Raw genomic sequence first — 56,211 nt, 5'->3', positions numbered from 1 at the left:
TTGCCGGAGATGTTCGGCCGGAACCCGTGGGTGAGGTGGCCGCCGGCGTCCAGCGACATGCCGAGCATCCGCTGGTTGCCCAGCTCCCGGCGCAATGCGAACCAGTCCGCCTCGGTGAGGTCGTTGACCTGCCGCACCTGCGCCTTCTTCAGCGCGGGCGACTCCACCCGGTCGGCCAGGATCGCCCAGAAGGCGACGAGGTTGGCGTCGATGCCGGAGTGCGGCTGCACGTACGCGTGGGCGGCGCCGAACAGCTCCCGGGCGTGCTCGGCGGCGAGCGCCTCGACGGTGTCGACGTTCTGGCAGCCCGCGTAGAAGCGGCGGCCGACGGTGCCCTCGGCGTACTTGTCGCTGAACCAGTTGCCCATGGCCAGCAGGGTGGCGGGGGAGGCGTAGTTCTCGCTGGCGATGAGCTTGAGCGACTCGCGCTGGTCGGCGAGCTCCGCGCCGATGGCGTCGGCGACCCGCGGCTCGACGGCGCGGATCACCTCGAGGGCGCTGCGGAAGGCGGTGGATTCGGCGTTCAGCGGCGACATGCGACCTCCAGTGACGTGCGGAAGGCCCAGGCGCTCGGCATGCGTCCTCATGACGGGACCGCTTCCCGATGGTGCCCCATCCCTACGCGCCAGTCACGGCCCGTGCCGATCCTACCGGGTCGACCCCGGCGGTTCCCGGCCCGCCTCGCCCCGGCGACGGGCGCCCGGCGGGGTGGGCGGGTGTCGATGTGGGGATTAACCGGCCCGGACCGGGGCACAGCACACCTGGGACGGCCTCGGATGCGCGGGCCGCCCGCCGACGAGGGGAGTGACGAGAGATGACCACATCGGGCACGGACCGGCCGTTCGCCGTGGTGACCGGCGCGTCCAGCGGCATCGGGTACGAACTGGCGGTCCAGTTAGTGGAGCACGGGTACGACCTGCTGGTCGCCGCCGAGGACGACGGGATCGGCACGGCGGCGGAGCGGCTGCGGCGCGACGGTGGAACCCGGGTGGATCCCGTCCGAACCGATCTGACCCGCGCCGAGGGGGTCGAGGAGCTGGCGGCGGCGGTGGCCGCGACCGGCCGCCCGGTCGACGCGCTGGTGCTCAACGCCGGGCGGGGCGCTGGTGGGGAGTTCGTCGGGGGCACCACGCTCGCGGACGAGCTGGCCGTCGTCGACCTGAACGTGCGCTCGACGGTGCACCTGGCCAAGCTGCTGCTGCCCGACATGGTGCGGCGCGGCGCCGGCCGGGTCCTGTTCACCTCGTCGATCTCCGCCACCCTGCCGGGACCCTTCCAGGCCGTCTACGACGCCTCGAAGTCGTTCGTGCAGTCCTTCGCGGAGGCGCTGCGCGACGAGCTGAAGGACACCGGGGTGACAGTGACCTCGCTGATGCCGGGGCCGACCGACACGGAGTTCTTCGACCGTGCCGAGATGGCGGACACCCGGGTCGGCTCCGGGCGCAAGGACGACCCGCGGACCGTGGCCGAGCAGGGCTTCGCGGCGATGCTGCGCGGCGACCAGACGGTGACCGCGGGTTCGCTGCTCACCAAGGTGCAGACCGCCGTCAGCAAGATCGTCCCGGACAAGCTCAATGCGGCGCAGCACCGCAAGATGGCCGAGCCGGGCTCCGGCAGCTGACCCTTCCGGGGCCCGGCGGCTGGTCGCGGGGGCCCGCCTCCGGTGCGGGGAAACTCGCGGCCGGGCGCGCCGCTGCCTAGGATCAGCGGCATGGCGGGGGAGGACGGCGAGGGCGGCAGCCTGCTCGCCATCAGCGACCTGCACGTCGGTCACCGGGGCAACCGGGAGGTGGTCGAGGGGCTGCGCCCCGGGTCGCCGCGGGACTGGCTGCTGGTCGCCGGGGACGTGGGTGACACCGTGGCCGACGTGGAGTGGGCCCTCGGCCTGCTCAGCCGCCGCTTCGCGAAGGTCGTCTGGGCGCCGGGCAACCACGAGCTGTGGACGCCGCCCGCCGACCCGGTGGCGCTGCGCGGGGCCGCGCGCTACGCGTACCTGGTGGACGCCTGCCGGCGGCTGGGCGTGCTGACCCCGGAGGACCCGTACCCGGTGTGGCGGGGGGAGGGCGGCCCGGTGCTGGTGGCGCCGCTGTTCCTGCTCTACGACCACAGCTGGCGCCCGGACGGGTTCGACACCCCCGAGGCGGCGTTGGAGGAGGCGTACCGGACGGGGATCGTGTGCACGGACGAGTTCCTGCTGCACCCCGACCCGTACCCGAGCCGGTCGGCGTGGTGCGCGGCCCGCGTCGCCGAGGCCGCGCGTCGGCTCGCCGAACGGGAGCCGGGGCTGCCGACGGTGCTGGTCAACCACTGGCCGCTGCTGCGCGAGCCGACCCGGGTGCTGCGCTACCCGATCTTCGCCCAGTGGTGCGGCACCGAGTCCACCGCCGACTGGCACCTGCGCTTCGACGCCGCCGCGGTGGTCTACGGCCACCTGCACATCCCCCGTACCACCTGGCACGACGGGGTGCGCTTCGAGGAGGTCTCGGTGGGCTACCCGCGGGAGTGGCGGCCCCGGGCCGCGCCCCCGGCCCTGCGGCGTATCCTGCCCGCGCCCCCGGCGTGACGACGGGCCCCGGCGCACCGGGGCCCGTGGAAGTTCGTCCGCTCAGGCCGTCACGGCGTCCAGCGACTTCTTGATGGCCTTCGGGTCGGTCGGCTTGCGCGGCGCGTCCGCGCGCAGCGCGATCATCCGCTCGCCGATCTCCTGGAGCTGCTTACGGCCGAGGGCCTCGCGCACCTTCGGGAACCACTCCTGCTCCTCCTCCTCGACGTGGTGCAGGACGTTCTCGATCAGCACCGTGGTCTTGGCGTTGAAGCGCTCGTCGCCGGCGTCCATGGTGAACAGCTCGGCGCAGAGCACGTCGGCGACGTGGTGCTCCTCGTACGACTCGAGGATGTCGTCCTCCAGGTCGGGCAGGAGCTTGCGGACCTCCGGGTACATCACCTCGTTCTCGAGGTAGGTGTGGACCGTGAGGGCTTCCAGGATCTCGTTCACCAGCTTCTGCCGCCGCGCCGCCGGACCCTCCTCGGCATCCTGGAACGCCTTGAACAGGCGGCGCATCTCCTTGTGGTCCTCTTTCAACAGGACGATGGCATCGGTGGACACCGTTGACCTCCTCGCTTCGGCTGACTTCTCCTCCCGTACCCCCGGGGTGAGCAGCCAAAACGGGCAGGGCCCGGCGGTGAACCGCCGGGCCCTGCCACTGTCGTGCCGTGGTGTCAGCGCACCACGTTGTACGCGTTGACCATGCCGGAGCCGTAGAAGCCGTTGCGCTTGCCGCCGGAGCAGGTCGCGTCGTAGGCGTTCGGGCCGGCCGCGATCAGCGGCACCGGGTTGTAGACGCCACCGGGGCAGGAGATCGCCTCGGCGGTGTTGCCCAGGAAGGCCGACAGCTGACCGGGCGCCATGCCCGGGTGCGCCGAGACGGCCAGGGCGGCCACGCCGGCGGCGTGCGGCGAGGACATCGAGGTGCCCTGCTTGAAGCCCCAGCCGTTGGTCTTCGTGGTGGTGTTGTAGGTGGTGGACAGGATGCCGTCGGAGGAGGTCGAGCTGACCCCCCGGGTACGGAAGCGGGTGTCGCCACCCGGCGCCGTCACCTCGACCACGCCCTGGCCGTAGGAGGAGTAGTAGCTCTTCTGCCCGGTCGGGCCGACCGCCGACACGGTCACCACGCCCGGCGCCTCACCCGGCAGGATGAGGCAGGAGTTGGTGAGGTTCTCGCGCTCCTCGGGCGTGCCGTTGTTCGGGCTGCCCGTGTCGGTGATCTTGTGGGCGAGGTCCCAGTTGCTGTTGCCCGCGGACGCCACGTGCAGCACGCCCTTGCCCTGCGAGTAACGAAGGGCCCGCTGGACGGCCTTCCACACCGGACGCTGGCGCGCGTCGTTGCGGCAGTTGAGCTGCCACGGGTCGATGTAGTAGCTGTTGTTGGTCACCTGCATGCCCTGCTCGGCGGCCCACATGAACCCGCAGACCGCGGCCTCCGGGTAGATGTAGCCGTCGTCGTTGACCACCTTGACGGCGGCCACCTTGACGCCCGGGGCGACCCCGGTCACGCCGACGCCGTTGACGGCGGCGGCGATGGTGCCGGCCACGTGGGTGCCGTGGTCGGAGGTGGTCGGGTTCCAGGCGGCCTCGGTGGTGTCGGTGACGCCACCGATGCAGGACGTGCTCTTGTTCTTCGCGATCTGGGTGGCCAGATCCGGGTGGCTGGAGGAGATGCCGCTGTCCAGCACACCCACCACCACGTCGGCGCGGCCGGCGTTGACGGCGTGGGCCTGCGGGACGTCGATCATCGGCATGTCCCACTGCTGACCGAAGAGGGGCTCCTTGGTCGGGTCGGCGGTCGTGTTGGCCGCCTCGGCCGCGGAGACCTCCAGGGTCTCGCCCTCGTCGAGGGCGGTGCCCAGGCCGGCCGTGGACGCCACCGAGTCGACGCCCGCGCCCGCCACGTCCGTGACGAAGTCGGGGTTGGTCGACCGGACGACGAGCACGCCGATCTGGTCGTAGCTGGCCACCACGGTGCCGTTGGCGGCGGCCACGCGGGCGGCCGCCTTGTCGGTCTTGGCGCCCTGCGGGGCGAGGACCAGGAACGTGGTGTCCGGGCCGGCGGCCGACGCCGCCGGGGCCACCCCGCCGGCGACGGCGAGGCCGACGCCGAGCGTCACGGCGGACGCGGCAGCCAGTGTCTTGCGACGGAGGTTCTTCACACAGACTCCCAGGGGCTGTTTCCAGCCGGGGTACGCCCCCTGGCGGGGAGCGGCCGGCGGGAGGCGGGCGGGATGCACGCCTCCGCAACCACCAGCGTCGCGTGGTGAGCTGGCGTTACACGCCTACGTGGGTCCGGACGAAAGGTGTCAGACGGTCGCCAGGGTGTGGGGAATCTCGTCGAGCAGCTCGCGGGCGAGGAACCCGATCCGGCCGTACCGGGGGACCAGCCGCTGACCGCTCACCGCGTGCGCGAACGCCGCCCAGCAGGCGGCCTGCGCCGGCTCCGCGCCCCGAGACAGCAGGCCCGCCAGCAGCCCGGCGCGGACGTCCCCGCTGCCGGAGGTGCCCAGGCCGGCGTCGCCGCTCTCCTCCCGCCAGCTCTGACCGTCGGGGGTGGCGATGTGGCCGTAGAGCGACACCACCGCGTCGTACCGGCGGGCCAGCTCCGTCGCCTCGGCGTCGAGGTCGTCGCCGGGCTCCCGGTCGAGCAGGTGCCGGGCCTCGGTGAGGTTGGGGGTGAGCACCGCCGGCCGCCCGGACCCGACCAGCAGGTCCGGGGCGTGGCTGAGGGCCCCCAGGGCGTACGCGTCGAGCACCAGCGAGGTCTGCGGACCGGCCGCGTCGAGCACCAGGCGCAGCAGGCGGCCGGTCTCGTCGATGTCCTTGAGGCCGGGGCCGACGGCCACCACGTCCGCCTCCGCCACCAGGTCGCCCAGCAGCTCGCCGGGCTGCCCCGCGACCGCCCCGTCGGTGGTCTCCGGCAGCCCCACCACCAGCGCCTCGGGCACCTGGATGCTCAGCGCGGCGGCGGTGGACTCGGCGGCGGCGAGCTGGAGCACCCCGGCCCCGGCCCGCAGCGCGGCCACCCCGGCTAGCAGCACCGCGCCGGGGGTGAAGCGCGAGCCGCCGACCACCAGTACCGTGCCCCGGGCCTCCTTGCCGCCGGTCGGCACGGGCAGCGCCCAGTCCCGCAGCAGGCCGGGGGTGATCACCCGGGTGTCAGACCGGTTCGGCATGGACCTCGTCCTCCCTGGTCGGCCGGGCACCCTGCTCGTGCAGGTGGCCGACGTCGTTGAACACGTCCGGGGTCAGCCGGCCGTCGGCGCCGGCGGACCACGCGGTGGTCGAGCAGTTGGCGATGACGTGTTCGCGGGTCAGCGCCATCAGCTCCGTCTCGGTGAGCCCCTCCACCAGGTAACGGGTCAGGAAGACCAGGGCGTCGTGGCCGAACAGCAGCACGCGCCGGCCCTCGTGGTCGCGGCGCAGGTCGCCGAGGAGGGCACGCAGGCGCAGCGCCACGTCGGTCCAGGACTCCCCGCCCGGCGGCCGGTAGTAGAACTTGCCGAGCCGGTCGCGGCGCGCGGCCTCCTCCGGGTGCCGCCGGCGCACCCCCTGCCCGGTCAGGCCGTCCAGGATGCCCAGCTCCCGGTCGCGCAGCCGTTCGTCGCGGGTGAGCGGGATCCCGGTGCCGGCCAGGGCCAGCTCGGCGGTCCGCACCGCCCGCAGGTACGGCGACACCACCGCCACGTCGGGCCGGCGGGACTCGGGCAGCCCGGCCAGCCACCGCGCGGTGGCCCGCGCCTGCTCCTCCCCGGTGGGGCTCAGCGGCACGTCCGCGTCCCGGTGGGTCAGGTCGATCAGCTCGGCGCCGGACGCCTCGGCCGCCGTGGCCGCCACATTCGCCGTGCTCTCGCCGTGCCGGACGATCCAGAGCGTCGCCAGTTCCGCCATGCGGCAACCCCTACCCGGGGCACGCGCCAGGTAACCGCACCGGCTGGCCGACAGTGTCCGCTCCCGCCGGGACCGGCCGATCCCGCCACCGGTCCCGTCAGCATCGGGCTCCGTGGGGCGGGGCCGGTGCGGTTCGAGACGCCGGATGACAGGGTGCGCCGGGCGGCCAGCCCCGAACCCGGCCGCCCGGCGCGGCCGGTCACCGCCGGCGGGTCGGCGTGGCGCGGGCGACGCCGACGAGCTCCCGCCGGATCTCCTCCAGCCGGTCGGCCAGCTCACGCGGCCGGCTGAGGGCCACCGGATGCCCGCCGTCCATCTCGTCGGGCGTGACGCCCAGCCGTTCGGACACCAGCCGGCGCAGGAAGTCGACCGGGAAGAAGCGGTCCCCCCGGCAGAGCAGCGCCCGGGTCGGCACGTCCGGCCAGGCACCGAGCGGCCAGGGCTTCTCGAACGGCGTGCCCGACTGGTCCCGGGCGTGCGCCGTGGCCTCCTCGACCAGCGGCGGCGGCAGCTCGTGGAAGAAGATGACGCCGGGGTCCCCGTCCTGCTCCGGCGTCCAGCCCTCGCGCTCGGCCTGGACCTGCCTGGCGTGCGCGTAGCCGGTGTTCTCCCACCACTCGCCCGGCGACTCGCCGGGCGAGGGCACCATCGGGGTCAGCAACACGAGCAGCTCGGCGTTGACGCGGTCGCACACCAGCGGGCCGGTGAACGCGCCGAACGACTGGGCCACGACGACCAGGTCCGTACGGTCTCCGATGGCCCGGACGGCGGCGTCGGCGTACTCCGTCAGTCCCGCCGAGTCGTCGGCGCACGGCAGGTCGACCGCCACCACGTCGTGCCCCCGGTCCCGCAACTGGCCTGCCAGCAGGTGCCAGTACCAGGGCCCGCTGCCCGCGGGGGGAATCAACACGTAGGTCGTCATGGTCAGTGCTGCTCCAGTTCCGTCGGGTGGCCGACGACCCGCGCGGGCATCCGGTCACGATGCCCGGTCCTGTGGTGTCGATCGTCGTACCGGTCGTGGTGCCGCCACCACTGCTGCGGGTATTCCAGCTCCTCCTCCTGCCGGCCCAGCGCCGTCAGGTCGAGGTAGTTGTACGTCCACCCCATCCGGCGCCGGAACGGCTCGATCCTGGTCAGCGGTGCCCGGGACACCAGCACCAGCCTGGTGTCCCGGGCACCGCAGGTGAGCCGGGTGGCCGAGGTTGTCGACCTGTAGGGAACAGCCGACGCAACCCTCGTCCCAGTCGCGGTGGAACATGAGGTGCCGGACGATGAGCTGACGACGGCCGCCGAACAGGCCCGGAAGGCCACCGCGCCGTCCGGCGACTCGAAGACGTACTCCTTGTCGATCCGGACCATCGGCAGCCGGCGCCGCCGGGCGCTCAACGCGTCGCGTGCCCGCGTCAGCTCCTTCTCCTTGACGAGCAGCTCCGCACGGGCCGTCTCCCACTCGTCCCGGCTGACGACTCTCCGCTGGGTCATGCTGGTTCACTCCCGCCTCTCTCGGTGCGTCAGCGGCGCGCCGCTGACGCCGGCCGCCCCGGTTGAGACTGTCGGGGCACGGAGAACTCATCGCCGCCGCCGTGGTCACCGGGTCGGCGGCAGCCCGAAGGCCGCAAAGACGCGGGGTGGGAAGGTGGTCACCTCCACGATCTCGCCACCCTCGATGCGGAGCACGTCGAGGCCCAGCGCCCGGTAGTGGGATCGGCCCGGCTCACGCACGTAGCCGGCGACGGCGGGCTGGTGGTTGGCCCGGGTGGGCACGTGACACCAGTCCTTCCCGCGGGCGGGTCCGACCAGCGCGGGGGCCCAGCACTCGACGATCGCGGCCCGTCCCTCGTACCACGTCGGTTCGGGTGGCATGGTGAAGCGGGCGTCCTTACTCAGCAGCGCCGCCAGCGCCGGCAGGTCCCCGCGTTCGGTGGCCTCCACGTACCGCTGGAGCACCGCCCGTTCCTCATGGCTCGGGTCGGTCGCCGTCGACCACTCCATCCGTCGTTGCGGCAGGTGCTGCCGGAGGGTGGCGCGCGCCCGCTGGAGGGCGCTGTTGACCGCGGCGACCGTGCCGTCGAGCAGCGCGGCGGTGTCGGCCGCCGGCCAGCCGAGCACGTCGCGCAGGATGAGCACCGCCCGCTGCCGGGACGGCAGGTGCTGGATCGCGGCGAGGAACGCCAGCTCGATGGTCTCCTTCGCCACCAGTGCGGTGTCCGGCTCGCCGTCGGGCGGCGCGGCCGGATCTAGCAACCGGTCCGGGTACGGCTGGAGCCAGGGGACCTCCGCCTGCGGCAACGAGGTCCGACCGGGCCGGGCGGCGCGGGACACCGTCGGCACGACGAGCGGACGTGGCTGCCGGTGGCGGCGGTCGAGGAAGTCGAGGCAGGCGTTGGTCGCGATCCGGTAGAGCCAGGCCCGCACCGTGGACCGGCCCTGGAAGGTCTCCCGCCTGCGCCAGGCCCGCAGGAACGTCTCCTGTACGAGGTCCTCGGCGTCGTCGAAGGAGCCGAGCATCCGGTAGCAGTGCACCTGCAACTCCCGCCGGTGCCGATCGGTCAGCTCCGCGAACGCCTGTGCGTCGCTCTCCCGGACGGCGTCACCCACCGTTCTCTCGCCGACCCCGCCCGACCCCGTGCCACCTTCAGCCACGAACCGTCCTCCGCCCTGTCCACCCGATCATCACGTGCCGCCGTCCCAGAGATATGACGACCGACGGACGACGGAGTCATCGCCCTGGCGCGTCCGATTTCGGACGACGCCGTCGACCAGGTCCGCCGGAAGGCGCCGGGACCCGCCGCCGGGCGTGATCGGTGCCGGGTCGGGTAAGCGCTGCCTCGACCGATCACCGAGACGGGGAGGTGCGCCGTGGCCACCATGGTCAGGGAGCCGGCGAGCCCGGTGAAGGACCAGAACTACGACCTGATCCACGCGCTGCAGATGTCGTTGCAGCACATCTGGCAACTGGAGAACTACGTCGCCGACGCCGACGCGCGCGGCGACACGGAACTGGCCACCTGGTTCCGAAAGATCCAGGAGAACAACCGCAAGGCGGGCGAACAGGGCAAGAAGATGCTCCTGGTGCGCCTCCAGGAGGAGATGAGCTGACCCCGCCTGGTATGTGTAAGGAAGGGCCCTTTGTTGACGCTATGCGTTGACAAGGGCCCTTCCTTACACCCGGCGAGCGGGCCCGTGCCGGGCGGGCGGGTTACGGTGTCAGGCGTGGCGACGCCGGCCGAGGAGATCCAGGTGGGGGAGCGGCTGGTGCGCGTCTCCAGCCCCGACAAGCCGTACTTCCCGGAACTCGGGTTGACCAAGCGGGACGTGGTGTCCTACTTCCTCGCCGTGGGCGACGGCGTCCTGCGCGCCCTGCGGGACCGGCCGACCATGCTGGAGCGGTGGCCGCGCGGCGTGTTCGAGGGGGCGAAGATCGGCACCCGGCAGGACAACCGGGGCGACGCCTTCTACCAGAAGCGGCTGCCGGCGGGCGCGCCCGACTGGGTGCGCACCGCCCACATCACCTTCCCGAGCGGGCGTACGGCCGACGAGGTCGCGCCGAGCGAGTTGGCGGTGGTGATCTGGGCGGCCAACCTGGGCACGCTGCGGTTCCATCCCTGGCCGGTCTCCGCCGCCGACGTGGAGCGGCCCGACCAGCTGCGCATCGACCTGGACCCGATGCCGGGGGTGGGCTTCGACCAGGTGGTGCCGGTGGCCCACGAGGTGCGCGCGTTCCTCGCCGAGCTGGGGTTGACCGGCTACCCGAAGACCACCGGCGGGCGGGGCCTGCACGTCTATCTCTCCATCGAGCCCCGGTGGAGCTTCGGCGACTGCCGACGCGCGGTGCTGGCGCTGGGCCGGGAGATGCAACGCCGGCTGCCGGAGCTGGTCACCACCACATGGTGGCGGGAACAGCGGGACCGGCCGGTCTTCGTCGACTACAACCAGATGTCGCGGGACCACACGATGGCCTCGGCGTACTCGATCCGTCCCACCCCGCAGGCGCTGGTCTCCGCGCCGCTGGACTGGTCGGAGCTGGACGACGCCCGGCCGGAGGACTTCGCCGTGACCACGATGCCCGCCCGGTTCGCCGAGCGCGGCGACCCGCACGCCGGCCTCGACGACCGGCGGTTCTCCCTGGAGCCACTGCTGGAACTGGCCGACCGGGAGGGGCTGGAGGCCCCACCGGAGCGCTGAGCGGGGAGACCGCCGCGCCGGTTCACTCCCACGGGCTGCGTTCGCCGTCGAACTCCTCGAAGACCAGCCAGGTGCGGGTGGAGAGCACGCCGGCGATGCTCTGCACCCGGCCCAGCACCACGTCGCGCAGGGTGGCGTTGTCCGGCGCCCGGACCAGGGCCAACACGTCGTGGTCGCCGCCGAGCAGGGCGGCGTGCTCGATGTAGCGGACCCGGGCCAGCTCCGCCGACACCTCCCGCCAGGTGTTCTGTTCGATCTTCAGCGCGATGTACGCCGAGGTGCCCAGCCCCGCCGCCTCGGGCGCGACCTGGGCCCGGAAGCCGGTGATCACCCCGTCGCGCAGCAGCCGCTCGACCCGGGCGTACGCGTTGGTGCGGGAGATGTGGATCCGCTCGGCGAGCGTGCGCACCGACGTGCGGCCGTCGCGGACCAGCTCGTCGAGGATCCGCCGGTCGACGTCGTCCAACGGTCGCGCCGAACGTCCCGTTCCGGCCACCGGCTCCGCTGCGCCCCCGGACTCCTGGCTCATCTCGCCGCCTGTCCCATGCCATCCGTCCCGCGTTTGTCCTGGATCTTGAGTCAATCATCCGACAGCAGGAGCATAGGCCCACCACACGTCCAGGAGGTCCCGCCGTGACGACCACACCCGAGGCGGTCCGCAGGGCATCCCCGCGCAGCCGTCGGAAGGCCACCCCACCCGATCCGGCCACGCCGCTGCTCCCGGCCACCGAGCCCGTCCGCCTGCTCGATCCGACCGGCACGCCACTGCGCGCCCCCGCCGACTACCCCGAGCCGCCCGTCGAGGCGCTCGTCGAGATGCACCGGCGGATGGTCGTCGGCCGCCGCTTCGACGTCCAGGCCACCGCCCTGACCAAGCAGGGCCGGCTGGCCGTCTACCCGTCCTCGCGCGGCCAGGAGGCCTGCCAGGTCGGCGCCGTCCTCGCCCTGCGCGACACGGACTGGGTCTTCCCGACCTACCGCGAGTCGATGGCCCTGGTCTCCCGGGGCATCGATCCGGTCGAGGTGCTGACCCTGCTGCGCGGAGACTGGCACTGCGGCTACGACCCCGCCGAGCGGCACACCGCCCCGCAGTGCACCCCGCTGGCGACCCAGTGCGTGCACGCCGCCGGGCTGGCCTACGGCGAGGCGTACCAGGGGCGCGACACCGTCGCGCTGGCGTTCATCGGTGACGGGGCGACCAGCGAGGGCGACTTCCACGAGGGCGTCAACTTCGCCGCCGTGTTCAAGGCCCCCGTCGTCTACTTCGTGCAGAACAACCGGTACGCCATCAGCGTCCCGCTGTCGCGGCAGACCGCCGCGCCGTCGCTGGCGTACAAGGGCGTGGGCTACGGCGTGCCCAGCGAGCAGGTCGACGGCAACGACCCGGTGGCCGTGCTCGCGGTGCTCACCCGCGCGGTGGAGCACGCCCGTTCCGGCAAGGGTCCGTTCCTGGTCGAGGCGCACACCTACCGGATGGAGGCGCACACCAACGCCGACGACGCGAGCCGCTACCGCGACGGCGCCGAGGTCGAGGCGTGGCGGGACCGGGACCCGGTGGCCCGGCTGGAGACGTACCTGCGGGCCCGGGGCGCGCTCGACGACGCCGTCGTCGCCGCGGTCGCCGCGGAGGCCGAGGCGTACGCCGCCGACCTGCGCGTCCGCATGAACGCGCAGCCGACGGTCGACCCGATGAGCCTCTTCGAGCACGTCTACGCCGAGCCCACCCCGCAGCTGGTCGAGCAGCGCGAGCAGGTCCGCGCCGAGCTGGCCGCCGCCGCAGACGAGGAGGGTGAGCGCTGATGGCCGCCCTGACCATGGCGAAGGCGCTCAACGCCGCGCTCGCCGACGCGATGCTCGACGACGACCGGGTGGTCGTCTTCGGCGAGGACGTCGGGGCGCTCGGCGGCGTCTTCCGGATCACCGACGGCCTCCAGGCCCGCTTCGGCGACAAGCGCTGCTTCGACACCCCGCTCGCCGAGGCCGGCATCGTCGGCTTCGCCGTCGGCATGGCCATGTCCGGGCTGCGCCCGGTGGTCGAGATGCAGTTCGACGCGTTCGCGTACCCGGCGTTCGAGCAGATCGCCTCGCACGTGGCGAAGCTGCGCAACCGCACCCGGGGCGCCCTCAGCGTGCCGATCGTCATCCGGGTGCCGTACGCCGGCGGCATCGGCGGCGTCGAGCACCACTGCGACTCCAGCGAGGCCTACTACGCGCACACCCCGGGCCTGAAGGTCGTCACCCCGGCCACGGTCGAGGACGCGTACTCGCTGCTGCGCCAGGCGATCGACGATCCCGACCCGGTCGTGTTCATGGAGCCGAAGAAGCTCTACTTCTCCAGCGCCGAGGCGGAACTGCCGGCCGCCACCGCGCCGATCGGCCGGGCGGTCGTGCGTCGCCCCGGCCGCGACGGCACCCTCGTCGCGTACGGGCCGGCGGTGCCGGTCGCGCTGGAGGCCGCCGAGGCCGCCCGCGAGGAGGGCTGGGACCTGGAGGTCGTGGACGTACGCAGCATCGTGCCGTTCGACGACGAGACCGTCACCGCCTCGGTCCGGCGTACCGGCCGGTGCGTGGTGATCCAGGAGGCCCAGGGCTTCGCCGGGGTGGGCGCCGAGATCGCCGCCCGGGTGCAGGAGCGCTGCTTCCACGCCCTGCACGCCCCGGTGCTGCGGGTGTCCGGGCTGGACATCCCGTACCCGGCGCCGATGCTGGAGCACACCCACCTGCCGTCGGTGGACCGGATCCTCGACACGGTGGCCCGGCTCCAGTGGGACGACCAGCCCGACGGGCGCTGGCTGAGCCGGGGGAGCGCGGCGTGACCACCGTGGACGGGACGCAGGTCTTCCTCCTGCCCGACCTGGGCGAAGGGCTGAGCGAGGCCGAGATCGTCGAGTGGCGGGTCGCCGTGGGCGACGTGGTCACGGTGGACCAGAGCGTCGTGGAGGTGGAGACCGCCAAGGCCGTCGTCGACGTGCCCTGCCCGTACGCCGGGCGGGTCGTGGCGCTGCACGGCGCGGCGGGTGAGACCCGCCCGGTCGGCCAGCCGCTGATCACCATCGCGCCCCTGGACGGCGACGGCGGGGCCGGCGACGAGCCCGCCGCGCACGCCACCTACCGCGAGGAGGAGCGGGCCGGCTCCGGCAACGTCCTCATCGGGTACGGCACCGGCCACGGCGGCGCGGGGCGGCGGCGTCGCCGGCCCCGTCTCGTGGCCGCACCCGAACCCACCCCGGCGGCTCCCGCCCACGCCGCACCGCCGGCGGCTCCCACCCCGGCGGCGACTGCGGCCGGCGCGGCCGACCACCCGCACGGCGCGGCGGCACCCCTGGTCATCTCGCCGATCGTGCGCCGGCTGGCCCGCGAGCACGGGCTCGACCTGGCCGCCCTGCGCGGCACCGGCCCCGGCGGCGTGGTGCGCCGGGCGGACGTGGAGGCCGCCGTCGCCGAGGCGGCGACGCCGGCCGCCCGGCTCGCCGCGGTGCCGGACGAGCCCGTCGGGTCGGCGGCCTCCGGCGCCGAGGACCTGGTCGTCCCGCTGACCGGCATCCGCAAGGCGATCGCCGACAAGCTCTCCCGCAGCCGGCGGGAGATCCCCGAGGTGACCATCTGGGTGGACGTGGACGCCACCGGGCTGCTGGAGACCCGCGCGGCGATCAACGCGGCGACCCCGGACGCGCCGGTGAGCATCCTGGCCCTGCTGGCCCGGATCTGCCTGTCCGGGCTGCGCCGGTACCCGCAGCTCAACGCCCGGGTCGACACCGAGGGCCAGCGGATCGTCCAGTCCGGCGGGGTGCACCTGGGCATCGCCGCCCAGACCGACCGGGGGCTGGTCGTGCCGGTGCTGCGGGACGCGCAGCGGCTGACCACCGCCGAGCTGGCCGCCGAGCTGGCCGCGACCACCACGGCCGCCCGGGCCGGCACGCTGCCCCCGGCCCGGCTGACCGGCGGCACGTTCACGCTCAACAACTACGGCGTCTTCGGCGTCGACGGCTCCACCCCGATCATCAACCACCCGGAGGCGGCGCTGCTCGGGGTGGGCCGGATAGTGGACAAGCCCTGGGTGGTCGGCGGGCAGCTCGCCGTACGCAAGGTGACGCAGCTCAGCCTGACCTTCGACCACCGGGTCTGCGACGGCGGGGTGGCCGGCGGCTTCCTGCGGCACGTCGCCGACTGCGTCGAGCGGCCGGCGGTGCTGATCGCCAACGTCTGACCCCGGACGCGACGGCCCCGGCTCCGCCTCCCGGCGGCGCGGGGGCCGTCGCCGTCGCGGCAGGCGTTTTCTCGCAGACGGGCCGGGAATGCGGGCCGGGCAGTCTCGCCGAGGGGAGCACGAGGTGGCCTGTCCGGACATGCCCTCCGCCGGCGGTGTGCGCCGGCACGCGGTGGCCGGCGCCCCGCTGCTCTGCGACGCCCGGGAGCACGGCCTCATCGGCGACGGGACGGCCAACGACCAGCCGGCGCTCGCCGCGCTGGTGGACCGGCTCGGCGACGCGTACGCCGCCGACGGCCGGGCCCGGATCATCTACTGCCCGCCCGGGGTCTACTCGATGCGGGACTCGGGCACCGTCTGGCGCAGCGGGGTGTCGCTCATGGGCGCGGGACCGGGCGCGACCCGTTTCGTGCTCAGCAACTCCGGCAACCGGGCCGATCCCGCGCCGCTGGCCTTCCACACCGCGATCGAGCACGGTGCCAGCCGCAACCAGCACCTGTCCGACTGCACCTTCGCCGACTTCGAGATCGACGGCTCGGAGGTGGCGTCCGCGGACTACAACCCGCTGGCCAAGGGCCTCGGCCTCCAGTACGTCGTCCGCGGCGTCTTCCGCAACCTGTACATCCACCACACCGCCGCCACCGGCCTGGGCTGCGACTTCCTCCAGGACTGTTTGATCGACGGGGTGCTGGTCACCGGGTGCGGGCGGCTGGACAACGGCACCGAGATGGGCGGCGCGGGCATCGGCGTCGGCATCGGCGGCTGGGGCAGCGTCGAGCGGTTCAACATCGTCAACTGCAGCGCGGTCGCCAACGCCACCAACGGCATCTTCCTGGAGTTGCAGGAGGCGGACCACCTGCGCCCACGGGGCGTACGGATCATCGGCTGCCACGCCCAGGGCAACCGCTTCGGCATCTCCGACTGGGGCGCGAACGGCCTGATCGTCTCCGCGTGCACCATGACCGGCAACCTGGAGGCGGGCTTCCACGTCTCGGCGAAGGGCACCACGCACACCGCCGGCCGGGGCGGCATCCTCACCGACTGCGTCATCGACGGCAACCTGCGCGACGGGGTGAGCATCGGCAACACCCCCGGTCCGTACACGATCCGCGGCAACCGGATCAGCGGCAACGGCCGGTACGGGTACCACCAGCGCAACCTCGGCGGGTCCGAGGAGCACGTCGCCGAGGAGATCGTCATCGAGAGCAACGACTTCTACGGCAACAGCGCCGACGCCATCCGCATCGACCGTCCGGTCCGCGACGTCTTCCTGGTCGCCAACCGGATCCGGAACAACGGGCGGCAGTGGGCGCCCGCGACGAGCGCACACGGCGACTCGGTGCGCTACACCGGGAAGTCGGTGGTGGACCGGCGGGCGACCTGGCCGAACGACGGGCACCGGGGCAAGGTGGTGCGGGTCGGCGAGCGCATCGCCGTGGTGGCGGCCAACGACGACACCGAGCTCACCCTCGCGCCGATCCGGCCGGACTCCCCGAGCGGGTGGAGCGGGGGGACTCCGCCACCGGGCACGCCGTACGAGCTGCCCGCCGGGCCGCCGGTGCGGGCCGGCATCGCGATCAACGCGGCCGTCGAGTCGGCCACCATCCGGGGGAACCGGATCTGGGACAACCGCGAGCCGAGCACCCAGAACCACGGACTGTGGGTCACCGAGCAGGGCAGCTGCGTGGACTGCCGGGTCGAGGACAACGACTTCGCCGGCAACGCGGACTCCGCCGTCCGGCTGGACACCCCACCGGTCGGCGGCCGGTGGGAACGCAACCACGGCTGACGACGACCGGACGGCCGGCCCGTCGGCGGCGGCGCGTCCGGTCGCGTCGTGCCGCACGGCGTCGCCTTCTTCCGCCGGATCGCGGGTGCGGGACGGCTGTGCGCCGACACCGACGCCGCCGTGGCCCGAACCGGGACGCGACGGGAGTCCGGGGGCCGCCGGCGGGCGCGCCGGACGATTCCGGACGGACCCGGAAACCGGCGCGTGTGGCCCTTTTCCGTGCAGTGCGGGGAAATGCTTCCCATAATTGCTTTCGCATTTCCGTGGAAATTGCGCGTCCGCCCGGCGAGGCGTGGAGAGAATGTGGCTGAGGACACCAGACAACGGGGGGACGCATCATGAAGTTGAGGCGGCGACTGACGGTGCTGGCCGTGACCATCGCGGCCACGCCGTTGGCCCTCGGCGGGTGCACCGCCGACCGCAAGCCGGGTGCCCGGCCGGCCGAGGGGCAGGCGGCGGCGCCGGAGCTGACCGTGACGCCCACCGACCGCGCCCGCGAGGTGCCGATCACCGCCGAGGTGGGGACCGCGGTCAGGAACGGGAAGGTCACCGCCGTGCGGATCACCGACGACAAGGGCGCGCAGGTCGCGGCGGAGCCCCGGGAGGACGGCTCGGGCTGGGTGCCGAAGGCGCCCCTGAAGCCGCGGCGCACCTACACCGCGGAGGTGACCGCGACGGGCGACTCGGGCACGACGACGACCCGGAAGACCACCTTCACCACGATGCCGAAATCGACGAAACCGGAAATCACCAGCACGTTGTACTTCGCCGGTGATCGGACGTACGGCACCGCGATGCCGGTGACCGTGGCGTTCGACCCACCCATTCCGAAAGAGGCCAGGGACGACGTGCAGCGCCGATTGTTCGTGAAGACGGATCCGCCGCAGCCGGGCGCCTGGTCGTGGGTGTCCGACGGCAGTCAGGCCTATTACCGGGCCCCCGATTTCTGGCGCCCGGGGACCCGCATCAGCGTCCGGGCCGGGCTGGAGGGCCTGCCGATCGGCAAGGACCGGGTCGGCGACTCCGACCGCACGGCCACGTCGAAGATCGGCCGGCAGGTGGCCCTGGAGATCGACAACGCGACCAAGCAGATGTCCGTGCTGCGCGACGGCAAGGTGGTCCGCAAGATCCCGGTCAGCATGGGCAAACCGAGCACGCCGACCTCCAGCGGCAAGATGGTGATCATGGAGAAGCACGATTTCACGACGTTCGACACCCGGGGCTCGGCCGACCCCTACGTGGTCGACGTCGAGGACGCCCAACGGCTCACCTGGGGCGGCGAGTTCATCCACGCGGCGCCGTGGTCGGTGGGGGACCAGGGCAACACCAACGTCTCGCACGGCTGCACCAACGTCTCCAACGAGGCCGCGGACTGGCTGATGGGCGTCACGCAGGTCGGCGACCTGGTCACCATCAAGGGCACCGAGGTCGAGCTGACCGAGGGCAACGGCTGGACGGCCTGGAACGTCAGCTGGGACGAGTTCGTCAAGGGCAGCGCGCTGCCCGTGCCGGCCGGGCTGCGGCCGTCCCCGTCGGCCGTGCCGCACCCCGGTGCGGTGGCCGGGGGCTCGCCGGCGCCGGCGCCGTCCGTTCGCGGCGGCTGATCCGACCGTACGCACACCCGGGGGACCGGTCCGCCGCCACGCGGGCCGTTCCCCCGGCGCGTCGATCGCACCGGGGCCTCCCGTCGACCCCGTCACGCGGGCTGGTCCCCGGCGTGGCGATCGCACCGGCGCTTCCCGCCGGCCTCGTCCGCGTCCGGGGCTCAGCCCAGCGGCACCCGGGCCACCCCGGGGCCCGTGAGGCTGCCCAGCCACAGGTGGTCGCCGTGCTGGCGGACGCCGGTGACCATGTCGTAGGTCCCGCGCGGGCCGTGCAGGGTCCGCAGTACCCGCCCCTCGCCGTCGACGAGGGCCACCAGGCCGTAGCGCAGCGGCTTCGGCTGCACCGCCGCCGGCAGCACCGCCACCAGTTGCCGCAGCCGGGGGTGGGGCAGCAGCCGCTCGACCACCGGCACGCGCGGGCTGGGCAACGCGATCCAGTACGTCCCGTCGCCCACCGGGGTCAGGTTGTCCGGGTACGCCGGCAGGTCGGCCAGCACGGTGACCGCGTCGTCGGCCAGTGCGACCCGCACCAGTCGGTGGGCGGCGGTCTCGACCAGCATCAGCGCCGACTCGTCCGGGGTGAGCGCGAGCCCGTTGGGAAAGTAGAACCCGGTGCGGACGACGTCGGTGCGCCCGCTGCGCGGGTCGTACGCCAGCACCCGCCCGTTGGGCCGGTGTTCCAGCAGGTCCCGCTTCCAGTGCGCGAGCGGGAAGCGGTCGGACGAGTCGGTGAAGTAGACCGTGCCGTCGCGGGCGACGGTGGCGTTGTCGGCCAGGTTCGCCCTGGCCCCGAGGCCGCCCAGCTCGCGCACCGCACCGTCGCCGGTCACCCGCAGCAACCCCCGGTACGCGTCGCAGACCACGAGGCTGCCGTCGAGCGGGTCGACCTCCACGCCCAGTGGCCGGCCCCCGGTGTCGGCGAGCGGCCGGGGTCGGGTGCCGGGGGGCGCGTCGACCGGCCACCACCAGAGCCGGCCGTCCTCCGTCCCGCTGACCACCCGGCCGGTCGGGTCGACGACGACGTCCTCCGGGCCGGACACCCCGTCGGGAAGCGGCAGCAGCTCCACCGAGTCGAGCCGCCGGTCGGTGGGCGTCCACGGCCCGTCGAGCGGCGGCGGGACCGTGGCGGGCTCGCGGACGGGGCGGATCAGCCGGGGCGCGCGGCGGCGGGGAGCGACCATCGGCTCATTCTCGCCCGCCGATGTGCAGCCCGCAGGCCCTCGTCGCGTCATCCCTGAGGGGGATCCTGGAGTCTCGGGGTATGACCCTGGGCGTACCCGGATCCGGTCCCTCAGCAGGGCGGAATTGTCGGTGGCGGGGGATAGGTTCGTCGCATGGGACAGCGCGACGACCGGCTCCACGTGGACATCACCGTGGCCGACCACGAGGTGGCGGTGCGGGCGACCGGCGAGGTCGACATCGCCACGGTCGCCGCGTTCCGCTCCGCGCTCTGGGCCGCCCCGGCCCGGCCCGTGCTCCGGCTGGATCTCTCCGGGGTCCGCCTGCTCTCCGCGGCCGGGGTGCGGGCCCTGGTCGCCGCGCACCTGCGCGTGCGTGCCCGGGGCGGTGAGCTGGTGCTGGTCCGTCCCGACCCGGTGGTCGAGCGGGTGCTGCGGGCCACCGGCCTGCACCGGGTCATCCCGATCGTGGACCCGTGCGCCGACCGGGAGCTGGTGCCCTGCTGACCTCCGGCGCCCGAGGCCCAGGGGCACGGTGGCGTGCGGCGCCTCGACCGGGAGCCCGCCCAGCCGGTCCACCGACGTGCCAGCGGGCCGGTGCCGACGGCGTCGTCCACCGTCCGCACCGGCCCGTGGCCCGGCGGTTCGCCGTCCACTCGAGCGGTGCACCGTCCGTTCGGAGGGATCATCCCCCGCCCGGCGGTGCCTGCCCGCCCAGTGGGTCATCCTCCGCTCAGCGGACGCCGAGCAGGTCGACGACGAAGACGAGGGTCTCGCCCGGCTTGATGACGCCGGCGGCGCCCCGGTCGCCGTAGCCCAGGTGCGGCGGGATGGTCAGGCGGCGCCGGCCGCCGACCCGCATGCCCACGACGCCCCGGTCCCAGCCGGAGATGACGTGACCGGCGCCGAGCTGGAACTCGAACGCCTCACCCCGGTTCCAGGAGGAGTCGAACTCGCGACCGTTGGAGTGCGCGACCCCCACGTAGTGGACGCTGGCCAGCTGCCCCGGCTGGGCCTCCGGGCCCTCGCCGACGGTGATGTCCTCGATGACGAGGTCGGCGGGCGGCGCGCCCTCGATCGGACCCACCTCGGGCTTGCCCGAGCGGGCGCCTGCTGCCTGGTTCATTCGGGAGTCTCCTACCGTTTCGGTCCTGATGTCCGTCACCCGAGATCCTGCCTGATGGCGTCCGACCGATGTGTGGCGGTCCCGGCGCACGCGTCGCGGCCGGCCCTCGGAGCGACGGCGTGACGCGGTGGGCACGCCGAAGCGGGCGTCACCGGGTGGTGACGCCCGCCGAGGGGGAGATGCCGCGCCGGGTCAGCGCAGCCAGGGGAACCGCCGCACGATCGCGAGCTTCGCCCACGTCGCGCCCAGGCCGAGGGTCGCGCCGGCGTTGACCAGCGCGAGACCGACCAGCAGCGCCGCGTTGATCAGGTGCTCGTCCATGAAGGGGTTGTTCTCGGGAGGCAGGACGACCGTCCACATCATCACGTAGAGCACCGCTCCCGCGACGGCGGCGATCCGCATCCCGATGCCGAGCAGCAGCGCGACGCCGATCGCGGCCAGGCCGGCCATGAAGAGCACGTCCGCCCAGGCGGCCCCGGCGATGCCCTGGTAGAAGTCCGCGAACGGGCCGGCCGCGCCGAAGGTCAGGAAGCCCTTGGTGGGGCTGCCGCCGTTGATCCAGGCGTTCTTCGCCTCGGTGGCGAACCCCAGACCGAAGACCTTGTCCAGGAACGCCCAGAGGAAGGTCCACCCGAGGGCGATCCGGATGCCGGCGAAGACGTACCGCGCGGCCCGTTCCCTGCGGGTCTCGCCGACGTGCCGGGTCTCCGCCACCGCAGCGTCGTTCCTGGCGGTGGTGCGCTCGATCGTCGCGGCCATTGTCTCCACGTCCCTTCGTGTGCCTGGCACCGCGCTTTCCGGTGGCATCTCCATTGGACGCCCGCCGGGGCCGGGCGGGCAGGGCCGACCGGACCCCACCGGACCGGGACCTTGGACCCCTCCCGCACCGGTCCGTACGGCCGTGCCGGCCCGGTCCGGCGGCCCTGACCCGGCGGCCCGCCGCGGCCGTAGCGTCGCGGTGGGGAACGACAGGGAGGTCGTGATGAGGACGTGGCAGGTGGGCGACGTGATGACCCGGGAGGTCACGACGGTGGGGGAGGAGACCCCCTACCGGGAGATCGTCGACGCGTTGCTCCGGCGGGGCATCAGCGGGGTGCCCGTGGTGGACGGCTTCCGGCGGGTCCTCGGCGTGGTCTCCGAGTCGGACCTGCTGCACAAGGTCGAGCGGGCCGGTCACCCGGACGAGCGGCGGGTCTTCGAGGGGCGACGACGCCGTACCGCCCGGGAGAAGGCCGAGGCGCTGCTGGCGCGTGACCTGATGACCGCCCCGGCGGTGGCGACCTGGCCGGAGGCGACGATCTCCGCCGCCGCCCGGCAGCTGGACCGGGAGTCGGTCAAGCGGCTGCCGGTGCTCGACGACCTGGGCCGCCTCGTCGGCATCGTCACGCGCGGTGACCTGCTGCGGGTGCACCTACGCACCGACGCGGAGATCCGCGAGGACGTGGTGCAGGAGGTGCTGCGCCGGGTGCTCGCGGTGCGGGACGGGCTGGTCACCGTCCGGGTGCGCGGGGGCGAGGTGACGCTCGACGGCCGGTTGGACCGGCGCAGCGCCGTCGAGCTGGCGGGCCGGCTCGCGGGGCAGGTCAGCGGCGTGGTCCGGGTGACCAGCACCCTCGCCTACGACGTCGACGACACCACCCTTGCCGACCTGGACCCGGCCCGGATCGCCCCGGTGGCCTGACGTCCGGGCCCGTCCGGCCCGCCTGACGTCCGTGCGGGCCGGGCGGGCCTGAAACCCGGGCGGGCCGGGCCTTCCGGCGGCGCGAGCTGTCCGGCCCGCCGGGGCGTCGAACGTCCCGTCGACGGCGCCGACTTGCCCGGACTGCCGCCGGCCGGTGGGCGGCTCGCCTAGGCTCGACATCGGACACGCTCCGGGCCCGCCGCCGGGCCGCCGAGGGCGCACCCGCGCCGCCGGCCGCCGGGGGGTGTCCGTGCCGCAGGCCGTCGGAGGCGGGTCTGTGCCGCAGGCCGTCGGGGGCGTGTCCGTGCCGCAGCCGTCGGGGACCGCGCGAGCCGGACCGGGCCGCGCGTCGGGAGCGGAGCCGCCGTCGGGGATGCGGAGGACGCCGGGTGGACGAGGCGACGTTCGCGGCACCCCTGTGGGCCTGGGCGGCGGTGGGCGCGGTCATCGCCGTCATGCTCGCCGTGGACCTGCTCTCCCACCGCGACAACCACGTCATCGAGCTGCGCGAGGCGCTGCTGTGGAGCGGCGTGTGGATCACCGCGGGGCTCACCTTCGGCCTGGTCGTCTGGCTGTGGCGGGGCGGCGAGCCGGCCGGGGCCTACTTCTCCGGCTACCTGCTGGAGAAGGCGCTCTCCGTCGACAACGTCTTCGTCTTCGCGCTGCTGTTCGGGTACTTCCGGGTGCCGGCCGCGTACCAGCACAAGGTGCTCTTCTGGGGGGTCGTCGGCGCGCTCGCGTTCCGGCTGGCCTTCATCTTCGCCGGCGCCGAACTGCTGGAGCGGCTGACCTGGGCCGGCGTCGTGCTCGGCGCCTTCCTCATCTGGACGGGGTGGCGACTCGCGGTACGCGGCGAGCCGGACGTCGACCCCGACCGCAACGTCGTGGTGCGGGCGTTCCGGCGGTTGGTGCCCACGGAGCCGGGCTACCACGGCGGCCGGTTCACCGTCCGGGTCGACGGCCGGCGCAGGGCGACCCTGCTGCTGGTGGCGCTGGTAGCGATCGAGGCCACCGACGTGGTCTTCGCGATCGACTCGGTCGCGGCGATCCTGGCCATCACCACCGACACGTTCCTCGTCTGGACGGCGACCGCGTTCGCCGTGCTCGGCCTGCGCAGCCTCTACTTCTGCCTGGCGGGGCTGCTGCGGCACTTCGGCTACCTGCGGTACGGGCTGGCCTTCCTGCTGGCCTTCGCCGGGGCGAAGCTGATCCTGGCCGAGACGCCGGTCGGGAAGCTGCCGGTCTGGTCGACCCTCGCGGTGGTGGTGCTGACGTTGTCGGTCGCGATCGGGTGGAGCATGGTCGACGCCCGTCGGGAACGGCGCCGGCGCGCGGGCGGGTGACCGGGCGGGGTGGGGCGGCGGCGGTCAGCCCGGGTGCACGACCGGGTCGGCGAGCTGCGCGGAGAGCACGGCGGGCGCTTCGGCGAGCGACGGGCCGTACCAGGTCAGGTGCCTGCCGGAGAGCAGGGCGCAGGGGATGCCGGGGAACGCCTCCGGCCCGTCGTCGGCGGTGAAGCGGTACGGCTCGTCGGGCAGCACCACCAGCTCCGGCGCGCGGGCGCGCAGCGCGTCGAGGCTCGGCCGGGGGTAGCGCTCGGCGTCGTCGGCGTACGCGTTGGCGACGCCGAGCCGGCGCAGCACGTCACCGGCGAAGGTGTCGGCGCCCAGCACCACCCACGGTCGCCGCCAGACCGGCACCACAGCCCGGCGGGACGACCGGGCGGTGGGCAGCCCGGCCCACGCCCCGCGGGCCTCGGCGAGCCACTCCGGTTCGGTCGGGGCGCCCAGGTCGCGGAGCAGGTCCCCCAGCTCGGTCAGCGCCTCGTCGACGGTACGCGGATAGGTCACCCGCACCGGCACGCCGGCGGCGGTGAGCGCGTCGGCGTCCTCGCGGCGGTTCTCCTCGACGTTGAGCAGGACCAGGTCGGGGCGCAGCGCGCGCACCCGGTCCAGGTCCGGGTACTTGCTCCCGCCGACCCGCGCCACGTCCAGCCCGGCCGGGTGGGTGCACCAGTCGGTGGCGCCGACCAGCAGACCCGGCAGGGTCAGGGCGACGGCCTCGGTCAGCGACGGCACCAGCGAAACGACCCGCACCCCGCGTACCTCCCCGGTCCCGTGCGCCGACCACCGGCGTACCGGTCGATCATGCCCCGACCCGTGGCGGGGGCGGCGGCCCGGGCGTCCCTTGCGGCGTCTCTACAACGTTGTAATACTCGGCTGGTCCCCGTCAGGAGGTTCGATGAGGTCCCACACCACCGCGCCCGCGCCGCGCACCGACCAGCCCGTCACCCCCGTCGAGGACGAGGAGGTTCCCCTGGAGGCGCTCGGCGACCTCTACCGGGACGGCATCACCGCGTGCCGGGGCGCCTTCGCCGTGGACTGGGTGGACCGCGTCGGCGAGGACGTCGAGGCCGCCTTCCGGGAGGCCCGCTCCCGCCCCGACGGCGCGGTCGGCCGCGGCCCGCAGCGGTGGTACGTGGAGATCCACCCCGAGCAGCTGCGCGGCTTCGTCGACCTGGTGACCCACCCGTGGGTGGTCTCGGTGTGCCGGGCCGTGCTCGGGCCCGACTACCAGATCGTCGAGCTCGGGTTCGACATCCCGTTTCCCGGCGCGGCCATGCAACCGTGGCACCGGGACTTCCCGATGCCGGAGGACACCCGCCGGCAGCGGCGGCTGACCTCGCTGGCCTTCAACCTGACCACGGTGGACACCGTGGAGGAGATGGGGCCGTTCGAGATCGCCCCGGGCACCCAGTGGGACGACGGACGCGACTTCGACCACCAGATGTTCCCGCCCAGGGAACGCCACCCCCGCTACGCGCAGCGGGCCGTCCGCAAGTATCCGCGGCGCGGCGACATCTCCGCCCGGTCCGCGCTGACCATCCACCGCGGCACACCGAACGTCTCCACCCTGTCCCGCCCGGTGCTGGTGCTCGGCGTCGACGCGCCGGGAGCGGGCAACGCCGCGCACCACGACATGGCGGTCACCCGCAGGTACTGGGCGGGCCTGCCCGAGCAGGTGCGCGCCCACCTGCCGTGCCCGGTGGTCGACGCCCTGACGCCGATCCGGCAGAAGCACACCATCGAGGGCCTGGTGATGGGCGCGGAGTGACGGTCGGCTCGCGCCGTGCCTAGTCGGCGTCGCGGCGCAGCCACCGCTGCCGGGTCAGCGCGTACTCCACCTCGCCGTGCTCCGCGCCGTCGATCAGCTCCGGCCAGTCCCCGACGTACGTCCGCACGAGCCGCAGCCCGGACTTCTCCATCACCCGACGCGACGCGACGTTGACGGACATGGTGTTCGCGGTGACCCGCTGCACGCCGAGCGCGGTGAAGCCCTCGTCGATCAGCGCCCGGCAGCCCTCGGTGGCGAGGCCGAGGCCCCAGGCGGACCGGCGCAGCCGGTAGCCCAGTTCCACCTCACGGGCGTCGCCGTCGCGGGTCGGGCGGAACTCGAACCAGCCCAGGAAGTCGCCCGAGCCCCGGCCCAGCGCCGCCCACCACCCGAGTCCCGGCGGTCGCCGGTAGTGGGCGAGGATCCGGGGCAGGACGCGCTCCCGGACGACCTCCGGCGGGGTGGGGCGCCCGCCGGTGAGGTACCGCATCACCTCGGGATCGCCGTCCAGCTCGACGAGCAGGTCGGCGTCGTCGGCGGTGAACTCGCGCAGCACCAGCCGCTCGGTGTTGAGGAAGACGCTCACCCGCCCATCCCACCGGCGCGGGCGGGCGCCCTCAAGCGAATTGCGGGCCGACGGCCCGGGGCACCACCGGTGCGCCGGTCATGATCGACCGCCTAGACTCGCCCCGGCCGACGCGTCGGCCTCGGTCGGCGGGACGGACGGATCAGGCGGATGACGGGCACCGGTGGTGGGGACGGCTCCTGGCTGCGGGCGGTCGCCGGGGACGGTGGGCGCGGCCCGCTGCTCGCCCGGGGCGGCCAGCTCGTGCACGGCCCCCGCCGGCTCGGCGAACTGGTGCAGGGGCGTCCGCCGGGCGTCACCGGCAACCAGTGGAGCACGGCCAGCCGGGAGGGCTACGACCTCGTCGTCTGCGCCGCCGACACGGCCCGGCCGGTCTTCGCCGTCGAGGTCGGCCCCGTCGCGGCCCCCGGCTCCGCCGCGCAGCGGGCCGAGCGGCTGAAGAACGCGGTCGCCGAGGCGGTCGGCCTGGCGGTGCTGCGGATCGGGTCGCCGACGCTGCGGGCCGGGGAGCACGGGCGCCGGATCGTGGCGTACGTGATCGACGCGCGCGCGTACGCGGCCCTCGGCGCGGGGGAGCCCGACGACACGGGGGTGCCCCCGGTCGGCTTCCGCGACATCCTCGGTCGGTTGCCCGACGGGCGGACCGGGCACGTCAACGACCTCGGCGCCCTGGCCCGGGCCGCCGCCGTCGAGGCGTACGTGTCGCGGCGGCTGGCCGACCCGATCGTGCGGGGGCTGCACGTGCGCTGGACGGGCGGGCCCGCCGAGGGGTGGAGCTGGGTACGGGTGCGTCCCGACGCCTGCCTGGTGGAGCGGGTGACGGTGCACCCGCAGCGGGTCTCCGCCGGGGTGGATCCGGGGCGGCTGGCCGAGGACCTGGCGGCGGTGGCCGTCGGGGAGCGGCTGCGCGCGCTGGACGCCGCCGAGGCGGTCCTGACGCCCTGGGACGAATTGCTCGCCGAGATCCGGGGGCTGGAGTCCCGGCACGACGAGATGACGGGCGGCTTCGCGTTCGCCCACCTCTGCGCGGACTGACCCGCCCTTCTCCGGAGCGCCACCGGTCGCTGGCCCGGCACACGTCACCGCTCATCGGCCCGGCACACGTCACCGGTCGGCGCCCGGGCTCCGCCCCGGATTCCCGGAAGCGCGTTGAACCTTCGCCGCGGCCGTCCCGTACTCCTGCGGGAATGGACAGGATCTCCCCGACCGCGCCGCGCGGTGCGGAAGGCGGTGCGGAAAGGGCATCGTCGGTCATCGACGTGCCACCGGTTCGCCGCGACGGTCCCCGTCGGGTGCGCCCTCAATTCCGTCGGTCCGCCGAGGTCTCAGATCAACTACCGGGTCGCGAAGGAGAGCAAATCGATGCGCAGGTCCACACGGGCGCGCCGGTCATCCGGTGGCGCGCGGAGCAAGCGACTGCTGGCCGTCGTCGGCACGCTCGCGGTCTTCGGCGGGATCGTCGCCGTGACCCAGATCTCGTCGGCCGAGGACCGGCGGCCGACCAGCACCCGACCGGCCTCCGCGGCCTGCGTGGAGCCGAGCCCGGGCGCGACCGCGCCGAGCGGGCGGGGCACCAGCCGGACCTGGCAGGACGGCAGGTGGGTGCGCAACCACTGGGGGGACGGGCAGCAGTCGGTCGCCGAGTGCGAGCAGATGCGGGGCGGCGGCGCCGACAACGGCGGCTCGGCCGTGGCCTGCCCGGACGTGGCCGGCCGGCTGCCGCGGGTGCCCGAGCGCGCCCGCGCCGAGGTCGACCGGAACCTGAGCCTGCTGCAGACCCAGATCGCCGAGGCGGACCGGCGGCTGGCCGCCGAGGGCCGGCGGGGCGAGGAGTTCGTCCGCACCTCGATCCTCCAGCCGCTGGCCGGCAAGCGCCGGGCGACGCTGGAGCGGATCACCGTCGCGATCGACCGGGTGGGTCCCCGGCCGCAGGGCCTGGCCCGGCTCGCCGAGTGCCAGGTGGCACCGACCGGCGGCAACAACGGCGGCGGCAACAATGGTGGTGGTAACAACGGCGGCGGCGGTGACAACGGTGGTGGCAATGGTGGGCCCGGGGCCGGGCTGGGAGTGATCGCGAACGACTGCGACGACAGCCGGTTGCAGCCGCACGACGGTTTCCAGAACGGCAACCGCTGCGTCAGCACCGCCTTCGGCGAGGTGGGTCCCGCGGCCGACAATCCGTCGCTGCTGATCACCGAATTCCCCGACCGGGTCGGGTCGAACCAGCCGTTCACCCTCCGGGTCTCCACCCGCAACCTCGTACGGGACCGCTTCCTGGCCGCCGGGCAGGGCGGGTACTACGTGGAGAGCTCGCTGCTCAACGAGCAGGGACTGGTGCGGGGCCACTTCCACACCGCCTGCCGGATGCTGGGCAGCCTCCGGCAGCCGCCGCAGCCGCAGGAGGTGCCGGCGTTCTTCGTCGCCACCGAGGACAGCCGTGGTGGCGCCGAGCCCGACGACGTGACCATCCAGATCCCCGGGCTGCCCGGATCCGGCACCGCCCAGTGCGCGGTCTGGGCCGGCGACGGCTCGCATCGGGTGCCGATGATGGAGCGGGCCAACCAGACGCCGGCCTTCGACGTGGTGCGCATCCAGGTCGGCTGACGACCGCTGCGGGGCCGTCCGGGCGCACCCCGGCGGCCCCGCGACGGCAAGTTCACGCCAGCGCCGCGGTCACGCCAGCGCCGCGGTCACGCCAGCGCCGCGGCCTCGCGCGGGGCGGCGGGCGCCGCGGCGGCCCGCAGGGCGGTGATCCGCCGGGCCCGGGGCCGCACCGCCAGGAGGTTGCCGGCCGCCACCAGCAGGGCCAGCCCGAACAGCCCCAGCCAGAGGACGTCGGTGGAGAACCGGGCGGCGACCAGGCCGCCCAGCGTCGGCCCGGCGAAGCTGGCGAAGGCGTGACCGAGCGAGTAGACGCCCTGGTAGCGGCCGCGCTGGGCGGCCGGCGCCAGGTCGGCGGTCAGCGCCGAGTTCGACGGGGTCATCAGCATCTCGCCGAGCGTCCAGACGCCCACCGTGAGCGCGTAGAACCAGACGGCGTCGGCCAGCGCGGTCAGGGCGAAGCCGGCGCCGATCACCACGACGGCCACGGCGACGGTGCGGGACCGGTCGAAGCGGCCGATCAGGCGGGGCACGAAGAGCTGCCCCAGCACGATCATCAGACCGTTGACCGCGATGACCGGCCCGAACGCCGACGCCGGCAACCCGTCGGCCTGCAACGCCACCGGCAGCATCGCGCTGCTCTCGATGCAGAGCCAGGCCAACCCGGTGAGGGCCGTGAAGGTCAGGAAGACCCGGTCCCGCAGCACGGTGCCGAGCCCACCGGAGTCGACGCGGGCGACCTGCGCGACGGTCACCGGGGCGGGGCGCGACTCGGGCACGGTCAGGCCGATCAGCGCGGCGGTGCCGAGCAGCACCGCCGCGTTGATCGCGAACAGCAGCAGCGGCTCGACCCGGACCAGCAGGCCGGCCACGGTCGCGGCGACGGCGAACCCGATGTTGATCGCCCAGTAGTTCAGCGTGAGCGCGCGCAGACGGTCCCGTTCGCCCACCACGTCGATGACGGTCGCCGTGAAGGCCGGCCGGGCGAGGCCCAGGCAGAGCCCGAGCAGCAGGGTGAGGGCCGCGATCGCCACGGAGTGCCCGCTCAGGCCCAGCGCCAGCGCCGCCGCCGCGGCGGCCACGTTCCCGGTCAGCATGGCGGGCCGCCGTCCCCACCGGTCCGCGACGATCCCGCCGAGCACGCCACCGGCCGCGCTGCCGGCTCCGTGCAGCCCGATCACGATCCCGGCGTACGCGGGACTGAGGCCGCGTACCGACACCAGGTAGACGCCGAGGTAGATGGCGACGAAGCTGCCCAGCCGGTTGATCAGCGTGGCCGACCAGAGGTACCAGAAGACGCGGGGCAACCCCCCGGCCGTCTGGCTCCACCATCGCGTCATCCGCCACCCCCGAGATCCACACCGGTAATGCTCGACAAAGCTGTCGCTCATTACACTCGGGAAGTGTGGCGTCCCGGCTGCATGCCGGGGTGATCGTGGCGACGATCACGCTCGCCGGGCCGGTGAACGGCCCTTGTCGGCCGATCCGAAGCGACCCGGCGACCCGCCGATGGTCGAAGCGCAATCGTGGCGGGCCGGGAATGGGCCCGCCGGCGGGTGCGGGTCGTGCGAATGGATCGCCGTGGGAAAAGACCGGCGGGGCCGCGCTGATTCCTCAGCGTGACCCCGCACCAGCCCGAGCGTGAGCCCGGCGCCGGTCAGCGGTTCTTGTACGCCTCCACGACCTCGACCGGGATGCGGCCGCGCTCGGAAATCTTGTAGCCGTTCTTGGTGGCCCATTCCCGGATGGCCCGGTTCTGCTCGCGGTCCATTCCCGAGCCGCCCGGCGTGCCGGCCCGGCGGGGTGCCCGCCCGGTGTCGGCGGTTCCGCGACCGATCCGCCGGCCAGCGTTGATGTACGGGTCGAGGGCCTTGCGCAGCACGCCCGCGTTCTCGTCGGAGACGTCGATGGTGTATGCCACGCCGTCCAGACTGAACTCGACGGTCCGGTCGGCCTTTCCACCGTCGAGGTCGTCGGTCAGGACCGTGATTACTTTTCTCGCCATCGTCAATTACTCCCTGTGTGGGGCGGGGTGTGGTCAAAGTTTGACGTATCCCGGGGCTAATCCGCAACAATGCGCGTCGTCCTCATTTCGGCGCGTCGCGTTATCGCGGGAAAACGGCTCGGCGCAAAGCCCGGGGTCAGTCGCCGAGCAGACCGGCGTGACCGGCGAGCGCCGCCGCCTCGGCCCGGGTGGAGACCCGCAACTTTCGCAGCAGCGCGGCGGTCATCCGCTTTACGGTGCGTTCCGAGACGTGCATCCGTTCGGCGATCTCGACGGTGCTGCGACCCGCCGCGATGGCCTGGAGCATCGCCCGTTCCTCGTCGTCCAGATCGACCGGGGCCGCCCGGCCGGGACGCAGCAGCGCACGGAGCAGATGCCCCGGCAGCACCGCCCAGCCGTCGAGGACGGCCAGCAGCGGGGGCAGCAGTTCCTCCGGCTCGGCGGTCTTGGGCAGGAAGGCCTCGGCGCCGGCGCGCAGCGCCTCCAGGGCGGGAGTCGGGTCCTCCGCGCCCGACATGGCCACCACCCGCACCCGGGGCGTGGTGCGCCGGATCGCCGCCACGGCCCGGATCCCGCCCGGGGGCGGCATGTGCAGGTCGACCAGCGCCAGGTCGGGCAGGCAGCGGCTGACCAGCGAGGCGGCGGCCGACGCGTCACCGGTGGAGCCCACCACCTCCGCCCGCCCGTCGGTCGTGGCCGGCAGCAGCAACTCCAGCCCGCGGACGAACAGCGGATGGTCGTCCACGACAACCAACCGGACGACGGGGGGAGCGGGCATGCCTGGTCCGTTCCCGAGCGGGTACCGATCATGCGGCCGAACGAGGGAGGTCGGGCGGATGCGCGGACGGCACGGGGGGCGGGGACCGTTGCGGCTGCTCCGGTGGGCGGGGCCCGAACCCGGTCCGGCCGATCCGGCGGCCCTGGACACCGACCCGGAACTGCTGCTGCGCGTGCTCTGCCACGAGTTCCGCACCCCGGTCAGCGTCCTCACCTCGCTCACCCGGGCGCTCGCCGACGAGCGGCTCCCGCTCACCGGCGACGACCGGCGCGCCATCACGGCACTGGCCCACGAGCAGGCCGTACACCTGCAGGGCCTGCTGCGCGACGCCGCCGCCGGCACCGGGGCCCTCGTCCCGGCGGCGGACCCGGCGGCGCCGTTGGCGCAGGTCCTGCGCGGTGCGGCGGCCCTCGTGCCCCCGCACCGGCGGCTGACCGGGGTGACGCGGCGGGCCGGGGGCTGCCCGGTGCCGCGGCGGCGGACCCGGCAGGTGGTGACCAACCTGGTGGAGAACGCGCTGCGGCACGGTCCGGCCGAGGGCCGCGTCGGCATCCACGCCGCGCTCGGCCGTTCCGGTCTGCGCATCGTCGTCACCGACGAGGGGCGGGTCGACCCGCCCCTCGTCGAGGCGCTGCGCCGGCCCGCTCCCGGCGCCGGGGCCTCCGGGCTGGGACTGTGGATCGTCCGGCGGCTGCTCGCCGCCGACGGCGGACGGCTTCGCCTGCACCGGCTGCGACCGCGCGGGGTGGCCCTCGAGGTGGTGCTGCCCGCGTTCCCCGCGACAGGTTGACCCCGTTGGGCCGCCGGTTGGCCCGATGGGGCCGGCCGTCGCGGGAACCGCCTCGGTGACAGCCCGACCGGCACCGAGGAGGACACGTGTTCAGCCACATGAAGGATCTGCAGTTCGAGGCCAAGCCGGACGGCCCGGACGCCGCGTTCGCCCGCCGGCTCCAGGAGGTCCTGGGCGGCAAGTGGGGCGAGATGACCGTCGCCAACCAGTACCTCTACCAGGGCTGGAACTGCCGTCTGCCCGGCAAGTACAAGGACCTCTTCCTCGACGTCGGCACCGAGGAGATGGGCCACGTCGAGATGATCGCCACGATGATCACCCGGCTGCTGGAGAACGCGCCGCTGTCGTTGCAGGAGGCCGCCGCCGACAACCCGATGGTGGGCGCGATCTACGGCGGGTCGAACCCGGCGCACTTCATCCATGGCGGCGGCGGAGCGCTGCCGGTGGACAGCGCCGGCGTGCCCTGGAACGGCAACTTCATCACCGCCAGCGGCAACCTGATGGCGGACTTCCAGCTCAACGTCACCGCCGAGGCGCAGGGCCGGCTCCAGGTGGCCCGGCTGTTCAACATGACCGACGACCCCGGGGTCAAGAACATGCTGCGTTTCCTGCTGGCCCGCGACACCATGCACCAAAACATGTGGATGGCGGCCATCGAGCAGCTCAAGGAGGACGGCCTGGAGGAGATGCCGGTGCCCGACGCGTTCCCGGACTCCAAGGAGTTCACCGAGCAGTTCAGCTACACGTACCTGGACTTCTCGCCGGGCACCGACGCGTCGGAGGGGCGCTGGGCGTCCGGGCCGGCGCCCGACGGCAAGGGCGAGTTCCGCTACGACCACAGCCCGCGCGCGCACGCGCCCGAGCCGGTCCTGCCGCCCGGCGACCCGCGGCTCTACGGCACGAACCCCGGCCTCGCCAAGGGCGCCGTCAACAAGGTCAAGAGCAAGCTCACCTGACGCCGTCGCGCCGGGTCGTCCGCGAGCGGCGGACGGCCCGGCGGCACCGTACCGGAGGAGGTGTGCCGTGACCGAACTCGTGTTCCGCCCGCTCGCGGACGCGTTCATGCAGGTGGGTGTCTACGTCGCCGTCATGGTGGCGCTCTTCGGCTGGCTGCGCTGGCGCCACGGCGACCGGGTCACCGACGGGCTCACCAGCCGACCCCGGCTCGGTCCGCTGGTCGGCGCTCTGCTGGGCGTCAGCCCCGGCTGCGGCGGGGCGATCATCCTGATGCCGCTGTACGCCCGGGGGAAGGTCTCCTTCGGCACCGTGGTCGCCGCCCTGGCGGCCACCATGGGGGACTCGTCGTGGGTGGTGCTCGCCTGGAACCCCGTGTTCGCCCTCAAGATCCACGCGTTGCTCTTCGCGGTCGGCCTGGTGACCGGGTACGTCGTCGACGCGCTCGGCATCGACCCGGCCCGCGCGGTCAACCACCGGGTCGCCGCCGCGCCCGCGCCGGTCGGCCTGGCCGCCGCGGGCGGGCCGGACCTCGCCGGCTCGCGGCGGCTGCTCGGCGCACTGCTGCCCCGGGTGCCGGCGTCCACGGCGTTCTGGGGGCTGACCACGCCGGCGTTCGCGGTGTCGGTGCCGGTGGTCTTCCAACTGGTCGACCCGGGCGCGCTGACCCGCTCCTTCGGGGGCGTCGACCCGTACCTGGCGCTGGGGGTGCTCGGCACGCTCACCGCGGCGCTGATCTTCGCCGGAGGGCGCGGGAAGCTGGCGGACGACAGCCTGGAGACCGCGCAGCCCCGCTCGCTGCGCGAGACGCTGCGGCACAGCGCGCACGAGGCGTCCTTCGTCACCGTCTGGGTGGCCGTGGCGTACCTGGGCTGGCAGGTGGTGACCACCACGACCGGCTTCGACGGCTCCCAGCTCGCCCTCACCGGGCTCGTCGGCGTCCTGGTCGGCGCCGGCATCGGCCTCATCCCCGGGTGCGCGGTGCAGATCGTCTTCACCGGCCTGTACGTCAGCGGCGGCCTGCCGCTGCCCACCCTGGTCGCCAACGCGATCAGCCAGGACGGCGACGCGCTGATCCCGCTCGCCGCGCTGCGCCGACACTCGGCGGCGCTCGCCACCGTCGTCACCACCGTGCCGGCGGCGGCCGTCGGCGCCGCCCTGCTCGTCCTGCTCTGATCCCGTACGGAGGGGAGATCCCGATGCCCGTCGCGATCCCGATCGCCCGCACCCGTCGCAAGCTCCTGGCCTTCGCCGTGCTGACCGGCGTCGCCGTGGTGGCCGGCCTGCCGGGCTGGACCGTCGCCGCACTGGCGCTGACCTGCCTGGCGATCCCGCTCGCCGTGGCGGTCGCCGGGGGCGCCGGCCTGGTGCGTGAGCTGCTGCGCCCGCAGCGCCGTCCCACGGGCGAAGGTGGCCTGGGTCACAGCCCGGAACAAGGGGAACGATTTGTTACTTGAGTTGGACACGCTCAACTCAACGCGATAGCAGGTGTTCGATGGCAACTCTCCCGGTACTTCCCCTGACCGACGCCCTGCTCCTGCCCGGCATGGTCATCCCGGTGACCCTCGACCCGACCACCCAGGCCGCCGTCGACGCGGCCCGCGCCACCGGCGAGGGCACGCTGCTCGCCGTGCCCCGCCTCGACGGCGAGTACGGCCCCGTCGGCGCGGTCGCCACCATCGAGAAGGTCGGCCGGCTGCCCAGCGGCGAACCGGCCGCCGTCATCCGCGGCCTGTCCCGCGCCCGGATCGGCTCCGGCGTACCCGGGCCCGGCGCCGCCCTCTGGGTCGAGGCGACCGAACTCGACGAACCCGCCCCCGCCGGCCGCGCCCGCGAACTCGGCCGCGAGTACCGCGCCCTCATGACGTCCGTGCTCCAGCAGCGCGGCGCCTGGCAGGTCATCGACGCCATCGAGCGGATGACCGACCTCTCCGAGCTGGCCGACTCGGCCGGCTACGTCTCCTGGCTCAGCCTCGCCCAGAAGACCGAGCTGCTCGCCGCGCCGGACGTCACCGCCCGACTGGAACTGCTCGTCGGCTGGGTGAAGGACCACCTGGCCGAGCAGGAGATCGCCGAGCAGATCAGCACCGACGTCCGCGAGGGGCTGGAGAAGTCCCAGCGGGAGTTCCTGCTGCGCCAGCAGCTCTCCGCCATCCGCAAGGAGCTCGGCGAGGACGAGCCGGACGGCTCCGCCGACTACCGGGCCCGCGTGGAGACCGCCGAGCTGCCCGACAAGGTCCGCGAGGCGGCGCTGCGCGAGGTCGGCAAGCTGGAACGTGCCAGCGACGCCTCCCCGGAGGCCGGCTGGATCCGGACCTGGCTCGACACGGTGCTGGAGATGCCGTGGGGCACCCGTACCGAGGACGACACCGACCTGGCCGCGGCCCGCGCCGTGCTCGACGCCGACCACGCCGGCCTGGCCGACGTGAAGGACCGCGTCCTGGAGTACCTCGCGGTGCGCAACCGGCGGGCCGAGCGCAACCTCGGCGTCGTCGGCGGCCGGGGCTCCGGCGCGGTGCTCGCCCTCGCCGGCCCGCCCGGAGTCGGCAAGACCAGCCTCGGCGAGTCGATCGCCCGCGCGCTCGGCCGCAACTTCGTCCGCGTCTCGCTCGGCGGTGTCCGCGACGAGGCCGAGATCCGCGGCCACCGGCGCACCTACGTCGGCGCGCTGCCCGGCCGGATCGTGCGCGCCCTGCGCGAGGCCGGCTCGATGAACCCGGTCGTGCTCCTCGACGAGGTCGACAAGCTCGCCGCCGGCTACTCCGGCGACCCGGCCGCCGCCCTGCTCGAAGTGCTCGACCCGGCGCAGAACCACATCTTCCGTGACCACTACCTCGAGGTCGACCTCGACCTGTCCGACGTGCTCTTCCTGGCCACCGCCAACGTGGTGGAGGCCATCCCCGGCCCGCTGCTGGACCGGATGGAGCTGGTCACCCTCGACGGCTACACGGAGGAGGAGAAGGTCGCCATCGCCCGCGACCACCTGCTGCCCCGGCAGCGGGAACGGGCCGGGCTCACCGCCGAGGAGATCACCGTCGCCGACGACGCCCTCGCCCGGATCGCGGGCGAGTACACCCGCGAGGCCGGCGTACGGCAGCTCGAACGGGCGCTGGCGAAGATCCTCCGCAAGGTCGCGGTGGCCCTGGCGACCGACCCGGCGCCGGTCCGCGTCGACACCGGCAACCTCGCCACCTACCTCGGGCGGCCGAAGTTCACGCCGGAGTCGGCGGAGCGGACGGCGGTGCCCGGCGTGGCCACCGGCCTGGCCGTCACCGGCGCGGGCGGCGACGTGCTCTTCATCGAGGCCACCAGCATGGAGGGCGAGCCGGGGCTGACCCTGACCGGCCAGCTCGGCGACGTCATGAAGGAGTCGGCGCACATCGCGCTGTCGTACCTGCGCTCCAACGGGCGCCGGCTCGGGCTCGACCCGAACGCCCTCGCCGGACGGCGGATCCACCTGCACGTGCCGGCGGGCGCGGTGCCCAAGGACGGCCCCAGCGCCGGCATCACCATGGTGACCGCCCTGGCGTCGCTGGCCAGCGGCCGGCCGGTGCGGCCCGAGTTCGGGATGACCGGCGAGGTGACCCTCTCCGGCCGGGTGCTGCCCATCGGCGGGGTGAAGCAGAAGCTGCTCGCCGCCCACCGGGCCGGCCTGACCGAGGTGATCATCCCGGCCCGCAACGAGCCGGACCTCGACGACCTGCCCGCCGAGGTCCGGGAGGCGCTGACCGTGCACACCCTGGCCGACGTCGCCGACGTGCTCGCCCTGGCGCTGCGCCCGGCCGACGCCGACACCCGCCCCGACCCGGCGCTCGCCGCTGCCTGAGGTGTGAGGAAGGGCCCCCTGCTAACGCCTGGTGCATGGCAGGGGGCCCTTCCTGACGTGCGGGGTCAGCGGCGGTCGCGGCGGTCGAAGTCCCGGTCGCGGCGCTCGCGCCGGTCGGCCCCGTCGAAGCGGCGCTCGCCGCCGCCGTCGCCGTCACGGTCCCGGCGTACGGTCGCCTTGCGGCCCTTGATGGTGCTGCCACGCAGCCCGGCGATCACCTCGTCGGCGACGCTCTGGGGCACCTCCACCAGCGAGAACCGGTCGGCGATCTCGATCGAGCCGATGTCCCGGCCGCTGACCCCGGTCTCGCCGGTGATCGCGCCCACCAGGTCCTGCGGGCGGACCCCGGCGCGCCGGCCCAGCCCGATGAAGACCTGGGTGGTGCCGCCGGTGCGGGGCCGGGCACCGCCTCGGCGCTCGCCCCGGCCACCGGCCTCCGGCCGCCCCTCACGCGGGCCCCGGACGGGGACCTGGGGGATCTCCTCCTCGTCGTCCGAGCCCGGCGACGTCGCCTCGTGCGCCAGCTTCACCGCGGCGAGGGCGACCTCCACCAGGTCGAACTCGTCGGTCAACGACTCGACGATCGCCCGGTACGGGTCGAGGTCGTCCTCCAGCAGGCTCTCCCGCAGGGCGCCCTGGGTCAGCTCCAGCCGCCGGGTGCGCATGTCCGCCACCGTCGGGATCTTGTCGATGGCGATGCGCTGGCCGGTGACCCGCTCGATGGTCTTGAGCATCCGGTGCTCGCGCGGCTCGGCGAGGGTGATCGCCACGCCCTCCCGTCCGGCCCGGCCGACCCGGCCGATGCGGTGCACGTACGACTCGGGGGCCGACGGGACGTCGTAGTTGACCACGTGGGTGAGCTGCTCGACGTCCAGGCCGCGGGCGGCCACGTCGGTGGCCACCAGCAGGTCCGCGGTGCCCGTGCGCAGCCGGCCCATCACCCGGTCGCGCTGCTCCTGGCTCATCCCGCCGTGCAGCGCCTCGGCCCGGTAGCCCCGTCCGTTCATGGTCTCGGTGAGCCGGTCGACCTCCTCGCGGCTGCGGCAGAAGACGATCGCCGCCGTGGGGGACTCGACGTCCAGCACCCGGCCCAGCGCCGCCGGCTTGTGCGCCCGGGCGACGATGTACGCGCTCTGCCGCACCCGGGGCGCCTCGCCGGCCACCGGCTGCTCGCGGGCGATGAGGATGCGTACCGGGTCGGTCAGGTGCTTGCGGGCCAGCCCGTCGATGCGCGCCGGCATCGTCGCCGAGAAGAGCACCGTCTGGCGCTGCTCCGGCGCGTGCTCCAGGATCGCCTCGATGTCCTCGGCGAAGCCCATGTCGAGCATCTCGTCGGCCTCGTCGAGCACCACCGTGGCCAGCGCGCCCAGGTCGAGCGTGCCCCGGGCGATGTGGTCCAGCGCGCGGCCCGGGGTGGCGACCACGACGTCGACCCCGAGGTCCAGGGCGCGCAACTGCCGGCCGATCGGCTGCCCGCCGTAGATCGGCAGCACCCGTGCGCCCAGGTCCTTGCCGTAGCGGTGGAACGCCTCGGAGACCTGCACCGCGAGCTCGCGGGTGGGCACCAGCACGAGCGCCACCGGGGCGCCGCCGGGCCGGTCGTCGGGCATCCGCTGCAACAGCGGCAGCGCGAAGGCGGCCGTCTTGCCCGTACCCGTCGCGGCCTGGCCCAGCAGGTCCCGACCGGACAGCAGGGGTGGGATGGCCTCCCGCTGGATCGGAGTGGGCTCCTCGTAGCCCAGGGCGGTCAGCGCGCCCAGCAACTCGGCGCGTAGTCCGAGGTCCGCGAAGGGGCTCGTGTCGTCGAGGGCGTCGGGGCCGGGCTCGGTGGGCGGGTCGTGCCGTACGGGTGCGGAACTCATGCCGTCAAGCTTTTCATCACCGCCGCGACGCCGTTTCGCCGACCGGCACAACGAGCGCCCGCGCGGGTCCGGCGGGCGCCCGTCGCCGTGCTGCGGCGGGCTAGCCTGGCGGCGTGCGTACGGTCGAACTGGTCTGCTCGCCCGAGCTGGAGGCCGCCGTGCGCGGCGCCTGGGAACGGCTGGCCGCGGTGGGGCTGCCCAGCCTGGCCCGCAACGCCCACCCGACGAACCGGCCGCACCTGACCCTCGCCGCGGTCGACGAGTTTCCGCCCGGCACGCAGCGGCGGCTGGCCGACCTGTTCGACGCGGGGCTGCCGCTGCCCGTGCGGCTGGACCGGATCGCGGTGCTCGACGGCAGCGCCCCGCTGGTGTGGCTCGTGCACCCGTCGCCGGAGCTGACCGCCCTGCACGCGTCGGTCTGGGACGTCCTCGCCGCGGCCCCGGGACAGCGTCCCTGGCACGCGCCGGGGCACTGGCGCCCGCACCTGAGCCTGGCGCTGCGCTTCCGCGACGCCGATCGTCGGCTGGCCCGCGCGGTGGCGGGCGTCGACCGTCCCGACGGGGCCTTCGTCGCCGGGCGCAGCTACGACGGACAGAGCCGGACGGTCAGCCCGCTCGGCGGCGCCGACCGCCGCACGTGACCGCCGGGGGAGCCGCCCCGGCCCCGCCGCCCGCTGCCGCACGTGACCGCCAGGGGTGCCGCGCCGGCCCCGTCGCCGGGCGTCTGGAACGGGATCGGGCCCCCACCGTCCGGCGGGGGCCCGATCGTGCGGGGTCAGCGGTGGAAGCGCAGGTAGTCGAAGTGCGCCGTGACCGCCGGGTCGGCGCCGCCGTGCGCGACCAGCCCGATCCGGGGAGTGGTGTCGGCCGGGAAGGTCCACACCCCGCCCCACGTCCAGTTCCGCCCGTCCCGGCTGGAGCCGGCCCGGAACTCGTGCTCGCCGGTGGCCGGGTCGACCCGGTGCGCCAGCCGCAGCCAGGTGGTGGTCGCCGGGGTGCCGACGATGTTGCCGCCGTAGACCGGCTGGCCGGCGAAGGGCAGCTCGTAGCCGTACTCCACCTGCCTGGTGTTCCAGATCGCGACCTGCGCCAGCCGGGCGAAGCGGTCGTCGTCGACGTAGGCGACCAGCCCGGCCTGCTGGTAGTTGCGGACGGTCTCCTCGCTGAGGTCGAGGGTCACCTTCGTCTCCACGACGTAGTCGCCGTCCGGCGCGTCGCGCAGCAGCACGCCGGCGGTGTTGCCGGTGCCGGTCAGGTCGGCGCCCTGCACCGGCCAGCGCAGCGCCCCGCCGGACACGGTGGCCGCCGGGTCCGGCCGCACCCACCGCCACGCCGGGTCCAGCCCGTCGGTGAACTCGTCGGAGAACGCCGGCAGCAGGCGGCCCGCCCGCGGCTCGGCGACGGCGTGGCGCACCGGCCGGTGCAGCCGGGCGACGCTGACGTTGTCGAACCCGGCGGCCCCACCGGTCGCGGTGAGCGTGAGCCGCCCGGCCACCGGCCGCGCCAGGCGCAGCGACACCACCGCCAGCTGGTCGCCGAGCCGGGCCGGGCTCAGCTCGGCCACCAGGTCCCGGCCGCGTACCTCGACGGCGAGGTGGTGCCCGACCGCGGCGTCGAAGCCGGCGGGTAGCGGCGCGCTCGCGGTGCGCCCGCCGTCGGCGACGACCAGCCGGCCGGCGGCGGCGTCCACCCGCACCGAGACCCGGTCGCCGAGCGTGAGCCCGGCCGCCCCGGCGGCGGGGAGCCGCAGGTCGGCCTCCGCCCGCAGGTCCCCGCCCATGGTCGTACGGCTGGTCAGCGCGCCGCTGCCGGTGAGCCGCCCGTCGGCGACCCGCCAGTCCCCGGAGCCGCGCCGCCAGCCGGCCAGCCCGGCGTCGAAGTGCTCGTCCACCCGGCCGGTGGTGACCGGCGCGGGCCGGGGGCCATCGGAGGGGCCGGCACCGGCGTTCACCGTCGGCCAGCCGTCGATCCAGTCGAGGCGGTCCAGCAGCATCGGTCGCTCGTTGATGCCGAACGGCTCGTCCAGGTACGGGTCGGCGCGGTCGATCGCGTGGTAGACGATCCAGTCCTGGCCGGAGAGGTCGGTGAGGAAGCCGTTGTGGCCGGTGCCGATCCACCGGTTGCCGTTCTGGGCGAGCACCGGCGTGCCGCCGGCCCGCGAGGCGGTCAGCGAGATGCCGTCGCGGTCGACGAACGGCCCGCGCGGGTCACGGGACCGGCCGACGTGCACGGAGTAGCCGGTGGCCGGGCCGGCGCAGCAGTTGGCCGTCGAGGCGAACAGGTAGTACCAGCCGTCGTGGCGCACCACGTGGCTGCCCTCGAACTTGTTGTCGACGGCGACCAGGGTGGGTGAGCCGACCGCGCGCAGCCCGTCGGCGGAGAGCTCGGTCACCGAGATGCCGCCGTAGTAGCTGCCGTGGTAGAGGTAGTGCCTGCCGTCGACGTCGGTGAACTGGCTCGGGTCGATGGTCCACAGCCAGCCCCCGCCACCGCCGGGGCGGGGCGCGACCACGGGCTCGGCGGCGAAGGTCCACGGGCCGGTCGGGGTGGGCGCGGTGGCCGCCCCGACGGCGAAGTCACCCCCGTCGGGGGACACGGTCGTGTCGGTGACGGTCACGTACATGACCCAGCGGTCGCCGATCCGGCGCACGTCGGGGGCCCAGAAGCCGGCGCCGGGAGCCGCGTACGCCGGGCGTTGGCCGGCGCCGAAGGCGTCTCCGACGTACGTCCAGCCGACCAGGTCGGTCGAGCGGGCGATGGGGACCCCGTGGAACGTCCCCTCGCCCTCGCGCAGCGGGTCGGTGGTGCCGTACGCGTACCAGAATCCGTCCTCACCGCGGACGATCACGGGGTCGGCGAAGGTGTCGGCGAACCCGGCCGAGACGGGGTTGCGGTAGCGGGGCTCGGGTGCGGCGGCGGCCGGCGCGGACGCCGTCGCGGCCAGGACCAGACCGACGACGGCGGCGAGCGCCCCGGCGCGGCGGAGATGTCGCATCAGACCTGCCTCGGGTGGGTGGAGGGTGTCGACCTGCATTGGCGCGTGTCCGTTTCTACAACGTTGGATACAACGTTGTAAAGGGCGTGGGCGCGCGCCACGCCGCACCCGTGCCAGCATGGGCGGGTGACCACCGCCTCCAGCGACGGCCCGGCCCTGGCCCGGCTCGCCGCGCTGCTCGCCGACGACACCCGGGCCACCATCTGCCTGGCCCTGCTCGATGGCCGGGCCTGGACGGCCGGCGAACTGGCCCGGCTCGCCGGGGTGGTCCCCTCCACCGCCAGCGACCACCTCACCCGCCTGGTCCGGGGCGGTCTGCTGGCCGAGGAACGGCAGGGGCGACACCGCTACGTCCGGCTCGCCGGCCCTGCGGTGGCTCAGTTGGTCGAGGACCTGGCCGGCCACGCACCCGGGCGGCCCGAGCCGGCCGGCTCGTTGCGCGCCGCCCGCGCCGGCGCCGCCCTGGCGTACGCCCGCACCTGCTACGACCACCTGGCCGGACGCCTCGGGGTGCTGCTGCGCGACCGACTGCTGGCGCGTGGGCTGCTCGACGACGCCGGCGGGCTGGCGCTGACCCCGGCCGGGCTGGGCTGGCTGGACGGGTTGGGGGTGCCCCTCGACCCGCTGCGGTCCGCGCGCCGCCCCCTCGTGCGCGACTGCCTGGACTGGACCGAGCGCCGCCCGCACCTGGCCGGTGCGCTCGGCGCGGCGCTGTGCGGCCGGTTCCTCGACGCGGGCTGGCTGGTCCGGGGCGGCGACCGGTCGCTCCGGCTGACCCCGGCCGGCGGCCCGGCGCTGGCTGCCGCGTTCGGCCTGGCCCCGGCCGACCTCGCGCCGGACGCGGCGCCGGACACCGGCAGCGGCCGCGCCTGACTGCCGCGATGGGCCCGAAGCGCGAGCCGCGCGACACGCCTGTTCCCGTCGAGTCGGTGCGTCACGTGCGGGGCCTGTTCGGACGGCACGTCGAGGCCGGCCCTCGGGAGACCCGGCGGTCTCGCGCCTCTCGTGTCGCATAACTGACGGTGATGATTGGGGATTGTTGCTGGCCGTAGTGGTCGACGCTCCGGCCGCATGGGCCCATCGAACCCCTTTGCTCTGCACCCATCGACGCACCATGCCTCTGAGCTGGCCTTTCCTGACAACGTGCGCTCTGGGGGTGCACGCCCTTGCTCACATTCCGTGGCTGGCGCGTCCGAGTATGCAGAGCAAAGGGGTCGAGAGCTGTGGCATCCGCCCGGCGCGTCCGGGATCTTGGCACGCAACGGCCCCTCCAGGGGCCCTCCCCTGCCAAGATCTCCCGCCTCCCCGGGCAGCCCGGGTCGATCATGCAGTTGTGGCGCCCTGCATAAGGTGCGATCCCGGACACGACGCCCACCACAACTGCATGATCGAAGCCGGCCTGCAGCGCCCCGACGACAGCCGTACGGATCACGAGGGCCACCGCCCGTCGTACGCGGAGCTGATTACGCTCAGTATCCGTCGACAGTGTCAGCCAGTGCTCCGACGTGGCGGCCGGTGGCGCGGCCGACGCGGCCTGGTGTCCACCGTGCTCGGCTGGTGCGAAGGCGCGGGTTCCGGTCCGCTCGGCCCCCGGGCAGTGGCGCCGCTCGTGCCCGGTGGCGGACGTTTCGGGGGCGGCCGAAGTGTCGCGGCCCTACCGTCGCCCGGTGACCGTCGACGACCTCGTGATCGCGCCCGCGCCCGACACCCCACCGTGCGGACCGCCCACCCGTCATCCCGACACCGGTTGGACGGTGACCCGCCACGCCGACGTGCGGGCGGTGCTCGCCGACCCGGCCTGTCAGGTGCCTGTCGCCCCGGGTGGGGGGCCCGGCACGCTGGCCTGGCTGCGCGGCACCGTCAGCCGGTTCAGCGCCCCGCACCGGCACCCGGCCCGCCGGGCCGCCGGGGTCGCCGCGCTGGCCGCGGTCGACCACGACGAACTGCGTGCTGCCGCGGCCCGGCTCACCGGGGAGGTGCTCGACCGTGCCGGCGACCGGCTGGACGTGATGTCCGGGCTCGCGCGCCACGTACCGCTGCGGGTGCTGGCGGCGCGGCTCGGGCTCGCCGATCCGGTGGCGGCCGTGCCGGCGGTGACCGCCGTGGCGGCGGCCTACCACCCCGGCGCCGACACGGCGCGGGTCGCCGCGGCCGGCCGGGCTGTCTCGGCGCTGCTCGGGATGACGCCGCCGGGCCCGCCCGAGGCGGTGGCGAACCGGATCGGGCTGCTGGTGCAGGCATGCGACGCGACCGCCGGGCTGATCGGCGCCGCGACCGGCCACGGCCTGGCGCTGCCCGCGACCGTGTCGACCGGCGACCTGGTCGCCGAGGTGCTCCGGCTCGACCCGCCGGTGCGGGGGACCCGGCGGGTCGCGGTCGCGCCGACACGGCTGGCCGGCCGCGACCTGGCGGCGGGCGAGGAGGTGCTGCTGCGCTTCGACGCCGCCAACCGGGATCCCGCCGCGCACGCCGACCCGGACCGGTTCACGCCCGGCCGGCCCGGCACGGCGCTGACCTTCGGCGCGGGAGCGCGCGGCTGCCCCGGCGAGCGGCACGCCGTGGCCCTGGCCACGGGGGTGGTGCGGGTGCTGCGCCACCGCTGCCGGACCGTGCCCGCCCCGCTGAACCACGAACCACACGCGCTGCTGCGCGTCCCGACGACGATCGAGGTGGAAATCCGATGAACGAGCGCTGCGCCGCCTTCCACGCCCTGCACCACGCCGACCGGCCGCTGCTGCTGCCCAACGCCTGGGACCACGCCAGCGCCGCCGCGTTCGTCGCGCGCGGCCATCCGGCGGTCGGCACCACCAGTCTCGGGGTGGCGGCGGCCGCCGGCCTGCCGGACGCGGCGGCGGCGACCCGGGCGGAGAACGTCCGTCTGGCCCGGGCGCTGAGCAGGCTCCCGGTGCTGCTCAGCGTCGACGTGGAGGCCGGCTGCGACGACGATCCGGCGGCCGTCGCCGAGTTGGCGGCCGAGTTGGCCGGCCTCGGGGTCGTCGGGGTCAACATCGAGGACGGCCGCGCCGACGGTGCCCTCGACCCGCCGGAGTCGACCGCGGCCAAGGTGGCCGCCGTCAAGGCCGCCGTGCCGGACCTGTTCGTCAACGCCCGCACCGACACGTGGTGGCTCGCCACGCCCGACCCGCTGCCCGAGAGTCTCGCCCGGGCCCGTGTCTACGCCGCCGCCGGGGCCGACGGCATCTTCGTGCCCGGGGCGCCGGACGCCGACACGATCGCCGCCCTCGTCGCGGGGATCGACGCGCCGCTGAACGTGCTGTACCGCCCGGGCGGGCCCACCCTCGACGAATTGGGGGCGCTCGGCGTGGCCCGGGTGAGCACGGGCTCGCTGCTGTTCCGGGCGGCGCTCGGCGGCGCCCTGGACACCCTGGACGCCGTCCGCTCCGGCGCCGCGCCGCATCCCGAACCGCCCTCGTACGACGAGGTGCAGCGGTTGAGCGTGGCGTCCCGGCCCTAGCCGTTCGTGCCGGGCCGCGCGCCCGCACCACCCTTTCGATGAGGATAAGAGGATTGTTCGGACTCATCCCGCCACGTCTGATTATGGTGTGCTCAGGGCGATGCACACAGTGAGGACGTGACGGGAGAGAGGACCCGACCATGCGAGTGCCCAGCCGAAGCCCGGGACAGCAGCCCGGCTCCTCCGTCACACCCGCCGCCCCGGGCCGGCGGCGCGCGTTCTCCACCGCGACGCGGCCCGCCGCCGCGCCGGACCTCGACGCCTACCGGGCGGCCGTGGCCGAGCTGCTGGTCGAGGTCGGCGCCCTGGCCGGCGCGTCCTGCACCGCCGCCCGGCAGGTGCTGATCGACGACCGGCTGCGCGAGCCCGCGATCGCCGCCGTGCTCGACGCCACCCCGCAGGGGCTCGTCGGCGCCCGCGAGACGCTGCTGCTGGAGATGGCCCGCTACCAGCCCAACGCGCGCAGCTCCGCCGCCGACCTCACCGCGCTGGTCCGGATCTACCTGCTCTCCCGCGTCGACGTGATGTGGTGGCGCGACGCCCCGACCTACCTCACCGACGCCCAGGTCGACGCCAGTCCCGAGCTGGTGGACCTGGAGTGGCTGCGCCGCCGGGACCTGCTGCGCTTCCGCTACACCGAGCAGCCGAGGACGCTGCTCCGCCGCGGGCTGCGGGCGGTGCGGCGCCGGCTGCGGCCCGACGCCACGCCGCGCACCGCCGGACTGCGGTTCCGGCGGGCCCGCCGCGAGATGGTGGCGCTGCTCAACGACGTCGCCCGGCAGTTCGCCGCCAGCACCCCGCCCGCCACGCCGCCGCTGTGGGTGACCAGCCTGGTCCGCAGCGCCGAGCACCAGCACCGGCTGCGCCGGCTCGGGTACGCCGCCATGATGCCCAGCGGGCACTGCCTCGGCTGGGCGGTCGACGTCGAGATGGAGTGGTTCGGCCGCTTCGGCGCGCGGGACACCCTGGCCGAGCTGCTGCTGGCCCGGCAGCGGGCCGGCGAGGTCAACGTGGTCGACGAGGGGCAGGCCTGGCACGTGTGCCTCGCGCCGGCGGCGCGGCGGCGGCTGCGCCGGGCGTACGAAGCTGAGATGGGGGTCTGAGCCGATGTGTGGCATCGCGTTGAGTCTCGGCCGCGAGGCCGATCCGACGATCTTCCGGCGGATGCTCGCCACGCTCGCCCCACGCGGCGAGATCACCGAGACGCGCTACGAGAACGGCCTGCTCACCGGCACCCGTCGGCTGCCCATCGTGGACCGCGAACGCGCGGTGCAGCCGTGGGCCTCCGCCGACGAGCGGTGGCTGCTCTGCTACAACGGCGAGGTCTTCAACCACCCCGAGCTGCGCGCGGAGCTGGTCCGGCTGGGACACCGCTTCCGCGGCACCGGCGACACCGAGGTGGTGCTCGCCGCGTTCCTGCAGTGGGGCGAGGGCATGGTGACCCGGCTGCGCGGCGAGTACGCCTTCGCCGTCGTGGAACGGGCCACCGGCCGGGCCTACCTGGTCCGGGACCCGCTCGGGGTCAAGCCGTTGTACTGGGCCCGGACGCCCGGCTGCCTGCACGTCGCCAGCGAGGTCAAGGCGCTGGTCGGGCACCGCGTGCCGATCACCGAGGTGCCGCCCGGACACCACGGCTGGGTCGAGCCCGACGGGCCGGTCCGGCTGCGCGCGTACGTCGACCTGCTCACCCTCGGCGACGGGCTGCCGGTGGTGGACGACCCGGACGAGGCCGCCCTGCTCGTCCGTGCCGCCCTCACCGACAGCATCCGGATGCGGGTGGACACCGACCTCACCGTCGGGGTGGTGCTCTCCGGCGGGCTGGACAGCTCGCTGGCCCTGCTGCACGTGCGCGAGATGCATCCCGACTGCGTCGCGGTCACGGTCGGCGTGCCCGACAGCCCCGACGTCGCGTACGCGCGGCGGCTCGCGAAGGACCTGGGGGTGCCGCACGAGGTGGTAGAGCTGCGCCCGCGCGACATCCGGCTGGCCGACATCCGGGAGGCCATCCGGATGTCCGAGCTGACCGAGTACGGCGACATCATCAACGCGGTGGTCACCGTGCCGCTCTTCCGCCGGCTGCGGGAGCTGGGCGTGAAGGTGGTGCTCACCGGCGACGGCTCCGACGAGCTGTTCGGCGGCTACCCCATGTACCACGAGGTCGGCCCCGAGGCCTCCCGCCGGCTCTTCCTGCACAAGATCCGCAACCTCTGCCGTACGGAGTTGCAGCGCGTCGACCGGGCCAGCATGGGGCACGGGGTGGAGGCCCGCGTGCCGTTTCTCGACCTGAGCCTGGTCGAGCTGGCGATGCGACTGCCGATCGGGCTGAAGATGCGCGACGGGCAGGAGAAGTGGATCGTCCGCCGGGCCTTCGCCGACCTGCTGCCCGACTACGTCCGGCGCCGGCCGAAGAACCCGATGTCGTACTCCTCGGGGCTGCACGAGCGGGCCCGGCTCTACAAGCCGCTCTTCGCCCGGCTGCACCGCTCGTTCGGCTACCACCTGCTCGAACCGGTGCGCCGCGACTTCGACAGCGTGCTGACCCGGTGCGGCAACGACCTGGACCGGGCCATCGCCGACGGCCGGGCCCGGCCCGACTACACCGTCCTGGAGCACGCCCGCGACCTGGTGGGCGCGGCGAAGTGGAACGCCGCCCCGATGGTGCGCCGGCTGGTCGGGCCGCGCCGCACGCGCGGCGACGAGGCGCCGCTGCCCGGTTGACCGCGCACCACGCGCCTTTCGCGTCGTCGGCCGGGGCGCGCCTGGCGACCGGCGACGCCTCCCGCCCGGCGCGGATCAACCCGGGCGCTCGCGGGTAGTGCTCCGGGCATGGCGGAACTGGACGTGATGGTGGTCGGGCAGGTGGCGCGGGACCTCGTGCTGCGGGTGGACGAGATGCCGGAGGCCGGCGGGACCGCCCCGGTACGGCGGCGGCGCGAACTGCTCGGCGGCAAGGGTGCCAACCAGGCCGTCGGGCTGGCGCAGCTCGGCGCCGCCGTCGGTCTGCTCGGGGTGGTCGGCGACGACGAGGTGGGGGAGCGGCTGCTGGCGCTGGCGCGGGCCGACGGCATCGACGTCCAGTGGGTACGGCGCCGGCCCGGCACCCCGACCGCGCTCATCGTCGACGTGGTGGACGCCGACGCCGACTGGCGCTACCTGGAGGACGTTGCCGAGGCCACCCTGCTCACCTGCGACGACGTCGCCGGGGCGGCATCCGCGCTGCGGGCCGCGCGGGCCGTACTGGTGCAGCTCCAGCAGCCGGCGCGGGCCGCCCTGGCCGCGGCCCGGACCGCCCGGGAGGCCGGCCGGCTGGTCGTGCTCGACGGCGCGCCGACCGACGCGGCCGACGCCGACGCGCTGCTCGCCCTCGCCGACGTGCTGCGGGCCGACGCGAAGGAGGTGGAGCTGATCACCGGCCACGCGCCGCGCGACGCCGGGGCGGGGCTCGCCGCCGGGCGTGAGCTGCTGCGCCGCGGCCCGTCGCTGCTGGCCGTCGAGGTGGCCGGGAAGGGCAACGCGTTCGTCTGGCCGGACGGCGAGCTGTTCCTGCCGCTGAGCGAGACGCCCACCGTGGACGACACCGGCGCCGGGGACGCCTTCGTCGCCGCGCTGACCCTCGGCGTGCTGCGCGGCGAGCCCCGGGAGCGGGTCGCCCGGCACGCGGTCGCGGCGGCCGGTGCGACCGTCGGGCATCCGGGCGGCCGGCCCGCGCTGACGCCGGAGGCGATCCGCGCGCAGCTCGACCGGATCCCGGCCACGTGACGGGCGGTCGCCTTTCTCCGGGCGCCGGCGGCGACGGACGGTTTGTCCACCCAGGAGGGTTTTCCGCCTCCGGGACCCGGGTATCCCGGTGGCCTGACCGAGAGGCGGGTGACTGACATGAAGCGCAACCAGTACCACGTCGTACCGAACGACGGCGGCTGGAAGGTCGAGCAGGGCAACCAGGTCGTCGGCACGTTCGACACCAAGCAGCTCGCCGTCGAGGCGGGGCGCCGGGCGGCGCACGGCAACGAGCCGAGCCAGCTCGTCGTGCACACGTCCGACGGCAAGATCGAGACGGAGTACACCTACCAGGACGACCCGTACCCGCCGGCCGGCTGACCGGCGCGTCCACGATGGACGCGGACGGGCCCGACCCCGGTGGGGTCGGGCCCGTCGGTGCGCTGCGACTACCAGCTCAGGTAGCTGGGCTGGGTCTGCACGTTCAGCTCGCGGTAGCGGACGAGGTTCGCCGTCCAGGTCCGCCAGTCGGTCAGCTTGAGGACGTCGAAGCCCTTGGCCATGTCGTTGGAGTAGATGTAGCCGTTGTAGTAGTACGCCGACCAGGAGCCGCCGCCGACGAGCCGGTCGGTCGAGATCGGGCCCCGCTCCCAGAACGCGATCTCCTGCGGGTTGGCCGAGTCGGTGAAGTCCCAGACGGAGATGCCGCCCTGGTACCACGCCTGGACCATGATGTCGCGCCCGAGCACCGGGATCAGCGAGCCGTTGTGCGCCACGCAGTTCTCGGTGTCGGCGTTCATCCGGGGAATCTTGTAGTAGCTGCGGAAGACCATGGTCCGGGCGTCGCCGCGACCGGTGATGTCGTAGATGGCGTTGGCGCCCCGCTCGGGTCCGACGGCCTCGTTGCAGGTGGCCGCGCTGCCGCCGCCCAGCTCGTCGGTGAAGACCACCTTGGTGCCGGCGTTGTTGAACGTGGCCGAGTGCCAGAACGCGAAGTTGACGGTGTCCCGGACCCGGTTGATCAGCCGGGGGGCCTCCCGGTTCGAGATGTCCATCAGCACGCCGTCACCCATGCACGCGCCCGCGGCGAGGTTCTTCTCCGGGTACGCCGTGATGTCGTGGCAGCCGGTGGTCGCCGAACCGCCGGGCCGGCCCTCGTAGCCGCCGTCGGGGAAGAGGTTCGGGGTGGCCACCACCGCCGCGTCCGTGGGCGACTTCACCGGCACCTTGACGATGGAGATGGAGTCGTGCGGGGGCTGGCAGTCGGGGAACTCCGCCCGTGGGCTGTACGAGGAGACGTACAGGTAGACGGCCTTGCGGTCCTTGCCCGGCACCAGCGTGTGGGTGTGCGACCCGCAGGCCGTCTCCACCGCCTTGACGTAGCGGGGGTTGGCCTTGTCGCTGATGTCGAAGACCTTGATGCCCTCCCAGGACGCCTTCTCCGTCGCCGGCGCGCTGGTGCTGTTGCAGGAGTCGTCGCTGCGGGAGGAGTCGGTGGAGAGGAAGAGCAGGTCACCGTGGACGGAGATGTCGTTCTGCGATCCGGGGCAGTACACCTGCGACACCACCGTCGGCGCGGTCGGCCGGGAGATGTCGTAGATGACGAAGCCGTTGTAGTTGCCGGCGAAGGCGTAGCGGCCCTGGAAGGCGAGGTCGCTGTTGGTGGCGTCCAGCGGAGCCTGCTTCGGCAGGTTGGCGATCTGCCGGAGGTTGGGGCTGCTGACGATCTCGTCGACGCCCGGGATGGTGTTGGTGGTGTCCGCCGTGCCCGAGGGGGCGGACCGCGCCGCCACGCCGGCACTTCCCGGCGTGGCGGTGGCGACGCTGGCGAGGAGTAGACCGGCCGCGGCCAGGCTCACGGTGGTGAGCCGCCTGGCCCGCAAGGTGCGGAAACTGGTCATCGGCGACGTCCTTCGCAAGGGGATGACGATGGTGCACACCTTACAGTCCAAAGAGTTCCATCGATGTGACGTGAATCACATTTAAGCCCGTTCGTCGATGGATAGCATCGCCATGACCTCTACCGGGGGGAGTGGCCCATGACCAACCCGCGCGCGCGGATCCTCGCCGTCGTCACAGCCGCGTGTCTGCTGGCGGTGGCGGTCGTCGTCCTGTCCCGTTCCACCGGCGGCCCGGCGGTGCCGGCGGGACAGGCCGCCGCCCCGACGTCCGCCCCGGCCGGTCCGAGCCGACCCGCGGTGATCGTTCCCGGTCGGCCCGGCGAGACCGCCGCGGTCCGGCCCGCCGAGGAACTGCGCGACGCGACCGCGGCCCGGCACAACTCGATGGACGTCTGGTTCGTCCGGATGATGATCCCGCACCACGCCCAGGCGCTGGAGATGGCGGAGTTGGCCGGTGACCGCGCCGGCAACCCGGCCCTGCGCGCCCTCGCCGAGCGGATCCGGGCCAGCCAGGGCCCCGAGATCGGCCTGATGCGGGGCTGGTTGCAGGCCCGCGGGCTCTCCACCGAGGTGGCCGGGCACGACCACGAGGGCATGCGGGGCATGCAGACGCCCGAGGCCATCCGGCAGCTCGCGGCGGCGCGGGGCGCCGAGTTCGACCGGCTCTTCGTGCGGATGATGACGGAGCACCACCAGGGCGCGGTCCAGATGGCCACGGACCTGCTCAAGGTCGGCGCCGACCTCACCCTCTCGGAGTTCGCCAACTCCGTCGCCACCGAGCAGACCGTCGAGATCGACCGGATGCGCGAGCTGCTGGCCTGACCCGGTCGGGCGGCCCGGCCCCGGCCTCGGGGCGGAGTGACCCGCTGACCTGCGGCACGTACGCTGGGTGACCGTGAACCGCGCGATCCTCGGCCGCCCGCTGCGCGGCGTCGCCTTCGACGCCTTCGTCTCCACCACGGTGGCGCTCCTCGGCCTCGCCGGCATGGCCAACCAGCCCGGCGGTGGGAGGGCCACCCTGGTCGGGGCCGCGATGGCGGTGGCGCTGCTGTTCCGCCGGGCCCACCCGTCGGCGGTCGCCGCCGTGGTGGCCGCGCTCGCGATGGTGCAGGTGGTCGCCGGGTGGGGGCCGCTGCCCTTCGACGTCGCGGTGCTGATCGCCCTCTACAGCGTCGTCAAGTACGCCGACCGGCTCCGCGACGGGGTCCTCGCCGGGATCGGCGCGGCCGTCGGGGTGGTGCTCGCCGGCCTCCAGACCTCGGGAGCCATCGCCTGGTGGGCGGCGGCGATCTACTACGGGCTGGTCACCGGGGCGGTCTGGCTGGTCGGGCTGAACGTGCGCACCCGCCGGCTCTACGTGCTCACCCTGGAGGAGCGGGCCGCCACCCTGGAGCGGGAACGCGAGGCGGAGGCGCGCGCCGCGGTCGCGGAGGAACGCACCCGCATCGCCCGGGAACTGCACGACGTGGTGGCGCACAGCATGGCGGTGATGATCGTGCAGGCCGACGGGGCGCGGTTCACGCTCGACCGGGACCCGGAGACCGCCCGCCAGGCGGTGAAGGTGGTCGCCGACACCGGCCGGCAGGCGCTGGAGGAGATGCGCCGGCTGGTCGGCGTACTGCGGGAGCCCGACGCGCAGGCCGGGCCCGGCGCGGCGGGCGCGCCCGGCGACGCCGGGGCGACCGCCGACCCGGCGCACCGCCGGTTGGCGCTGGCGGAGCTGCCCGCCCTGCTCGACCGGTTCCGCGCCGCCGGCCTGCGCACGCGGCACGCGGTCACCGGAGAGCCGACGTCGATGCCGCCCGGGCTGGAACTGACCGTCTACCGGGTGGTGCAGGAGGGGCTGACCAACGCCCTGAAGCACGCCGGGGTCGGGGCCGATGTCGAGGTCACCGTCGCGCACGCCGGCGACGCCGTGGTGGTCCGGGTGGTCGACGACGGGCGCGGCCGGCCGCCGGTCAGTCCCGCGCCGTCCGGCGGGCACGGCCTGGTGGGCATGCGCGAGCGGATCGGCGTGTACGACGGCAGCCTCACCGCCGGCCCGCGGCTCGCCGGGGGCTGGCAGGTCGAGGCGCGGCTACCGCTACCGTCGACGTCCCCGACGACGGAGGTGACGGCGGCATGACGGTCCGCGTGGTGATCGTGGACGACCAGGCCCTGGTCCGCGCCGGCTTCCGGATGGTGCTCGGCTCCCAGCCGGACCTGGAGGTCGTCGGCGAGGCGATCGACGGGGCCGACGCCCTGCGGCTGCTGGCCCGCGTCGAGGCCGACGTCGTGGTGATGGACGTCCGGATGCCGACCATGGACGGGGTGGAGGCGACCCGCCGGATCTGCCGGGACCGTCCCGCCGGACCGCCCCGGGTGCTGGTGCTCACCACCTTCGACACCGAGGCCGACGCCTTCGCCGCGCTCCAGGCGGGCGCCAGCGGCTTCCTGCTCAAGAACGTCCCGCCCGAGGAACTGCTGGCCGCCATCCGGGTGGTCGCCCGGGGCGACTCGGTGGTCGCCCCGCCCATCACCCGGCGGCTGCTCGACCGGTTCGCCGGCCGGCTCGGCCCCGGGCCCGCCGAGGACCCCCGGATCGGCCAGCTCACCGAGCGCGAGCGGGAAATTCTCCTGCTGGTGGCGCAGGGCCTCTCCAACGCGGAGATCGCCGCCCGGGTGCACGTCGCCGAGGCCACCGTGAAGACGCACGTCGGGCGGATCCTCGCCAAGCTCCAGCTCCGCGACCGGGTGCAGGCCGTGGTGCTGGCGTACGAGACGGGGCTGGTCACCCCCGGCGGCTGAGCCGGTCTACGACCCAGGTCGTACGGGCCCACCCCGTCAGGGGCTTCCCAGGTCGCAGCGGGATCACCACGCGCGGGTGGACGCGGCCGGACCGGCGGCGCCCATAGCGTCGGAGACGTCCCAGCCACGATCTCCACGGGGAGCTCCACGTGTCCGTCGCACCTCCCGCGCACGCCACCGCCGGCGTCGCGGTCACCGCCCGCGGCCTGTCCAAGCGGTACGGCGCCGGCCAGGCCGCCGTCGTCGCCCTCGACGGGGTCGACGTCGACTTCGCCGCCGGCCGGTTCACCGCCATCATGGGCCCCTCCGGCTCCGGCAAGTCCACCCTCATGCACTGCCTCGCCGGCCTGGACCGGCCCACCGCCGGCAGCGTGCGCATCGGCGACGCCGACCTCGCCGGCCTCGACGACAAGCGGCTCACCCTGCTGCGCCGCGACCGCGTCGGCTTCGTGTTCCAGAAGTTCAACCTGCTGCCGGCGCTGACGGCCGAGGAGAACATCGTGCTGCCCCTGGCGATCGCCGGCCGGCGGCCGGAGCGGGCCTGGCTGCGCCAGGTGGTCGCCGCGGTGGGGCTCACCGACCGGCTGCGCCACCGTCCCGCCGAGCTCTCCGGCGGCCAGCAGCAGCGGGTGGCGGTCGCCCGCGCCCTGATCACCAAGCCGTGGGTGATCTTCGCCGACGAGCCGACCGGCAACCTGGACTCGCGCTCCGGCGCCGAGGTGCTGCGCCTGCTCCGCGAGGCCGTCGACACCCTCGGCCAGACGGTGATCATGGTGACCCACGATCCGTCGGCCGCCGGGCACGCCGACCGGGTGGTCTTCCTCGCCGACGGCCGGCCGGTACGCGACCTCACCGCCCCGACCGCCGAGCGCGTGCTCGACGCGCTCGCCGGCCTCGACGTGGCGCGCGTACCGGCCGCCGGCCGCGAGGCGGTGACCCGGTGATCAGGACGACCCTGCGCCAGCTCCGCGCCGAGGCACTGCGCCTGATGCTCTCCTCGCTGGCCATCGTGCTCGGCGTCGCGTTCATCGCCGGCACGTTGATCTTCGTCGACGGGATGCGCGCCGGCGCGTACGAGCGGGCCGGGGCGTTCGACCGGCACACCGACCTCGCCGTCCACTCCACCACCGACGACCCGTTGCCGGCCGCGCTGGTCGAGAAGGTGCGCTCCGTCGACGGGGTCGCCGCCGCCGAGGGGGAGCTGCTCGGCTCCGGCGGCATCGTCGGCGCCGACGGCCGCCCCGTGCTCGGCTACGCCGTCCTCGCCGCCATCCCCGTCGACGAGGCGCTGCGCTCGTACGACGTGGTGGCCGGCCGGCTGCCCGACCGCCCCGGCGAGGTGGTGCTGGACGCCGCGACCGCCGACGAGGAGGGCTTCGCCCTCGGCGCGCCCGTACGCGTCGGGGGTGGCGGGGGAGCGGCCCGCCCGTACACGCTGGTCGGGACGGTCGACGTGGCCGGCACCGCCCGCGACGTCGGCGGTCCGTTCATCGGCCTCGTCGGCGCGGACGCCCTCGCGGTGACCGGCCAACGCGGCTACGACCGGATCATGGTGGCCGCCCGGCCCGGCACGGCCGACGGGGCGTTGGTCGGGCGGACCGCCGAGGCCGTCGGCGCCGGCGCGACCGTCAAGACCCGGCAGCGCATCCTCGACGACGCCGTGACCGACGCGGTCCGCGACCTGCAGCAGTTCAACATGGCGCTGCTGACCTTCGCCGGGGTCGCGGTCGTGGTCGCCGGGTTCGTCATCGCCAACACCTTCGCGATCGTGCTGGCCCAGCGGACCCGGCGGACCGCGCTGCTGCGGCTGGTCGGCGCGACCCGGGGCCAGCTGTTCCGCGCCGCGCTGCTGGAGGCCGCGCTGGTCGGGCTGGTCGCCTCCGCCGCCGGCGTGCTGATCGGCGTGGCCCTGGCCGGCGGCATGAACCAGGTGATGGCACGGCTCGACGCGCCGGCCCCCGGCGGGCTCGCCGTCACCGCCTCGACCGTGCTGGTCAGCCTGCTCCTCGGCACGGCGATCACGATGGGTGCCGCCCTGCTGCCCGCGTGGCGGGGCACCCGGATCGCCCCGGTCGCCGCGCTCACCGACGCGGCGGTCCAGCCCGCCCGGGGCGCCGGCCGGCTCCGGCTGACCGTCGGGGCACTGGTCTTCGCCGCCGGGATCGCCGCGCTGGTCGGCGCCGCGTACGCCGTCCAGGTGGTGCTCGTGGCCGCCGGTGGCGTGCTCGCCTTCTTCGGCATCGTGCTCTTCGGCCCGGTGCTCGTGCCGGCGCTGGTCCGGGTGCTGGGGTGGCCGGCCCGTCGGCTGCTCGGCGCCACCGCCGGCCTGGCCGTGGCGAACGCCGTACGCAATCCGCGCCGGATCGCCGCGACCGCCACGGCCCTGGTGATCGGGATCGGTCTGGTGTCGGCCTTCGTGGTCGGCGCCCGCAGCACCAAGGACGGCATCGAGCGCAGCGTGGACGCCGAGATCGGGGTCGACTGGCTGGTCACCGGGATCGGCGGGAACCTGCCGGCGCCGCTCGTGGCCGAGTTGCGCGCCCGGCCCGAACTGGCGGTGGTGCACGAGCGGCGCGGCGCCGTCGCCGCCGGCGTGCAGATCCAGGCCGCG

The 56,211-nt window shown here is 74.5% G+C and carries 53 protein-coding genes, 1 pseudogene and 1 riboswitch (2 of these 55 running past the window's edge); of the genes and pseudogenes, 33 read left to right on the top strand and 21 right to left on the bottom strand.

Features of this window, described 5'->3' with window-relative positions; all coding sequences use genetic code 11:
- Window positions 1-536 carry the start of a glycine hydroxymethyltransferase gene (locus EV374_RS12140; protein WP_132234658.1) on the bottom strand. Its footprint begins 904 nt before the window's first position, so only the first 536 of its 1,440 coding nucleotides appear in the window; its start codon is at window positions 534-536; the stop codon falls past the left edge of the window.
- A 17-nt stretch (window positions 537-553) separates the two neighbouring features.
- Window positions 554-643: riboswitch (ZMP/ZTP riboswitch) on the bottom strand.
- Between the two features lie 171 nt (window positions 644-814).
- Between EV374_RS12140 and EV374_RS12135 the strand changes: the two genes are divergently transcribed.
- Both EV374_RS12135 and EV374_RS12130 read left to right on the top strand, forming a co-directional pair.
- On the top strand, window positions 815-1,621 hold the full coding sequence (locus EV374_RS12135; RefSeq protein WP_132234656.1) for an SDR family NAD(P)-dependent oxidoreductase: 807 nt from the start codon (window positions 815-817) through the stop codon (window positions 1,619-1,621).
- Window positions 1,622-1,711: 90 nt separating this feature from the next.
- A complete protein-coding gene (locus tag EV374_RS12130) occupies window positions 1,712-2,563 on the top strand; it encodes a metallophosphoesterase family protein (protein ID WP_132234654.1) in 852 nt (283 codons plus the stop codon).
- A 42-nt stretch (window positions 2,564-2,605) separates the two neighbouring features.
- Here EV374_RS12130 and EV374_RS12125 read toward each other — a convergent pair whose 3' ends face one another.
- From EV374_RS12125 to EV374_RS12095, 8 genes and pseudogenes are all read right to left on the bottom strand, one after another.
- Window positions 2,606-3,106: a hemerythrin domain-containing protein gene (locus tag EV374_RS12125; RefSeq protein WP_132234652.1), complete on the bottom strand. Its 501-nt coding sequence runs from the start codon at window positions 3,104-3,106 to the stop codon at window positions 2,606-2,608.
- Between the two features lie 113 nt (window positions 3,107-3,219).
- Window positions 3,220-4,707, bottom strand: coding sequence for a S8 family serine peptidase (locus EV374_RS12120; RefSeq protein ID WP_132234650.1), 1,488 nt, complete (start codon window positions 4,705-4,707; stop codon window positions 3,220-3,222).
- Between the two features lie 147 nt (window positions 4,708-4,854).
- Window positions 4,855-5,724, bottom strand: coding sequence for an NAD(P)H-hydrate dehydratase (locus tag EV374_RS12115; RefSeq protein ID WP_132234648.1), 870 nt, complete (start codon window positions 5,722-5,724; stop codon window positions 4,855-4,857).
- Complete coding sequence (locus tag EV374_RS12110; RefSeq protein ID WP_132234646.1) at window positions 5,708-6,439, bottom strand: histidine phosphatase family protein; 732 nt, start codon at window positions 6,437-6,439, stop codon at window positions 5,708-5,710. Before EV374_RS12110 ends, EV374_RS12115 begins: the two co-directional genes overlap by 17 nt.
- Window positions 6,440-6,638: 199 nt before the next feature.
- Window positions 6,639-7,361, bottom strand: a complete 723-nt coding sequence (locus tag EV374_RS12105; RefSeq protein ID WP_132234644.1) for an alpha/beta hydrolase — start codon at window positions 7,359-7,361, stop codon at window positions 6,639-6,641.
- Between the two features lie 54 nt (window positions 7,362-7,415).
- A complete protein-coding gene (locus EV374_RS33370) occupies window positions 7,416-7,697 on the bottom strand; it encodes a hypothetical protein (protein WP_486485733.1) in 282 nt (93 codons plus the stop codon).
- Window positions 7,589-7,921 (bottom strand): annotated as a pseudogene (locus EV374_RS33365) (DUF899 family protein); the annotation flags it as partial. The gene EV374_RS33370 and the pseudogene EV374_RS33365, both read right to left, overlap by 109 nt.
- Before the next feature lie 105 nt (window positions 7,922-8,026).
- Window positions 8,027-9,037, bottom strand: coding sequence for a sigma-70 family RNA polymerase sigma factor (locus tag EV374_RS12095; protein ID WP_207914109.1), 1,011 nt, complete (start codon window positions 9,035-9,037; stop codon window positions 8,027-8,029).
- Window positions 9,038-9,307: 270 nt separating this feature from the next.
- Between EV374_RS12095 and EV374_RS12090 the strand changes: the two genes are divergently transcribed.
- Complete coding sequence (locus EV374_RS12090; protein ID WP_132235041.1) at window positions 9,308-9,538, top strand: hypothetical protein; 231 nt, start codon at window positions 9,308-9,310, stop codon at window positions 9,536-9,538.
- Window positions 9,539-9,652: 114 nt separating this feature from the next.
- Window positions 9,653-10,624, top strand: a complete 972-nt coding sequence (locus tag EV374_RS12085; protein WP_132234640.1) for a non-homologous end-joining DNA ligase LigD — start codon at window positions 9,653-9,655, stop codon at window positions 10,622-10,624.
- Window positions 10,625-10,646: 22 nt separating this feature from the next.
- On the opposite strand, the gene EV374_RS12080 is transcribed toward EV374_RS12085, so the two are convergent.
- A complete protein-coding gene (locus EV374_RS12080) occupies window positions 10,647-11,153 on the bottom strand; it encodes an Lrp/AsnC family transcriptional regulator (RefSeq protein ID WP_132234638.1) in 507 nt (168 codons plus the stop codon).
- A 104-nt stretch (window positions 11,154-11,257) separates the two neighbouring features.
- On the opposite strand from EV374_RS12080, the gene pdhA reads away from it, so the two are divergent.
- The 5 genes from pdhA (at window position 11,258) to EV374_RS12055 (ending at window position 18,224) form a co-directional block, all read left to right on the top strand.
- Window positions 11,258-12,424, top strand: coding sequence for a pyruvate dehydrogenase (acetyl-transferring) E1 component subunit alpha (gene pdhA / locus EV374_RS12075; protein WP_132234636.1), 1,167 nt, complete (start codon window positions 11,258-11,260; stop codon window positions 12,422-12,424).
- The gene (locus tag EV374_RS12070) at window positions 12,424-13,440 is read left to right on the top strand and encodes an alpha-ketoacid dehydrogenase subunit beta (protein ID WP_132234634.1); all 1,017 of its coding nucleotides are present in this window, start codon (window positions 12,424-12,426) and stop codon (window positions 13,438-13,440) included. The genes pdhA and EV374_RS12070 overlap by 1 nt, the downstream gene beginning before the upstream one ends.
- Window positions 13,437-14,831, top strand: coding sequence for a dihydrolipoamide acetyltransferase family protein (locus EV374_RS12065; RefSeq protein WP_132234632.1), 1,395 nt, complete (start codon window positions 13,437-13,439; stop codon window positions 14,829-14,831). Before EV374_RS12070 ends, EV374_RS12065 begins: the two co-directional genes overlap by 4 nt.
- Window positions 14,832-14,970: 139 nt before the next feature.
- On the top strand, window positions 14,971-16,620 hold the full coding sequence (locus EV374_RS12060; RefSeq protein ID WP_132235039.1) for a right-handed parallel beta-helix repeat-containing protein: 1,650 nt from the start codon (window positions 14,971-14,973) through the stop codon (window positions 16,618-16,620).
- A 338-nt stretch (window positions 16,621-16,958) separates the two neighbouring features.
- Window positions 16,959-18,224 (top strand): Ig-like domain-containing protein, encoded by a 1,266-nt coding sequence (locus tag EV374_RS12055; RefSeq protein ID WP_132234630.1) that lies wholly within the window; start codon window positions 16,959-16,961, stop codon window positions 18,222-18,224.
- 161 nt (window positions 18,225-18,385) lie between these two features.
- Here the strand turns inward: EV374_RS12055 and EV374_RS12050 are convergent, their stop codons facing one another.
- Window positions 18,386-19,405: an SMP-30/gluconolactonase/LRE family protein gene (locus EV374_RS12050; RefSeq protein WP_132234628.1), complete on the bottom strand. Its 1,020-nt coding sequence runs from the start codon at window positions 19,403-19,405 to the stop codon at window positions 18,386-18,388.
- A 153-nt stretch (window positions 19,406-19,558) separates the two neighbouring features.
- Between EV374_RS12050 and EV374_RS12045 the strand changes: the two genes are divergently transcribed.
- Window positions 19,559-19,909, top strand: coding sequence for an STAS domain-containing protein (locus EV374_RS12045; protein ID WP_132234626.1), 351 nt, complete (start codon window positions 19,559-19,561; stop codon window positions 19,907-19,909).
- Between the two features lie 226 nt (window positions 19,910-20,135).
- Here EV374_RS12045 and EV374_RS12040 read toward each other — a convergent pair whose 3' ends face one another.
- Together EV374_RS12040 and EV374_RS12035 are read right to left on the bottom strand one after the other, a co-directional pair.
- A complete protein-coding gene (locus EV374_RS12040; protein WP_132234624.1) occupies window positions 20,136-20,528 on the bottom strand; it encodes an FKBP-type peptidyl-prolyl cis-trans isomerase in 393 nt (130 codons plus the stop codon).
- Window positions 20,529-20,720: 192 nt separating this feature from the next.
- Entirely contained in the window at window positions 20,721-21,296 is a 576-nt protein-coding gene (locus EV374_RS12035) for a hypothetical protein (protein ID WP_486485720.1), read from the bottom strand.
- Between the two features lie 214 nt (window positions 21,297-21,510).
- Here EV374_RS12035 and EV374_RS12030 point away from each other — a divergent pair, with 214 nt between their 5' ends.
- Window positions 21,511-22,209 carry a CBS domain-containing protein gene (locus tag EV374_RS12030; RefSeq protein WP_132234620.1) on the top strand — a complete coding sequence of 233 codons (699 nt, stop codon included), beginning with the start codon at window positions 21,511-21,513 and terminating at the stop codon, window positions 22,207-22,209.
- 389 nt (window positions 22,210-22,598) lie between these two features.
- Complete coding sequence (locus tag EV374_RS12025) at window positions 22,599-23,552, top strand: TerC family protein (RefSeq protein ID WP_132234618.1); 954 nt, start codon at window positions 22,599-22,601, stop codon at window positions 23,550-23,552.
- Window positions 23,553-23,576: 24 nt separating this feature from the next.
- Here the strand turns inward: EV374_RS12025 and EV374_RS12020 are convergent, their stop codons facing one another.
- Window positions 23,577-24,305 (bottom strand): helical backbone metal receptor, encoded by a 729-nt coding sequence (locus EV374_RS12020; RefSeq protein ID WP_132234616.1) that lies wholly within the window; start codon window positions 24,303-24,305, stop codon window positions 23,577-23,579.
- 145 nt (window positions 24,306-24,450) lie between these two features.
- On the opposite strand from EV374_RS12020, the gene EV374_RS12015 reads away from it, so the two are divergent.
- Window positions 24,451-25,323, top strand: a complete 873-nt coding sequence (locus EV374_RS12015) for a phytanoyl-CoA dioxygenase family protein (protein WP_132234614.1) — start codon at window positions 24,451-24,453, stop codon at window positions 25,321-25,323.
- Between the two features lie 19 nt (window positions 25,324-25,342).
- Here EV374_RS12015 and EV374_RS12010 read toward each other — a convergent pair whose 3' ends face one another.
- Entirely contained in the window at window positions 25,343-25,909 is a 567-nt protein-coding gene (locus tag EV374_RS12010; protein ID WP_132234612.1) for a GNAT family N-acetyltransferase, read from the bottom strand.
- 150 nt (window positions 25,910-26,059) lie between these two features.
- Here EV374_RS12010 and EV374_RS12005 point away from each other — a divergent pair, with 150 nt between their 5' ends.
- Window positions 26,060-26,944, top strand: coding sequence for a PDDEXK family nuclease (locus EV374_RS12005; RefSeq protein WP_132234610.1), 885 nt, complete (start codon window positions 26,060-26,062; stop codon window positions 26,942-26,944).
- Window positions 26,945-27,271: 327 nt separating this feature from the next.
- A complete protein-coding gene (locus EV374_RS12000; protein WP_132234608.1) occupies window positions 27,272-28,513 on the top strand; it encodes a hypothetical protein in 1,242 nt (413 codons plus the stop codon).
- Window positions 28,514-28,599: 86 nt separating this feature from the next.
- On the opposite strand, the gene EV374_RS11995 is transcribed toward EV374_RS12000, so the two are convergent.
- From EV374_RS11995 to EV374_RS11985, 3 genes are all read right to left on the bottom strand, one after another.
- Window positions 28,600-29,850 (bottom strand): MFS transporter, encoded by a 1,251-nt coding sequence (locus EV374_RS11995; protein WP_165947765.1) that lies wholly within the window; start codon window positions 29,848-29,850, stop codon window positions 28,600-28,602.
- Window positions 29,851-30,167: 317 nt separating this feature from the next.
- Complete coding sequence (locus EV374_RS11990; protein WP_132234604.1) at window positions 30,168-30,515, bottom strand: histone-like nucleoid-structuring protein Lsr2; 348 nt, start codon at window positions 30,513-30,515, stop codon at window positions 30,168-30,170.
- 136 nt (window positions 30,516-30,651) lie between these two features.
- Window positions 30,652-31,293 carry a response regulator transcription factor gene (locus EV374_RS11985; protein ID WP_132234602.1) on the bottom strand — a complete coding sequence of 214 codons (642 nt, stop codon included), beginning with the start codon at window positions 31,291-31,293 and terminating at the stop codon, window positions 30,652-30,654.
- A gap of 58 nt (window positions 31,294-31,351) precedes the next feature.
- On the opposite strand from EV374_RS11985, the gene EV374_RS11980 reads away from it, so the two are divergent.
- From EV374_RS11980 to lon, 5 genes are all read left to right on the top strand, one after another.
- The gene (locus tag EV374_RS11980; protein WP_165947764.1) at window positions 31,352-32,083 is read left to right on the top strand and encodes a sensor histidine kinase; all 732 of its coding nucleotides are present in this window, start codon (window positions 31,352-31,354) and stop codon (window positions 32,081-32,083) included.
- Window positions 32,084-32,169: 86 nt separating this feature from the next.
- Window positions 32,170-33,039, top strand: a complete 870-nt coding sequence (locus EV374_RS11975) for a manganese catalase (RefSeq protein WP_132234598.1) — start codon at window positions 32,170-32,172, stop codon at window positions 33,037-33,039.
- Window positions 33,040-33,106: 67 nt separating this feature from the next.
- Entirely contained in the window at window positions 33,107-34,213 is a 1,107-nt protein-coding gene (locus EV374_RS11970) for a putative manganese transporter (RefSeq protein WP_132234596.1), read from the top strand.
- A 23-nt stretch (window positions 34,214-34,236) separates the two neighbouring features.
- The gene (locus EV374_RS11965) at window positions 34,237-34,494 is read left to right on the top strand and encodes a hypothetical protein (protein WP_132234594.1); all 258 of its coding nucleotides are present in this window, start codon (window positions 34,237-34,239) and stop codon (window positions 34,492-34,494) included.
- Between the two features lie 38 nt (window positions 34,495-34,532).
- Window positions 34,533-36,863, top strand: coding sequence for an endopeptidase La (gene lon, locus EV374_RS11960; RefSeq protein WP_132234592.1), 2,331 nt, complete (start codon window positions 34,533-34,535; stop codon window positions 36,861-36,863).
- A gap of 65 nt (window positions 36,864-36,928) precedes the next feature.
- On the opposite strand, the gene EV374_RS11955 is transcribed toward lon, so the two are convergent.
- Entirely contained in the window at window positions 36,929-38,725 is a 1,797-nt protein-coding gene (locus EV374_RS11955) for a DEAD/DEAH box helicase (protein ID WP_132234590.1), read from the bottom strand.
- A 113-nt stretch (window positions 38,726-38,838) separates the two neighbouring features.
- Between EV374_RS11955 and EV374_RS11950 the strand changes: the two genes are divergently transcribed.
- The gene (locus EV374_RS11950; protein ID WP_132234588.1) at window positions 38,839-39,366 is read left to right on the top strand and encodes a 2'-5' RNA ligase family protein; all 528 of its coding nucleotides are present in this window, start codon (window positions 38,839-38,841) and stop codon (window positions 39,364-39,366) included.
- A gap of 134 nt (window positions 39,367-39,500) precedes the next feature.
- On the opposite strand, the gene EV374_RS11945 is transcribed toward EV374_RS11950, so the two are convergent.
- The gene (locus EV374_RS11945; RefSeq protein ID WP_132234586.1) at window positions 39,501-41,720 is read right to left on the bottom strand and encodes a glycoside hydrolase family 43 protein; all 2,220 of its coding nucleotides are present in this window, start codon (window positions 41,718-41,720) and stop codon (window positions 39,501-39,503) included.
- A 126-nt stretch (window positions 41,721-41,846) separates the two neighbouring features.
- Here EV374_RS11945 and EV374_RS11940 point away from each other — a divergent pair, with 126 nt between their 5' ends.
- From EV374_RS11940 to EV374_RS11910, 7 genes are all read left to right on the top strand, one after another.
- Window positions 41,847-42,593, top strand: coding sequence for a winged helix-turn-helix domain-containing protein (locus EV374_RS11940; RefSeq protein ID WP_132234584.1), 747 nt, complete (start codon window positions 41,847-41,849; stop codon window positions 42,591-42,593).
- A 794-nt stretch (window positions 42,594-43,387) separates the two neighbouring features.
- On the top strand, window positions 43,388-44,404 hold the full coding sequence (locus EV374_RS11935) for a cytochrome P450 (RefSeq protein WP_486485719.1): 1,017 nt from the start codon (window positions 43,388-43,390) through the stop codon (window positions 44,402-44,404).
- Window positions 44,401-45,195 carry an isocitrate lyase/PEP mutase family protein gene (locus tag EV374_RS11930; protein ID WP_132234582.1) on the top strand — a complete coding sequence of 265 codons (795 nt, stop codon included), beginning with the start codon at window positions 44,401-44,403 and terminating at the stop codon, window positions 45,193-45,195. The genes EV374_RS11935 and EV374_RS11930 overlap by 4 nt, the downstream gene beginning before the upstream one ends.
- A 140-nt stretch (window positions 45,196-45,335) precedes the next feature.
- Entirely contained in the window at window positions 45,336-46,298 is a 963-nt protein-coding gene (locus EV374_RS11925; RefSeq protein ID WP_132234580.1) for a DUF5715 family protein, read from the top strand.
- A gap of 4 nt (window positions 46,299-46,302) precedes the next feature.
- Complete coding sequence (locus EV374_RS11920) at window positions 46,303-47,913, top strand: asparagine synthase-related protein (RefSeq protein ID WP_132234578.1); 1,611 nt, start codon at window positions 46,303-46,305, stop codon at window positions 47,911-47,913.
- Between the two features lie 108 nt (window positions 47,914-48,021).
- Window positions 48,022-48,954, top strand: coding sequence for a PfkB family carbohydrate kinase (locus EV374_RS11915; RefSeq protein ID WP_132234576.1), 933 nt, complete (start codon window positions 48,022-48,024; stop codon window positions 48,952-48,954).
- Between the two features lie 117 nt (window positions 48,955-49,071).
- Window positions 49,072-49,293, top strand: coding sequence for a DUF2188 domain-containing protein (locus EV374_RS11910; RefSeq protein ID WP_225852266.1), 222 nt, complete (start codon window positions 49,072-49,074; stop codon window positions 49,291-49,293).
- Between the two features lie 68 nt (window positions 49,294-49,361).
- Here the strand turns inward: EV374_RS11910 and EV374_RS11905 are convergent, their stop codons facing one another.
- Window positions 49,362-50,813, bottom strand: coding sequence for an LVIVD repeat-containing protein (locus EV374_RS11905; RefSeq protein WP_132234572.1), 1,452 nt, complete (start codon window positions 50,811-50,813; stop codon window positions 49,362-49,364).
- A 138-nt stretch (window positions 50,814-50,951) separates the two neighbouring features.
- Here EV374_RS11905 and EV374_RS11900 point away from each other — a divergent pair, with 138 nt between their 5' ends.
- The 5 genes from EV374_RS11900 to EV374_RS11880 form a co-directional block, all read left to right on the top strand.
- Window positions 50,952-51,635 carry a DUF305 domain-containing protein gene (locus tag EV374_RS11900; protein ID WP_132234570.1) on the top strand — a complete coding sequence of 228 codons (684 nt, stop codon included), beginning with the start codon at window positions 50,952-50,954 and terminating at the stop codon, window positions 51,633-51,635.
- 67 nt (window positions 51,636-51,702) lie between these two features.
- Window positions 51,703-52,938 carry a histidine kinase gene (locus tag EV374_RS11895; protein WP_132234568.1) on the top strand — a complete coding sequence of 412 codons (1,236 nt, stop codon included), beginning with the start codon at window positions 51,703-51,705 and terminating at the stop codon, window positions 52,936-52,938.
- Window positions 52,935-53,600, top strand: a complete 666-nt coding sequence (locus EV374_RS11890) for a response regulator (RefSeq protein ID WP_132234566.1) — start codon at window positions 52,935-52,937, stop codon at window positions 53,598-53,600. The genes EV374_RS11895 and EV374_RS11890 overlap by 4 nt, the downstream gene beginning before the upstream one ends.
- A gap of 149 nt (window positions 53,601-53,749) precedes the next feature.
- Window positions 53,750-54,544, top strand: a complete 795-nt coding sequence (locus EV374_RS11885) for an ABC transporter ATP-binding protein (protein WP_132234564.1) — start codon at window positions 53,750-53,752, stop codon at window positions 54,542-54,544.
- Window positions 54,541-56,211, top strand: the 5' portion of a protein-coding gene (locus EV374_RS11880) for an FtsX family ABC transporter permease (RefSeq protein ID WP_132234562.1). Its footprint extends 813 nt past the window's final position; only the first 1,671 of its 2,484 coding nucleotides appear in the window; it begins with the start codon at window positions 54,541-54,543; the stop codon falls past the right edge of the window. Before EV374_RS11885 ends, EV374_RS11880 begins: the two co-directional genes overlap by 4 nt.

This window comes from Micromonospora sp. CNZ303 (assembly GCF_004345505.1).
The sequence above is the reverse complement of the archived record's forward strand: the minus strand, read 5'-3'. Positions and strand labels throughout refer to the sequence as shown.

Coding starts and splice junctions, on each gene's coding strand:
- EV374_RS12055 (WP_132234630.1), top strand. CDS start 16,959: ATGAAGTTGAGGCGGCGACTGACGGTGCTGGCCGTGACCATCGCGGCC.
- EV374_RS11920 (WP_132234578.1), top strand. CDS start 46,303: ATGTGTGGCATCGCGTTGAGTCTCGGCCGCGAGGCCGATCCGACGATC.
- EV374_RS12090 (WP_132235041.1), top strand. CDS start 9,308: ATGGTCAGGGAGCCGGCGAGCCCGGTGAAGGACCAGAACTACGACCTG.
- EV374_RS11985 (WP_132234602.1), bottom strand. CDS start 31,293: ATGCCCGCTCCCCCCGTCGTCCGGTTGGTTGTCGTGGACGACCATCCG.
- EV374_RS11980 (WP_165947764.1), top strand. CDS start 31,352: ATGCGCGGACGGCACGGGGGGCGGGGACCGTTGCGGCTGCTCCGGTGG.
- EV374_RS11930 (WP_132234582.1), top strand. CDS start 44,401: ATGAACGAGCGCTGCGCCGCCTTCCACGCCCTGCACCACGCCGACCGG.
- EV374_RS12105 (WP_132234644.1), bottom strand. CDS start 7,361: ATGACGACCTACGTGTTGATTCCCCCCGCGGGCAGCGGGCCCTGGTAC.
- lon (WP_132234592.1), top strand. CDS start 34,533: ATGGCAACTCTCCCGGTACTTCCCCTGACCGACGCCCTGCTCCTGCCC.
- EV374_RS11995 (WP_165947765.1), bottom strand. CDS start 29,850: ATGACGCGATGGTGGAGCCAGACGGCCGGGGGGTTGCCCCGCGTCTTC.
- EV374_RS12080 (WP_132234638.1), bottom strand. CDS start 11,153: ATGAGCCAGGAGTCCGGGGGCGCAGCGGAGCCGGTGGCCGGAACGGGA.
- EV374_RS11945 (WP_132234586.1), bottom strand. CDS start 41,720: ATGCGACATCTCCGCCGCGCCGGGGCGCTCGCCGCCGTCGTCGGTCTG.
- EV374_RS12130 (WP_132234654.1), top strand. CDS start 1,712: ATGGCGGGGGAGGACGGCGAGGGCGGCAGCCTGCTCGCCATCAGCGAC.
- EV374_RS12030 (WP_132234620.1), top strand. CDS start 21,511: ATGAGGACGTGGCAGGTGGGCGACGTGATGACCCGGGAGGTCACGACG.
- EV374_RS11900 (WP_132234570.1), top strand. CDS start 50,952: ATGACCAACCCGCGCGCGCGGATCCTCGCCGTCGTCACAGCCGCGTGT.
- EV374_RS11965 (WP_132234594.1), top strand. CDS start 34,237: ATGCCCGTCGCGATCCCGATCGCCCGCACCCGTCGCAAGCTCCTGGCC.
- EV374_RS11955 (WP_132234590.1), bottom strand. CDS start 38,725: ATGAGTTCCGCACCCGTACGGCACGACCCGCCCACCGAGCCCGGCCCC.
- EV374_RS12135 (WP_132234656.1), top strand. CDS start 815: ATGACCACATCGGGCACGGACCGGCCGTTCGCCGTGGTGACCGGCGCG.
- EV374_RS12000 (WP_132234608.1), top strand. CDS start 27,272: ATGCGCAGGTCCACACGGGCGCGCCGGTCATCCGGTGGCGCGCGGAGC.
- EV374_RS11905 (WP_132234572.1), bottom strand. CDS start 50,813: ATGACCAGTTTCCGCACCTTGCGGGCCAGGCGGCTCACCACCGTGAGC.
- EV374_RS12060 (WP_132235039.1), top strand. CDS start 14,971: ATGCCCTCCGCCGGCGGTGTGCGCCGGCACGCGGTGGCCGGCGCCCCG.
- EV374_RS11890 (WP_132234566.1), top strand. CDS start 52,935: ATGACGGTCCGCGTGGTGATCGTGGACGACCAGGCCCTGGTCCGCGCC.
- EV374_RS11925 (WP_132234580.1), top strand. CDS start 45,336: ATGCGAGTGCCCAGCCGAAGCCCGGGACAGCAGCCCGGCTCCTCCGTC.
- EV374_RS11910 (WP_225852266.1), top strand. CDS start 49,072: ATGAAGCGCAACCAGTACCACGTCGTACCGAACGACGGCGGCTGGAAG.
- EV374_RS12070 (WP_132234634.1), top strand. CDS start 12,424: ATGGCCGCCCTGACCATGGCGAAGGCGCTCAACGCCGCGCTCGCCGAC.
- EV374_RS12110 (WP_132234646.1), bottom strand. CDS start 6,439: ATGGCGGAACTGGCGACGCTCTGGATCGTCCGGCACGGCGAGAGCACG.
- EV374_RS12040 (WP_132234624.1), bottom strand. CDS start 20,528: ATGAACCAGGCAGCAGGCGCCCGCTCGGGCAAGCCCGAGGTGGGTCCG.
- EV374_RS12115 (WP_132234648.1), bottom strand. CDS start 5,724: ATGCCGAACCGGTCTGACACCCGGGTGATCACCCCCGGCCTGCTGCGG.
- EV374_RS11915 (WP_132234576.1), top strand. CDS start 48,022: ATGGCGGAACTGGACGTGATGGTGGTCGGGCAGGTGGCGCGGGACCTC.
- EV374_RS11990 (WP_132234604.1), bottom strand. CDS start 30,515: ATGGCGAGAAAAGTAATCACGGTCCTGACCGACGACCTCGACGGTGGA.
- EV374_RS33370 (WP_486485733.1), bottom strand. CDS start 7,697: ATGTTCCACCGCGACTGGGACGAGGGTTGCGTCGGCTGTTCCCTACAG.
- EV374_RS12045 (WP_132234626.1), top strand. CDS start 19,559: ATGGGACAGCGCGACGACCGGCTCCACGTGGACATCACCGTGGCCGAC.
- EV374_RS12015 (WP_132234614.1), top strand. CDS start 24,451: ATGAGGTCCCACACCACCGCGCCCGCGCCGCGCACCGACCAGCCCGTC.
- EV374_RS12005 (WP_132234610.1), top strand. CDS start 26,060: ATGACGGGCACCGGTGGTGGGGACGGCTCCTGGCTGCGGGCGGTCGCC.
- EV374_RS12050 (WP_132234628.1), bottom strand. CDS start 19,405: ATGGTCGCTCCCCGCCGCCGCGCGCCCCGGCTGATCCGCCCCGTCCGC.